This window comes from Mycolicibacter longobardus (assembly GCF_002102265.1).
GTDB classification, from domain to species: domain Bacteria; phylum Actinomycetota; class Actinomycetes; order Mycobacteriales; family Mycobacteriaceae; genus Mycobacterium; species Mycobacterium longobardum.
The window spans coordinates 1-56,428 of the sequence record NZ_LQPG01000059.1 but is presented as its reverse complement, the minus strand read 5'-3'; the positions used below and the strand labels follow the sequence as shown (position 1 = coordinate 56,428).

Here is a 56,428-nt window from a genome sequence, read left to right as displayed (position 1 = left end):
GGGAGGACGGGCAGTACCGAATCGCGAAGCTCGACCAGGTGGCCAGGTGACCGACCCGCTGGCCGACGCGCCGCGCATCGAACCGGCCCGGTGGCGCGCCCGCGCGACGGCGCTGGCGATCGACCTGCTGCCGGGTTCGGCAGTGATGGTGACGATGGGCATGGCCGCCCTGTGCTTCCCGTTCGGGGGACCCTGGTGGTGGCTCGCGACCATCACCGGCGCCTTGGCGTTCTTGGCCACCGAGGTCAACCGGATCCTGTTGCCGGCGATCAAGGGCTGGAGCCTGGGCCGCGCGTTCACCGGAATCGAAGTGGTGCGGGGCGGCGAAGGGTCGGCTCCGGCCGTCGGTGCGGCCCGGTTGTTGCTGCGCGAGGCGGCGCACCTGCTCGACACCGTGCCGGCTCTGCTCGGCTGGATCTGGCCTTTGCGGGACCGCCGCGGGCGTACTTTTGCCGACCTCGTGGCCCGGACCGAGGTCCGCCCGGCCGACCCACGACAGCCCCCGGCGAACATCCGGGTCGTGACCATGGCGGTGTTCGTGGCCGCGGCCGCCCTGAGCCTCGTCGGTGCCGCCACGGCCTACGCGGTGGTCTACCAGCGTGACCACAAGTCGGATCTGGCCCGAGCCCAGATCGCCCGGCAGGGCCCGAAGATCGTCGCGGACATGCTGTCCTACGATCCCGAGACCTTGCAGGGCGACTTCGACCGCGCGCAGTCGCTGGCCACCGACAAGTATCGCGAGCAGCTGGTTCCGCAGCAGGACGCGATCCGCAATGCCAAGCCGGTTCCGAACTTCTATCGGGTCACCGATGCGGCGGTACTCGACGCCGCCCCGCACCGTGCCACGATGCTGCTGTTCCTGCAGGGCCAGCGTGGAACAGCCGGCAAGGAACGTCTGATCAGCGCCACCGTCCGGGTGGCGTTCGCCGAGGCCGCGGGAACCTGGCGCGTCGATGATCTCGCCGTCGTCAGTAAGCCGCTGCCGGCCGAGGGGGAGCGATGAGTCCGCGCCGCCGCGTCGACACCGACGATCAGCCGCTCTTCGTCGACCGGGCGGTGCCCCGGCGCCGGCGGCTGCCGATGGTGATCGCGAGTTCGCTGGTGGTGGCCGCCGCTGCCGTCGCGGTCAGCGCGGTGACGCTGGTGACCCACGAGCAACACCGGCGAGCAGCCTTGCGGGACGTCGAGGCGCTGGCCGCGGTGGAATCGTTCATGACGATGTTCACCTCGCCGGATCCGTTCCATGCCAACGACTATCTGGCCAATGTCATGGACCATGCCACCGGGGATTTCGCCCAGCAGTATCAGGAGAAGGCCAATCAGATCCTGATCGCGGTGGCGCGCAGTGAGCCGACCACGGGAACGGTGACCGCGGCCGGTGTCGAACGGTGGAACGACGAAGGCAGCGTCAGCATGCTGGTGGCTGTTGAGAACAGCGGCAAGTCGTCCGACGGCAAACACGATGTCAAGGTGGCAACCCGATGGTTGGCGACAGCGCAGAAGGAAGGGGACCAGTGGAAGATCAGCAATCTGAACCAGGTGCTGTGACCGAAGAGCCCGACGCCGCCGACGTAGATCTGGAAGCCGAAGCGGAGGCCCAGGAGACGGTCGAGGAGACGGCCGAGGCCGAGGCGGTCGAGGCCGAGACGGCGGCGGACAAGCGCCCGGTCCGGCGCAAATTCGGTGTGCGGCTTGCGGTTGCGGTCTCAGCCGCGGCCTTCGTCGGCGCCGCCGCATTCGCGGGCGCGGCAGCACAGCCGTATCTCATCGACCGGGCCGAGGTAGCCACCAAGCTCGACATCGCCCGGACCGCGGCCAGGGCGATCCACACGCTGTGGAACTACACGCCGGACAACATGGATTCCCTTCCGGACCGCGCCTCGGTGTATCTCAGCGGCGACCTGGAAGCCCAGTATCGGAAATTCATCGACGCCATCGCAGACAGCAACAAGCAGGCGAGGGTCACCGACACCACCGAGATCGTCGGTGCGGCCGTCGAGACTCTGGACGGGCCCGAGGCCACGGTGATCGTCTACACCAACACCACGGCGACCAGTGAACTGAGCAAATCGATCCCGCAGATCAAGTACCTGACCTACCGGCTCTTCATGAAGCGTGACCAGAACCGCTGGGTGGTCACCAGGATGCCGACCATCACCTCGCTGGACCTCACCCCGCGTCTGCAGGGCTGAGCGCGGGCCGGGTCGAGGGTAACGGGGGGGAGCATGCCGATCGCGTCGCCGTTGTCACGACGGCGCACGGTGGTGGCCTTGCTGTTGTTGACGTTCGCCACCGGCCTCGTGGACGCGATCAGCGTGCTGGTGCTGGGGCGGGTGTTCGTCGCGAACATGACCGGCAATGCGATCTTCCTGGGGTTCCTGTTCGTCCCCGGCACCGGCTTCGATCTGACCGCCGCGATCGTGGCGGTCGGCGGATTCCTGATGGGCGCGGTCATCGGGGGACGGCTGTTCCGGATCTTCGGTGAACACAGCCGCCGGCGCTGGCTGACGGTTGCGCTCGGTTTGGAGGCGGTGTTGCTGCTGGCGCTGGCGGCGCTGGCTGGAATGGGTGTGTTGGGCTACTACAGCAACAGCAAGCTGCTCTTGATCGCCGGCCTCGCGGTCGCGTTCGGTGTGCAGAATTCGACTGCCCGTCAGTTCGGTATCCAGGAGCTCTACACCACGGTGCTGACCTCGACGATCGTCGGTATCGGGGTGGACAGCCGGCTGGCCGGTGGGACCGGCGACCGCGGAAAGCTGCGCTACGGCGTCGTTTTCGTGATGATCCTCGGCGCCATTGTCGGCGCAACGTTGACCCACGTTGTGGTGGCGCCGGTCATCGCCATGGCCGGGGTCGTGGTCGCGGCGAGCTTGGCGTTGTTCCGCTACGGCTGATAGGCCCGAGCGCGCTCAGGACCCGCCGTACTCCGGGCGCAGGATCGAGCTGAGCGCCGACAGCGGGATGTGCGCCTGCACGTTGCCACCGTCCATGTACCACTGCATCTGGTTGTACTGAATCGGGCTGTCGTGGCTGACCGGGTAGTCGGGCATGTACAGAATCAGCTCGTCGGGGGTGAGAGCCCAAGACCGGTAGCCGCCGGAGAAGACCTTGTCGGGTGTAAAGCGCTCCGGGACAAAGGGATAGTCTCCCGGGCGGTGTTCCCAGAATGCCCGGTCCAGCGCCTCGGTGATGTAGGGCTCGCCCAGTTGCGGGATCGTCGCCAACGGGTCGATCCCGGGTTTGGTGATGTCAGCCAATTGCAGTTGCCGGCCACCGGCCCCCATGTCGAACGTGAAAGTCCGGTAGGCGTTGTTGATGTAGGGACCGTCGGAGTGGTAGTCCTCGTGGAAGACCGCGGTCAATGCATTGCCGTGCTGGAAGATCTCGTAGTTCTCGTTTCCCCAGCTGTCGGCCACCATGGAGGCGCCTTTGGTGCGCCAGTTGGTGAACAACTTCGACAGGTAGTCGCGGATCGGGGGTCCGGCGATCGGGTGGTCGACCAGGTCCCCGGGCACCGCCATCCGGATATAGCGGGTGGCCAGCCGCTCCGAGTGCACATCGGTAGTGCAGTACTGCCCGTCCCAGTTGCCGCCCAGCCCGCTGCAGAACGACGGCGCCGAAGCGCCGGCGACCGGTGCCCCGGACACCGTGGCCACCGCAAGTGTCGCGGCGAGCATGCCCGTCACTAGCCGGGTCGCCCACATAGCATGCCTCCTAAGGCAATTCGACTTTGCTCGCCAGCCACCGGCCGTCGACCTTCTGCATCGTCATCTTCATCCGGGCGCGGTCCACTCGCGGGTCGGGCCGCATGGTGTTGGTGATGGTCTGGTTGACCATCACCAGCACCACAACGGTGTCCTTGGAACCTGACTGCACGGCCGACTCGACCACCGTGCCCTGTGCCCTGGCCTTGTTGTCGATCAGCAGCTGCCGCAGGTTGACGCTGGCTTTGGTGTAGGTGTCTTTGAACTCCCCGGTTGCACCGTTGAGGACCGCGTCGAAGTCGTCGTCGACCTTGTCAGAGTCGATGCTGGTCAACACCTGGGCGTAGTCCACCGCTGCCTGTCGTCCGGCGGCTTCCGCGCTCGAGACCCGATGCTGTTGCCACAACTGCCAGCCGAGCCCGATGACCAACCCGAACACTGCCAGATAGGCGGCCGCGACGAGCGCCATCCGCCACGGGACCCGACGCCTGCGCACCGGCGGCGCGGCTGTCTCTTCCACGTCCTCGGGGGCGGTCTCGGCGGTCGGTTCGTCGGCGGTGCTCACCGCGGCATCTCCTTGAGCATCAACGAGGCGGCTCGATCAGCAGGGGCGGACCGCCGTAGGGGGTGGGAATCGTATAGCGGCCCTTGGGTGTCGGGTCGGTGGTCGCCGCCAGGTCTGCACCGGGCGGCGGTCCCGCGGTGTCATCGCCGGGTGGGCGTGGCGCATTGTGGGCGCCGCGCACCAGCACGGACTGGTCGGTGTCACGGCAGTAGCCGTACAGGAACGGCTCCGGGTAGTCCGCCGCAGAAGGGGGCCGCCGCGGGGTCCCGTAATCGCAGGTGTAGCGAGGATAGAGGTCGGCGGTGAACCACAACCCGTTGTCGTGGAAGGCCGTACCGAGCGCCTCCAGCGTCGAACCGCGGTAGGCGGGGAACAACGCATTGAGCGCCGGAGTCCGGACATAGAGCAGCTGAGCCGCGGTGGTCAGGTTGCCCAGCAACCCGACCATGGTGTCGGAATTGTCATCGAAGAGTCCGTCGACCGCCGACAGCATCCCGGGCGCCTGGTCGACCAATCGATGGTAGCCGCCGATCATCCGGTTGATGCCCGTGAGCACCTTGTCGAGGTTCTCGGTCGTCACGGCCACCCCGTTGTTGACATCGCTGAGCATGGTGAGCGCCACCCGGCTCGACTTCAGCAGGCTCACCGTCTCCGGCAGCACCGAATCCAGGGTGGACAGCAAAAAGGTGCCGCCGTTGACGATGTCGGTCAGCTTCTGCGGACCCTCGTCGGACAGGCTGAGCTCCTTTTTGATCAGGTCGAGCTTGCGCGGATCGGTTTGCGCCAGCATGCCGTTGGCGTCGGCGAGCAACTGCGACATCGGGATCGGGGTTGTGGCGCGGTCCCGCGAGACGACGCTGCCGGCGGACAGGAACGGTCCGGTCTCCGACGGGGGCTCGAAGTCGATGTACTGCTCACCGGCGGCTGACAGGCCCGACACGCGCACCGTGCTGGCCGCCGGAATCTTCACCGTCGAGGAGATGTTGGCGACCGCATCGACACCGGTACCGCTGACCCGCAGCGACTCGATCCGGCCCACCGGAACGCCGCGAACCGACACGTCCTGGTTGGCCAGCAGCCCACCGGAATCCGGCAGCGCGATCGTGATCTGGTAGGTCGAGCGGGCCGGGTTCACCCGCAGCGCCCCCACCAGCAGGTAGCCGGTCGCGACCACCAGGGTCATCGCCAACGCGAGCCCTGACAGCAGGTTCTTTCGCCGGTCGCCGGCGCGGACCAAGCCGACGATGCGCCGGCTGAGTGCCTCGATCATGGTGTCGGCCCTGGTCCCGGCGGGCCGAGCTCCGCTGCTGCTACATCGCCCTCCGCCGGGGTGGGAGGTATCGGCGGGCCGACCGCGGTCCACGGCGCCAGCCCCATATCGGAGTCCGGGCCGCGCCCCACCACGCGCTCCTGTAGTCGCCACAGCGCGTACTTGATGGAGCCGGCCAGCTTCGCCCAGTCGTAGCGCTTCGGGCCGTGAAATGCTGGGTCTCCTTTGAAGCCGGCGTCAGGCATCGACCCCCACACCAGCCTGTCAAAACCTGCCCGTAACGAAACCGCCGACCCAGCTGTCATCTTGATGATCGGCGCCTGCAACCGGTTCAGCGCGGCCAGACTGGTGTCGGGGTCGATAGCCACGTCGTTCCATGCGCCAGCGAGCACGTTGGCGTCCTTGATGAAGCTGTGCCCGGAAGCGTCGGTCCCGGCAATCGACGGGAACCGGGCCAGCTGCTGGCTGGTCGCGCCGAGTTGCTCGACGAGATCGGCCAGCCGACCGGTGTTGTCCACCAGCGTGTCGGTGGCCGGACCCGCCGCGTCGAGCACATCGGTGAGCGCCGCGCTGCGGGCATCAAGCCGGTCGGCAAGCCGGCTGGTCTCACGCAGCGCGGTCTCGATCTCACCGGAGCGGGCGTTGAGTTTTGTCAGCAGCTCATTGGACTGGTTGATCAGCCTGCCGAACGCCTGGCCCTGATCGCCGGTCGCCTTGCCGGCGCCGTTGACGATATTGGTGAAGTTCTGCACAGCCCCACCGTTGACCAGAAGCGCCGCCGAACTCAGCACCGATTCTACCGTAGCAGCCGACGCGGTGAACTCCAGCCCGATGATGTCGCCACCCTTGAGCAGCGGCGTCGACGGGTCGACCTGAGTCGGCGGTTTGACCGCCACGAAGACGTCACCGAGCGGGGTCGCCGACCGCAATTCAGCCGTGCTGCCCAACGGAATCCGGACACCGTCCATGATGCGCAGCGTGGTGACTGCAGTGTAGTTACGGGCGACTATCGACTCCAGCTGGCCGACATCGGCGCCGGAGAGCTTCACCTTGGCGTGCCCGGGCAGATTCAGCGCGTTGGCGAACACCGCGGTGATGAGATAGCCGCCGCTGCCGATGCCGGGAGCTGGCAACGGCAGACTGTCCAGCCCACTGGTGGTGCAGCCAGCAGTGATGACCGCGTTGCACAGCAGCGCCAGCGTCGCCCTGGGCGTTCGTTTCCGTCGCAATGCCATCGCCTACTGCCCCATCATCGAGAGTCCGTCGAGGACGTACGTCAGCCCGAAGTCCGGGCCGTAATCCGCCAAGGTTCCGGTGCCGCAGCCTAATTGCCGCAAATGCATCATGTTGCACAGCTCCTTGGTGCTTTGACTGTCGACCAGGCTCTTGTCGACCAGGGTGTGAGCCCGGATCGCCCCGTTGTTGGTGTCGACGGCGTTGTAGATGTTGTCCAGCGCCAGCGGTAGCAGGTCTATTAGCTCCGCCAGGTCGCGCTGCTTATCCACGAGGGTGGTTACGGCAGTGTCGCCGTTGAGGATGCTCTGCTTGAGGTTGTCACGGTTGGCTTGCAGCAGGGCGGTCGCCTGCGTGATGATCTCGTTGAACTTACGCCCAGTGCGTCCCGCCCCGAAGTCCTCGTCGGCGAGCATCTGACTCAATTGGCGGGTGGTGGAACCGAATTGACGCAGCCTCGCGTCATTGCGGGCCGCCGCGTCCATCAGCGAGCTAAGATTGACGATGATCGAGGTCAACTGATCACCGGTCGCCTCGCCGCGGTCGGAGCTCAGTCGCAACGCCCGAGACAATTCGCTCAGGGCCGACTTGATCTTCGCGCCGTTGCCGCCGGCGATGTCGGCGGCGGCGTTGATCACGTCGGCTACCGGCCCGTTGCCGTTGCCGTCGCCGCTGAGCGACTTCGAAACCCTGTCGAGCATGTCAAGCACACGATCGAATGCCACTGGTGTCCGGGTGCGGTTCAGCCCGATAGTGGTGTGGTCGGCCAACACCGGACCGCCGGTATAGGCTGGCGTCAGTTCGACTTGCCGAGCGGTGAGGATCGAGGTGTTGATGGTCACCGCGTGCACGTTGGCTGGGATCTTTACGTTGCGGTCGACGGTGAACTCGGCCTCGACGTACCCGCCCTTCGGGGTGATCTTGGTGACCTTGCCCACCGGCATTCCGAGCACCGCAACCACATTGTCCTCGTAGAGGCCTGCGGCGCTGCCGAATTGGGCGGTGACGGTGATGTGTCCGCCGAACGGGTTGAGGTAGTAGGCGGCCACGGCAGTGACGAGCAGTACTCCTGCGGTCAGCGCACTCACCAGCGCGGCGACACGGCGGCGGCTGCGGGTGGCGGTCGGCGGGGCGCTCATTTGCAGTCCTTGAAGTACTCGATCATGCCGAACTGCTTGGCGCGGCCACTGATCGCGCACATCCACGAGTCGATCGCCATCCCGTTAACTAGGTAGGTTTCGAAAGCCGGTCCGTAGCCGGTGGCATTGGTCAGACCCCGCAATGGCGGCGGTGCGGCCTGCAGCAGGCTGCGCAGCAGGTCGTCATGCTGGCCGAGCATGTCGGATAGCGCACGCAGGTTGGCCAGCATGTCGTCGAGCATCGTCCGGTCGCTGACCACGATGTTGTTCAGTTGACCCACCAGACTGGTCAGCGCAGCCAGCATGGCGTGGAAGGTGTGCTGTCGCGCTACCAGTTCCCCGAGGAAATCCTGGCCCTGATCGACCAGGTTGCCCAGGTTCGTCTGCTGGTTGTGCAAGGTGTTGGCCACCCGCTGGGTGCTGGCGAGCAGGGTGCCGAGCTGATCACGCCGGTCGGCGGTGATCTTCGACAGCGTGTGCAGATTGGCCATCGCCTGTGGAACCACCGGGGGCAGCCCGCTCAGCTGTTGGCCGAGCACGGCCAGGGACTGGCCGAACTGGTCGGAGTCGACCTGGTCGAATGTGGTGGTGGCGTCCTCTAGCAGCGACTCCAGCGAATAGGGCACCTCGGTGTGGGCGAGCGGGATCCGTTTGTCGGGCAGCGAACCCGGGCCGTCGGGTTCCAGTCGCAGGTAGCGCGACCCGAGGATCGTCATCACCTGGATTTTGGCCCCGGTGTCTTTGCCCAGCGGAATGTTGTTGCGCACGGTAAAACCGGCCTCGACGTGATCGCCGGCGAGCCGCATGCTCGTTACCCGGCCCACCTCGATGCCCGCGATCACGATGGGATTGCCCGGCGCCAGCGCCGCGGCCTGGGCGAACTCCGCGGTGTAGCGGGTGTAGCCGAAGCCGGCCAGCTTGACCAGCAGCGCCGCGGCGACGACGACCGCGACAACCGCCAATGCCGCGAACCCCAGCCAGGTGGTGTTGTAGGACTCCAGTGTCCGGGAGCGCCACCTGCGGAGCGACTGATTATCCATTGACGGTGTTCCTGCATCTCGGGGTGTGCCAGGCCAGGTTCTTCATGGTGATGGGCGTGGCGTTGCCGGGCGTGGCGGCGTTGACGATGATCGTGGTGATGTCGTTGAGGCCGGGAAAGAACCCGGTGATGTTCAGGTCGCAGACATACGTGGAGCCGTAGGCGCCGTCCCCGAGTACCCGACCCAGGCCTTTGAGCAGCAGTGGCAGGTTGTCGCCGGTGAAAGCCAGCTGCGGCTCGATTCCGGCCATGTGCTTGGAGAACCCGGGTTCCCGGTTGATCATCTCATCCAGGGAGGGGAAGACCTCGTCGGCGATCGTCGACAGCTGCCGGGTCACCTGGGCCAGGGAGCCGACCGAGGACTGCAATGCCGGGCGACGCGAGTCTAGGTCGGCGACCGCTCGCCGGGCCTGCGTCAGCGCGTGGTCCAACTGATCGTTCTGCCCGGCGATGGTGCCGGTAAGCCGGTTCAGGCTGGTGATGAGGTCGCCGAGCACCTCGTCGCGCCCGGCCAGCGTCGCGGTGAGCGTCGACGACTGATCCACCAGTGCGGTGATAGACGCCTGGTCGCCTTGCAGCGACTCCAGCACACCCCGGGTCAGATCGTCGGCCTGCTTGGGATCCAGCAGCGACATCAACGGTTTGAAGCCGTTGAGCAGCGCGCCGACGTCGAAGGACGGTTCGGTGTGGTCCACCCCGATCACGCCGCCGCGGGGCAGCACTCGTTCGTCCCCCCCGGTGTACTCGCCGTCTTTGCCCAGCGACAGCCCGAGATAACGCTGCCCGATAATGTTCTGGTAGGTCACCGACGCGACGGTGTTGGCATACAGCTTCTGGTTGCTTTGGACGATGAACGAGACCTTCGCTAACTTCCCTTCCAATGCCACCTCGTCGACCCGGCCCACCCGGACCCCGGCCATCCGGACGTCGTCGCCTTCGCGCAGGCCGTACACATCGGTGAACACGGCCGCATACGGCGTCGTCGCACCAGAGACGTCGCGGCGCAGCGTGGCATAGACCAGCCAGGTCAGCACCATCGAGACGACCATGAAGATGGACAGTCCGATCAGCGGGCCGCGGAATCTCATTTGTGGCCTCCCGTGTCGGCGGGTACGAACGAGACCGCGTTACCGCGGGCGACCGGGCCGAGCAGCAGCTGCGCCGCCACAGATGCCGGCTCACGCTGGCCGGTGATCAGGCCCAGCTGGTTGCGTTCGGCCTGGCTGCCGACCGGACCCACGTTGCCGCCGAAGGCCGCGGGGGCCGCGGGCGCCATCGGGGAGGCCGGCTGCCACTCCGGTGCATGCGGCAGTGACGGGATTGGCGGCTCGGGCGGAGGCGGCGGGCCGAGGTCGAGCGGGTCGCCGGTGCTGGGAATCCGGGGGGCCGGGCCGGTCCACCACGGCAGCGGCGGGTTGGTGCCCTCCAGGCTGCGATTCGGGTTGACCAGGGGCGGTCCGACGGCACGGAGGTTCCCATCCGGGCCGATCTCGGTGCCCGCCGGCGGTTCCAGGCCGGCCGGGAAGTGGTAGTTCTGCGGCAGCATGTTCTCAGGCAGCTCGGAACGCACCTCGATCATCGGCGCGGTGAAGCAGCTCGGCCCCTTCAGCTCGCCGTACTGCGGGCAGTCCGCGCGGGTGTAAGTGTGCATCGGGGTGAACGACAGGTTGAACCGCGTGTTCTTGGAGACGAGGTCGGGGTCGTAGAAGTGGTCGAAGAATTTCTCGGAGAGCCGATTGACCCGGGTGAAGATCGGGACGTACTTGTCGGCGTTGTTGGCCAGCACGCCAACAACGGGCGTGAGGTCGTGGGTGATCTGGATCAGTTGGTCGATGTGGTTGTCCAGGGCTTCCCGGGCCACACCCACGGTGTGCTGGCCACCGCCGACCAACGAGGCCAACTCGGCGCGCTTCTGGGCGAACGCGCGCATCGGTTCGACGGCCTGGTGCAGCGCGTCGACGAGGTCGGGAGCGGTGGACTGCAGGCCATGGGTGGCATCGAGCAAGGCCGAGACGGTCGATGGGCCGGGGTCGGTGGCGACGATGCCGTTGAGCTGATCGAGCAGCCGGGACATGTGCGCGCCCGCATTGAGCAACGCGACGCGCCGATTGTCGGTGGCCGCGCCGACGGCGGCCAGGATGCCCAGACTGTGGTCTTCGCGCCCGCGACCGGTGGCGGCCAGGATGTCGCGCAGTTTGGACACGGTGGTCTGGAAGATCACCGTGGACAGTTCGCCGTTCTCGGCGATGTGGGTGCCGGTACGGATGGTGGGTCCACCGGTTCCGGAGTCCACCAGCTGGATGGACGAGACCGCGAAAACGTTGGACGGCACCACGCGGGCGGTCACCGAATGCGGGATGTCCTTGGCGTAGTCGGGCTTGAGGTTGATGTGTACGTAGTTGGGTTTGCCGTAGGCGGCGGGGATCACGTCGGTGACATTACCGACTAGCAGGCCATGGTACTTGACGTCGGACTGGGCCGGCAGCCCGTCGCCGACGTTGATCAGGTCGGCCACCACCCGCACGTAGGAGTTGAGCATGCCGGTGGACTTGGCCAACAGGCCGCCGGTGGTCAGCGCGATCACCAGCAGGACCGCGATCCCCGCGCCCAGCAGTTGCTGTTCGGAGGGGCCGCGGCCGTCGGTGTCGAGCGAGTTGGCCATGTCAGCCACCGAACCTTGCGCCGGCGTCGATGCTCCACAGCGCCATCGTCAGCAGCATGTTGACCATGATCACGATCGTGATGGAAGCCCGCATGGCCCGGCCGGAGGCCACCCCGACGCCTTCGGGTCCGCCGGAGGCGTAGAAGCCGTAGTAGCACTGCACGGTAGAGGCCAGCCACACGAACACCACGCACTTGAGCACGGAGTAGACGATGTCCTTGCCGCTCAACATCATTGTGAAGTAGTGCGTGTACGGGCCGATGGAGCCGCCGCCGATGATGCCGGTGACCAGCTGGCAGGTCAGGTAGGTGATCGCCAGACAGGCCACGTAGAGCGGGATCACCGCGATGGTCGCGGCCAGCAGTCGGGTGGTGACCAGGAACGGAATGGGCCGGATCGCGATCGAATCGAGGGCGTCGATCTCCTCGGCGATTCGCATGGCGCCGAGCTGCGCGGTGAAGCGGCAACCGGCCTGCATCGCGAACGCCATCGAGGCCATGATCGGTGCCAGCTCGCGGGTGTTGACCAGTGATGAGATGATGCCGGTCGCGGGCCCCAGCCCCAGCAGATTCAGAAAGTTGTAGCCCTCGATCGCCACCAGCGCACCGGCGGTGAAGCCCAGGACGATCGCCACCCCAGCGGTGCCGCCACCCACCACGATGGAGCCGTTGCCCCAGGCGATGTCGGAGAGCAACCGCAGAAACTCCTTGCGGTAGTGACGTAGCACGGTCGGAACACCGGCCGCGGCGCGGCCGAAGAACACCAGCATGTGTCCCAAGCGGATGGTCGGCTCGGACGCCATCCGGTAGGCGCGCAGCAGCGGGCGCGCGAATGCCGGGACATAGGACGACGCGGTCATCTCACAGCCCCGTCCGTGGGTAGAGCACGTTATAGAGCTCGCTGATGCCGACATTGACGATCATCAGAACCAGGATCGACTCGACCACCGAAGCGTTCACCGAGTTGGCGACGCCGGCCGGACCGCCGCGGGTGGACAGTCCCTTCTGGCAGGACACCACCGCGACGATCGCGCCGTAGACCACGGCCTTGATCAGCGCGACGATCATGTCGCCGGTGGTGGCGAACGAGGAGAACGTGGCCACGAAACTGCCGGGCGCGCCCTTCTGGAAATACACGTTGAACAGGTAGCTGGCCAAAAAGCCTACGAAGCAGGTGATTCCGGTCAGCGCTACGCCGATCATGATGGCCGCGGCGAAGCGGGGGACCACCAGCCGACGGATCACCGAGACGCCCATCACCTCCATGGCGTCGGTCTCCTCGCGCATGGTTCGCGAACCCAGGTCGGCGGTGATGGCCGACCCGACCGCGGCGGCCATCAGCATGGCCGCCACCAGCGAGGCAGCCTGCCGGATGACAGCGAGCCCGGCAGCCGCGCCGGCCAGTGAGGTGGCGCCGACCTGGTTGGCCAGCAGCGCGAACTGAATGGAGAGCGTGACCCCGATCGGCAGCGCGACCAGGACCGTCGGCAGCACCGCGGTGTTGGCCATGAAGGCGCTCTGCCGGACGAACTCGCCCCACTGGAATCGGCCACCGAACAGATCGGCGAAGAAGTACTGCACCGTGCGAACCGCCAGGACGCACTGCTCGCCGACTGTGGTCAGCGATGCCAGCGGGTGGCGATTGACGTAGCCGACGGTCCAGTCCTGGATGGCTGCCGCACCGTCGAGCGGGGCTTCCCCGGTGAGTACACGGTCGTCTTGGGTGGTCATCGGCCGCCGCTCGCGGGCGGGAGAGCGCTATCTGTATTTGTGGCCGACTGCGTTGGGGGCCGGTGTTCCATGGCGGACATGTTAGCCAGGGTTACTACCCCACGGTAGGGTTCGGCGTTTCTCGGCTCAACTGATGCGTTGATCAGCGGGATACGGGTCGCGACTGCTGGGGGGAAACTCATGGGATCTCGCCGCGACCTTTCATCCGGACATGGTCTCGGACACAATGCCTCGCCGGGGGTGCTTCAGGCAACATGACTCCGGTTATGGCCACGTTTTTCGCCCGTTGGCAACGATTTTCGCCGATCGGTGCCAGCGTGGCGGTTTCGGTGGCGATACTCGGACCGGGCACGGACGGGTGTGTGGAAGGAAGTGGAGCAGGTGCCGATGCGGGCATGGCGGGCACGAGTGGCCGCCACGGCGTGGTGTGCGACGACGTTCGCCGGGCTGCTGATGTCCGGCCCCGCCGTCGCCGAGCCGGACCAGCCGCCGGTGCTTCCCGGGTTCACGCCGGCACCCACCGACTGGTCGCCGCACATGGACTTCTGGCCGTACAACACCTTCACCTACCAGGTGACGCCTGAGATGATCGGCGGCATGTCGGACTCCTGTCAGTGGTTCGACACGCAGTTCGATCCGCTGATGGGCCAGATCAACGAATTCAACCGCAACCTCGCCGGCCGCCACGACGTCTACGCCGGTGTGCAGTCGCAGGCGGATGCCGTGGTGGCCAACATCGACCGGTCGACCGGCTTCTTAGGGCCGCGGTTGCAGCCGTTGACCATACGCAACACCCCGGACAACTATGGCCCCTACTCGCCGATCTACGGCGGGGAACAGCTGACCGGTGTGCTGTTCCAGCTGACCCGCATCGCCGACAGCATGCGCAAGAAACAGCCGGCGGGCTACACGCGCGCCCACATCGACTCCGCGGCCGGATGGGGCAACGCGCTGAGGAATTCCGGGGCTTGCACCTAAAGCCCGACCGCCACGGGCTGGGGTAGGTTCGTGGTGCGTTGCGGCCGAACGGCCATGCGCAGGAGACCATGAGAGGTAGTTCAGGTGTCGGACGGTGCTGAGGAGAAAGCGGCCGACGAGGTAGCCGATGAGGCAGCTGGTGAGGCGCTGCCCCCCGATGACGGCGGTGATGCCGGGGGGGAAACCACTGCTGAAGCCGAGACGCCCAGGAAGGGCATCGGCGGCCTGAGCCGGCGGCGGATCGCCGCGGCCGTCCTGGCGTTGGGCCTGGTCGGGGCGGCCTGGGAGGGCTGGCTGCTCTTCGCTCACCATCAGCGCACGGCGGCCGCCGCACAGGCGCTGGAGGCCGCCGAAAAGTACACGCTGGTGCTGACGGGGGTGGACCCGGGCGCGATCGACAAGAACTTCGCCGAAGTCCTCGACGGGGCGACCGGCGAATTCAAGGACATGTACGCCGCCTCCAGCGAGCAGTTGCGCCAACTGCTGATCGACAACAAGGCCGCCGCGCACGGCACCGTCATCGACTCGGCGGTCAAATCCGCCACCAAGAACAAGGTCGAGGTGCTGTTGTTCGTCGATCAGTCGGTGAGCAACAAGACATCTCCCCAAGCGAAGATCGATCGCAGCCGGATCGTGATGACCATGGAGAAGGTGAACGGCCGCTGGCTGGCCGCCAAGGTCGACATGCCCTGAGCCAGGCCGCTAATTGAACGCCAACCAGCTGGGCAGCGCGCGTTCGTGGGCGTCGCACAGCACCTGGGCGGTGTCGCACGATCCGCGCGGCACACCGGCGCCGGTCCACATGCCGCCGGCGTCGCGGCGCAGCGCGACCGCCGATGACGAACCGCCGTCGAGCAGGACGGCGTGGTCGCTGTTCAGTCCGCGGAACAGGTCCTGCATGTTGTCCGGGGTGTAGTGGCCGCCCTGGAAGACGTACAGCTCGTCCTTGGCCTGCGAATAGCCCAGGGCGGTGCGCGCCGCGCTCGGCCCGCCGTCATTGAGTTGCCCGGTGACGCCGGGCGCCAGCAGCCCCAGCCCGCTCACTGCGACGAACCGGTCCCCGCGTTCCACCAGGCCGGTGATCGTCGGTCCGGCCGCGTCGTAGTCTCCGCCGTCGCGGCCGCCGCGCGGCCACAACACATACGGGGCACCACGGGCCGGCAGGATCATCGTGGTCAGCGTCGACCAGTGCTCGTTGCCGTTGGACAACCCCTGCTTGCCCGCGTAGGGGATGGTGCCGGTGACCGCGACGTTGGCCCGGCCCTGGCCGCGGGTGTTGTCCACGTACGCGCCCAGCGGGGAACTGCACTTGGTGGTCCGCCACGATCCGCCCCGTTGGCCGCGGATGTCGAAAAAGTTGGCGTTGATCGCCACTGTCGGCCGACCGAGCATCTGCCAGGCCTGCAGCGGGGTGTACAACTCGGCGGACTGCATCAGTCCCTCGCCGGTCCGGGCCCGCTGATCGCGTTCGCAGCGGCCCTGCGCGCCACTGTGACTGTCGACCAGCAGGTGCGGCTGGATGCGCTGCGAGGCCGCCTTGAGCACGACCAGGTGCCCGCCGCCGGACATCTCGTACCAGTCCCCGGCGGCGTTGAGCATCGGCGCGGGATGCCCGCCCCCGAAGTTGTAGACGAGGTAGGAACCCGGCGTTCGGGCTATCGCGGCGGCCAACTGGTCCTGGGCGGCAGCGCGCGCGGTGGGCAGGCCCGGGCCGACCGCCAGGATTGCGCAGAGCAGCACCGCGCTGCAGCCAGCCGCCAGGCGACGCACGAAAGCCACTGGAGTCGACACTGTTCGTCCTTTCGGCTCGGCCTGGGGAGACGCCAAGTTCCCAGGCTAGCTACAGAAACCGCGCAGACAGCGGGTGTGACCGGTCTGTGCCGTGACAGTGGCGGATCGGTTACCCCAGCGTGAGATCGGCGGGCCCTACCGGTACGCGGTGCGGCGTGTCACGTTGGCCTCCCGAGTAGACCAGGCGTGCAGGGCGTCGCTGTCGCTGCCGGCGTCAAGATTCATCGCGGCCTGAATCAGCGCCAGGTGGGTGAAGGCCTGCGGATAGTTGCCCAGCGCCACGCCGTCGGCGGTGGCTTCCTCGGAGAACAGACCGAGCGGTCCGGCAAACTCCAGCAGTCGGGTGAAGCGGTCACGGGCTTCATCGATCCGGCCGGCCAGCACCAACGCGGAGACCAGGTCGAACGAGCACATCAGAAAGGCGCCCTCCGGTCCGTCGATGCCGTCATCGACTTCGTCGGGGTGGTAACGGTGAATCAGCGCGTCGCCGTCGGAGAGTTCCGCGATGATCCGGTCGATGGTGGACACCACGCGCGGGTCGTCGCCGGGCAGGAACCCGAACAGTCCGACATGCAGCAGGGACCCGTCGAGAGCTGTTCCGCCGTACTCCTGCACGAACGCGCCGCGGTCGTTGTTGTAGCCGTGTGCCAGTACGTCACGCCGGACCTCCTCGCGTGCGGCCTGCCAGCCCGTGATCAACGGCTCTCGCCCGTCGCATAACTCCTCGGCCAGTCGGATGCCGCGGTCGAGACAGACCCAGCACATGAGCTTGGAATAGGTGTGGTGGCGCGACTCGCCCCGGATCTCCCAGATGCCGTGGTCGGGTTCGGTCCAGCGGTGCCGGATCGTCTCGACCAGGCCCCGCAGCGTCGACCACTCGGCGTCACCGAGGTCGCCGGTGAGCTGGTGATAGACGTAGGCGGCGTCGAGCACGTGCCCGTAGCTCTCGAACTGGGTCTGCTCGAAAGCCTCGTTGCCGACCCGCACCGGACGCGAACCCGCATACCCAACAAGATGATCCAGCGTCTTCTCCCGGCTTTCGGTTCCGCCGTCGATGCGCACCATCGGCTTGAGCTCACCGGCCTGAGCGCTGTCGAGGGAGAACAGGAACTGCTTGTAGCGACGCCCTTGGGCGGCGTGCCCCAGCCGATATAGCGCCAGCACCAGCAGGGAGGCGTCACGGTGCCAGACGAAGCGGTAGTCCCAGTTGCGTTCGCCACCAATCCATTCCGGCAACGAGGTGGTGGGCGCGGCAAGCGTTGCGCCGCTGTCGTCGAACGCCAGCCCGCGCAACACCACCGCACTGCGCACCACGGCGTGGCGGGCGGCGCCGTGGTATGAACAGCGTTCCGACCACTGCTGCCAGCCTCGGCAGCTTTCCTGCCGCAACGCCTCGGCGGCCCGCACGTCGACCGGCGCTCGGCCGCCCGAGTCCGACTCGCGGTAGTCCAGTTGGAACGCGACGACCTCGCCGGCGCCGAGGTCGACCGAGGCGCACAGCGTCTCGTCTCGCAACGTCAGCGGCGCGGTGCCCGACAACCGGATGCCGGTGGTGGTTTCACGCCAGCATTCGGCGCCGTCGCGCTCCCAGTGCGCCGCCCTGGTCGCATAGCCGGGCCGGTAGTCGATCACCGCCCGCACCGGCACGGTCCCGGACTCGCAGCGCACCATGCGGCAGAGCACACCCTTTGCCAGCGGGTCGCCATCCTCAGCGACGCACTCGCTGACCGCGAGGAAGTCGAAAGCGGCAGCAGTGCCAGTGGGCGCAGTGAGGTGGCTCTCGAGGACCAGCGAATCGCCGGCGTAGCGTCGCACCGGCGGGTCAGCGCCTGGCACGCTCAGCGCGAAAGCGCCGCCGTGGTCGCGGTCCAGGATCCGGGCGAACACGCTCTCGCCGTCGAACTGCGGCACGCAAAGCCACTCCACCGCGCCGTCCGGGCCGATCAGCGCCGCGGTGTGCATGTCCGACAGAAACGCGTAGGAGGAAATCGGGGGGTAGCGCCCCCGGCCGCCGGTCATCAGCTGATCAGCTCCGGCAGCACCTCGGTGCCGAAGGCTTCGATGAACTGCCGTTGCTGCTTGCCGACATGGTGCAGATACAGCGCGTTGACCCCGAGTTCGGCGTACTCGTGCAGCCATTGGCTGTGCTGGTTCAGGCTGGACGAAACCAGCACGTGCGGCCGCACATCGTCGGGGCGAATATAGGCCGCAACCTGCTCGAAGTCCTCGGGTGTCTCCAGCGCCCAGCCCACTTCGCTGCCGATGATGCCGTAACGCCATTGATCGTGGGCGATCGCCAGGGCGGTGGCCTCGTCGGGGTGGTAGCTCAGATGCACCTGTAGGCGCACCGGTTTGTCGTCCCCGCCGCCATCGCGGAACGCCCCGATCACCTGCCTCAGCCGTTCGATGGGCTGGTTGACCGTGATCAGTCCATCGGCCCATCCGCCGACCCAGTGCGCGGTCTGGGCGGTCACCGCCGCCCCGACGATCGGCGGCGGCTGGTCTGGACGGGAATACAAGGTGGCCCGGTCCACCCGGAAGTGGCCGTCGTGGCTGACGGTCTCCCCGGTCAACAGAGCACGCACCACCTCGACGGCCTCCAGCAGTCGCGCATTGCGTTCGGCCTTGCCGGGCCAGCGGTCGCCGGTGATGTGTTCGTTAAGGGCTTGGCCGCTGCCGAACGCCACCCAGAACCGTCCCGGAAACATTTCGGTCAGCGTGGCCGAGGCCTGCGCGATGATTGCCGGGTGATAGCGCTGGCCCGGTGCGCTGACCACGCCGAACGGCAGCGCGGTGCGGGCCAGCGCCGCCCCCAGCCACGCCCAGGCAAAACCCGAATGGCCTTGGCTGTGGCTCCACGGCGCGAAATGGTCGGAGCACATGGCGGTTTGGAAGCCGGCTCGTTCCGCTTCCCCGACCATCTCCAGCAGCGCGCTCGGCGCGATCTGCTCATGTGAGGCATGGAACCCGAATTCAGCCATGGTGGGAACCGGTTTCCCCGCAGGGGTGACGCCCTAAACTCAATGCCGCGCTAATCGCCCAGGCGTTTTTTCATCGCCCAGACGAGCACTTCCGATGGCGTGGCCGCGGTCAGCCGTTGACCTCCGCCGCCGGTGAAGCGGACCGCATCGCCGGGCCTGAGCGGCGTTCCCAGCTTCGCCTCTCCTCCGTCGAGGCTCGCTGAACCGTCGGGTCCCAGTGCCCCGGCGCCCTCCAGATCGACACTGCCGAGCGGAACGAACAGATGCGTGTACGGCGCGTCCGGTAGGTCAAGGCTGTCTCCGGGCCGCAGCCGGGCCGCGTACAGGGTGGCATCGGCATTGCCGATGGTGATCGCGGCGCCCGGGTCACTGCCGGAGGCGACGGTGACCAGGCCGCCACCGGTGAGGGCTTCGGTGATCTCCTGCTGCTGGTAGCCGGGGGCGCGCCCGGGTTCGTCCGGCATGATCCACATCTGCACGAAATGCACCGGCTCGCTGTCAGATTCGTTCTGCTCCGAATGAAGAATCCCGGTGCCCGCCGACATTCGTTGTGCCAGACCGGGATGGATCAGCCCGGAGTTGCCGATCGAATCGCGATGGCTCAACGCCCCGGACAGCACCCAGGTGACGATCTCGGCGTCACGGTGCGGGTGGGTGGCAAACCCGGCCGACGGCGCGACGATGTCATCGTTGTTGACCAGCAGCAGTCCGTGGTGGGTGTTGCCCGGGTCGTAGTAGTCGTTGAACGAGAACGAATGCCGGGAGTTGAGCCACGGCGTAGTGGTGACCGCCCGGTCGGCGGCCCGTCGCACGTCCGGCTCGACGGGCGCAGCAGGCATCAGCCCAGGCTAGCGCGTCACCAGTCCGATTCGTCGAACGTGATCACACCGCGGATGTTCTTGCCGTCGACCATGTCCTGGTAGCCGGAGTTGATGTCCTCGAGCCGGTAGGTCGTGGTGATCATCTCGTCGAGTTTGAGGAGACCGGACTTGTACAGGCCCACCAGTCGCGGCGTCTCGATGTGCGAGCTGCCGCCACCGAAGATGTTGCCTTTCAAGGTCTTCTGCAACATGGTGAACAAGAAGAGGTTCAGCTTGACGTCGGCGTCGACCATCGACCCCATGCCGGTGACCACGCAGGTGCCGGTCTTGGCGGTCAGCGTCAACGCCTCTTCGATGTACTCGCCCTTCATGTCCCCGACGGCGATGATCACCTTGTCGGCCATCAGCCCCCAGGTCTCCTCCATGACCGGCATGATCGCCTCGGCCATGGAGGGGTAGACGTGCGTGGCGCCGAACTTGACGGCCGCATCGCGTTTGAAGGCCACCGGGTCGATCGCGATGACGCGCCGCGCGCCGGACAGCATCGCGCCCTGCAGGGCGCTCATGCCGATGCCGCCGACGCCGATGACGATCACGGTTTCACCGGGCTTGACCTCGGCGACGTTGGTGGCCGAGCCGAAGCCGGTGGGCACCGCGCAGCCCATGATCGCCGCGGTCTCGAACGGCACGTCGTGATCGATCTTGACCACCGAGTCCTGGTGCACCGTCATGTACGGCGAGAACGTGCCGAGCAGGTTCATCGGGGAGACCTCGTGGGAACCGGCGTGGATCCGGTTGGTGCCGTCGGCGATGGCCTTGCCGCCCAGCAGTACCGCACCCCGGTCGCACAGGGAGCGGAAACCCTTCATACACGGCGGGCAGGCGCCGCAGGCCGGGATGAAGGCCATCACGACGTGATCGCCTTCCGCCAGGCCGGTCACCCCCCTGCCGACCTTGGTGATGACTCCGGCACCCTCGTGGCCGCCGAGTGCCGGCAGGCCGATCGGGGTGGCCCCGGTGGTCAGGTGATAGTCGGAGTGGCACATGCCCGCGGCGTGCATCCGGACCTGGACCTCGCCGGCCACGGGGTCGCCGAGCTCGATCTCGTCGACCCGCCACGGCGAGTTCAGCTCCCACAACAATGCGCCCTTGGTCTTCATGCGGGCGATCTTAGCGAATCTATAGAAACGTGTTACAACTCTGGTCGGCAACACCGTTCTGACATGGGGAAACGATGATTTATGAGGTCTTGTGTGGGATACCCACGGACAGACCCCCGTCGATGACCAGATCGGCGCCGGTCATGTAGGCGGACTCGTCGGACGCCAAGAAGAGCACCGCGGTGGACACCTCCGCCGACTTGGCACCGCGGCCCAGTGGAATCTGCAGGGAGTCGTCGGGGATGGCGATCGTCATCCGGGTGCGGATCAGGCCGGGCAGCACACTGTTGATCCGGATGTTGTGTGGCGCCAGCTCCAGCGCGGCGGCCTTGGCCAGTCCGCGCACGCCCCACTTCGACGCGACGTAGCCATACAGTCCCGTGGAGCCACGCATCCCCTCCACCGAGGAGATGTTGATGATGGACCCGCCGCCGGCCGACTTCATCGGCGCGACGGCCGCGTGCATACCCAGCATGGTGCCGGTCAGGTTCACGTCGAGGACCTGCTGCCAGACGGCGATGTCGAAGTTCTCCAGAGTGTTGTACTTGGCGATCCCGGCGTTGTTCACCAGCACGCTGAGGCCGCCGAACTCGTCGACGGCGGTCTGCACGGCCGTCTGCCAATCCTGCGCCCGGGTCACGTCGAGACGGACGAACCGGGCGGTGTCGGCCCCCAGTTCGTCGGTGAGCTTGGCGCCTTCGTCTTCCAGGATGTCGCCGATCACGATCTTGGCGCCCTCGGCGGCCAGTGCCCGCACGTGCGCCGCACCCATACCCCGGGCGCCGCCGCTGATCAGCGCAACTTTGCCTTCGACTCTGCCCACTGATTCCTCCGCCGGGTACGCCGATCGAACACGTTCGTTTGCGCGCAAGCGTGGCATAGCCGTCCCGGCAGTGCACACTCGGCAGTCATGGCGGTCAATCGGCAGGGCGATGCGACGCGGGCGAGGTTGGTGAAGGCGGCGGAGAAGCTGTTCGCCGCACACGGCGTCGAGGCGGTGTCGGTGCGTGCGGTCAACGCCGACGCCGGGCTCGGGGCGGCTTCGGTGCACTACCACTTCGGCTCGAAGGACGACCTGCTGGCGGCGGTGCTGGTCGACCTCGGCGCCGCGGTGCGCGACCAGATCCGGGCCAACGTCGACGCGCTGGCCTCCGCGCCCGAGCCGCCGGACACCGAGTCGTTGGTGCGTGCGGTCACCGACCCCTACCTGCAGTTGCTGACTCGGCACCGGACCCGCGGCATGCGCTGGATCAAGATCATCGCCCAGATCTCCCAGCAGGGACACCCGGCGATGCGAGCGGTGGACCAGCATGTCACCGAGGCGGTGATGGCCCAGGTTCGGCGGGCTTTCCCGGACGCGGATCCCGCTCGGATCGAGCTGCGCTGGGCGATCTCCATCATGGGTTTTCTGCAGGCGCTCAGCCGCGCCGACGAATGGAGCCGCAACGGCCGCCGGCTGCCGGACGCGGAGCTGGCAGCCTTCTACGAAGACCTGGTCGATTTCGTCAGCGGCGGGGTGGCCAACCTGCTCGGGCCCTGAACCTCCGGCCCTCCCATCCGCAATTTATGGATCACTTGATCCAATCATTTGATCCACCTATGCTCCGGTGCAGTGCCGCGCTGCCAAAGGAGATGACCCCGATGTGGACCCCGGAATCGTTGAAGTTCGGCGCTTTCCTCGCCCCGTACCACCCGCTGAACGCCGACCCGGCGCTGCAGTTGCGCCGCGACATCGACCTGATGGAGCACCTGGACCATCTCGGGTTCGATGAGGCGTGGATGGGGGAACACCACTCCACCGGCGCCGAGATCGTGCCCGCCCCCGACCAGTTCATCGCCGCCGCCGCCGAACGCACCAGCCGCATCCGGTTCGGCACCGGCGTGGTGTCGCTGCCCTATCACCACCCGCTGATCACCGCCGACCGGATCACCCAGCTCGACCTGCTCACCCGTGGTCGACTCGTCTTCGGCACCGGACCGGGCAAGATCCCGCTGGATGCGCTGATGATGGGCATCGATCCGGCCGATCAGCGCCGCCGCCAGGGCGAGGCGCTGGAAGCGATCCTGCCGCTGCTGCGCGGCGAAGTCGTCAACATGACCACCGACTGGTTCACCCTGCGTGACGCCCGCGCGCAGCTGCCCACCTACGACCCGGCAGGTATCGAGGTGGTGGCCGCCTCGACGATCTCCCCCAACGGCTCGGTGCTGGCCGGCAGTCACGGCCTGTCGCTGATGTCGCTGGCCGCCAGCTCGCCGGCCGGGTTCGACACCCTCGACCGTAACTGGGGCGTCTACGAGCAGGTCGCCGCCGAGCACGGGCACGTCGCCGACCGGTCCCGTTGGCGGCTGGTCAACCCGATCTTCCTGGCCGAGACGCGCGCCGACGCCGAACGGGCGGTCAGCCGCCGGATCGACGCGATCGCCGCCTACGTCAACCGGCAGATCGGGGCGGACCCGGACTGGGCACAGACCCCGGACGGCATCGTCGAACAGTGGCGCACCGACACCATCGGCGAGTTCGGCCAGGCCGTCATCGGCACCCCCGAGGACGCCATCGCCCAGATCGAGCGGCTGATCGACAAGACCGGGGGATTCGGCACCCTGCTGATCCTGCACGTGGACATGGCCAACTGGGAGGACACCAAGCGCAGCTACGAGCTGTTCGCCTCCGAGGTGATCCCCCATTTCAAGAACCGCAACCGCGGCCGCGAGGCCAGCCTGCAGTACGCCGCCGACCACCGCGAACAGCTGCTCGGTGCGTTGATCGGGGCGATCACCAAGGCCACCACCGAGTACTACGGTGAGCCCGCCGCGGTGCCGGGGGCGTGAGCTAACGAGCGGCCGGCGGCCGGGCAACCGCCGAGGTCGTTACGCTGCTCAGATGGCCGTCACCCGCACCGAGCGAACCTTTGAGGGCGTGCGCGCGGTGCCCATCGTCTACGACACCTGGACGCCGGAGGCGGCGCCCCGCGCGGTGGTGGTGCTGTCGCACGGCTTCGGCGAGCACGCCCGCCGCTATGACCACGTCGCCGCGCGCTTCGCCGAGGCGGGGCTGGTGACCTACGCGCTGGATCTCCGCGGACACGGCCGGTCGGGCGGCAAGCGGGTGCTGTGCCGGGACATGTCCGAGTACACCGGTGACTTCCACACGCTGGCCGGTATCGCCGCCCGCGAGCATCCCGGCTTGCCGCGGGTGGTGCTGGGACACAGCATGGGCGGGGCCGTGGTGTTCAGCTACGGCGTGGACCGCCCCGACGACTACCAGCTGATGGTGCTCTCCGGGCCGGCGGTGGCCATGACCGACACGGTGTCGCCGCTTCTGGCGTTCGTCGCCAAGGCGGTGGGCGCCGTCGCGCCGGGCCTGCCGGTGGAGAAACTCGACAGCGCCCTGGTGTCACGCGATCCGGCGGTGGTGGCCGCCTACAACGAAGATCCCTTGGTGCACCACGGCCTGGTGCCGGCCGGTGTGGCGCGGGCGCTGGTCAAGGTCGGCGAGACCATGCCCTCGCGGGCGAAGGCGCTCACGGCGCCGCTGCTGGTGGTGCACGGATCCGACGACGGTCTGATTCCCGCGCAGGGCAGCAAACGGTTGGCCGGGTGCGTCGGCTCCGACGACGTGCGGTTGACCATCTACCCCGGGCTCTACCACGAGGTGTTCAACGAACCCGAGCGTGCGCAGGTGCTCGACGACGTGGTCGGCTGGATCGACGCACGGCTGTCCTGAGCCGAGCGCCGGCCATTCCTCAGCGCAATCGCGTGTCGGTGATGTCCGCCGTGACCGTTCCGACGACCGTCTTGTACCGGTCGGAGTAGTTGACCTCGGCGCAGAATCGTTCGCCGACACTGGTCACCGTGACGGTCCCCGCGGCGTCGTCCCGATTGCCGACCGAGGTGAGTCTTCCGCCGTCGCCGACCTTGAACACGCTGACGGCGAATCCGGGCACCCCGTACTCGCCCTGGACCGGCACAACCTCGCCTGCTTCGAGTGGCCGGCGGTCGATGGTGGTTCCCACCCGATACGGCACCCCGACACCCAGCCGGACATAGGTCGTCCCGTCCGGGGCCTTGATATCGGAGTCGTGGGCACCAAAGGTGACCGGTGCGTCACCGACCGCCAAAGCGTATGCGTAGCCATCCGGCTGCCGCATCCCTGTCGCATCGGTGACCACGAATTCCTGCTTGCGGAAGGTGTCGGTGAAAGTCAGCTGGGTCTTTCCGCACGCGCCGGCGGTACTGCCGGAGCCATTCGCGCCGCTGCTGTCTGTGCTGGATTCCGAACCGGAGCACCCGGAAAGCAGCAGTGCGGAGGCCGCCACGGCCGGGAGGAGAACCCTACGAATCATCTGTCCGACGCTAATGACCCGTTGCCTGGACCGACATCCGCACAAATACCTATGGAGATTCTTCGCCCGGGGTGATGGATGGACCTGTGGACAGCCGTGCCGGCAGGGTCGTACCCCTCGTTTAGGTTGGGGGCATGCCGGAGACGATCAGGTTGTTGGCGCGATGACCGACGACAAGATGCTGGCGCGCATCGCGGCTCTACTGCGCCAGGCCGAAGGTACCGACAATGCCCATGAGGCCGACGCGTTCATGGCGGCTGCGCAGCGGCTGGCCACCGCGACCTCCATCGATCTGGCGGTGGCACGAGCGCACTCGGCCACCCGGACCGCGGCCACCGCACCGGTGCAGCGCACCATCACCATCGGTTCTCCCGGCGCCAGGGGGCTGCGCACCTATGTGCAGCTGTTCGTGGGAATCGCCGCGGCCAATGACGTGCGCTGCGACGTGGCGTCGAACTCGACGTTCGTCTACGCCTACGGTTTCGCCGAGGACATCGACGCCACCCACGCCCTCTACGCCAGCCTGGTGGTTCAGATGGTCCGGGCCTCCGACGCCTACATCGCCACCGGCGAGCACCGGCCCACCCCGACCATCACCGCCCGGCTGAACTTCCACCTCGCCTTCGGCGTCCGGGTCGCCCAACGGCTGGCCGAAGCCCGCGACGAAACCCGCAGAGATGCGGAGAAGGATCGACGCCGGCCACCGGGAACAGCGATCGCGTTGCGCAACAAGGAGCTCGAACTCACCGACTTCTACCGCGGCGCGTCGAAGGCGCGCGGCACCTGGCGGGCCACCCGGGCGTCGGCGGGGTATTCGTCGGCAGCTCGACGGGCGGGGGACAGGGCCGGCCGCAAAGCCCGGCTGGGGGACAACGCGGAACTGTCGGTGGCGCGCTCCGCGCTGGAGCGGTGAGCGAGCACGCGCCGCAGCGCGATGTTCAGCGCACCAAGGTCTACGCCGCCGAGGTCTTCATCCGCACCCTGTTCGACCGCGCGGCCCAGAGCGGCTCGCGCAGCGTGGAGTTCTTCGGTGCCGCGCTGACGTTGCCGCCGGAGGCTCGCTTCGGTTCGGTGGCGGCGGTCCAGCGTTACGTCGATAACGTCCTGGCGCTGGCGGCGGTCCGGGGTCGCTGGCCGGATGCGGCGGCGCTGACCGTGCGCGCGCGTCGCGGCACCACGGCCGCGCACTACGAAAAGGTCGGTGAGGCAGGCACTATCGCTGTGCCGGACCAGCGCGGCGTGGAATGGGCGCTGCGGGAACTGGTGGTGCTGCACGAGATCGCGCACCATCTGTGTGATGTTCGGCCGCCGCACGGTCCGCAGTTCGTGGCGACGTTCTGCGAGCTGGCCGAGATGGTGATGGGCCCGGAGCTGGGCTATGTGCTTCGGGTGGTGTTCGCCAAGGAGGGCGTCCGTTAGGGCTGGGGCGAGTCCGGTGACGCACAACGGCCGGGGTTGTGCGTCACCGGCCGTCGTCAGCTGACGGGTACCAGCTCGTCGCCGCAGGTGCAGCGGTAGCTCACGTCCGCACCTGAGCAGTGACACGCGGTCTCGACGCGGACGCGACACCCACAGCCGTCGTGGCCGCACGTCAGCAAGGTTCCATCCTCGTAGTTCGCCATGAGTCACACCTTCCTATGTGATCCCCGACGGTCGCCGGGGCGCATCCGACTATATACCCCATAGGGGTATGGGGTAAAGAGGCTAATGGCGTCCAATCTGCTATTTGCGGGATAGCCTCGGTGAAGTGACGCAAACCCCCACGCCCCGCGATGTAGATACCCTGCTGGACCGCCTGCTAACCGGAGAAGACCCGGTGCTGACGGCAGCGCTGGCCGCCAGTGACGAGGCCGGGCTGCCGGCCATCGCGGTCTCGGCGCAGCAGGGCAAGTTCTTGAGCCTGCTGGCGACCGCGACCCGCGCCACCCGAATCCTGGAGATCGGCACCCTGGGCGGCTACAGCACGCTCTGGCTGGCGCGCGCCGTCGGGCCGGCGGGCTCGGTGGTGACGCTGGAGTACGAGCCGAATCACGCCGCGGTGGCCCGGGCCAATCTGGACCGTGCCGGCGTCGGCGAACGGGTGCAGATTCTTGTCGGGCCCGCGCTGGAGACCCTGCCGACGCTGTCCGGTGAGCCGTTCGATCTGGTGTTCATCGACGCCGACAAGGAGAACAACGTCGGCTACCTGAATTGGGCGGTAGAGCTGTCCCGCCCCGGCGCGGTGATCGTGGTGGACAACGTGATTCGTGACGGCGCGATCCTGGATCCGGAGTCCGGGGATGAGACCGCGCGCGGCAGCCGGGAGGTGTTGGAGCTGATGGGCGAACACCCGCGCTTGCAGGCCGCAGCATTGCAGACCGTCGGCGTCAAAGGCTGGGACGGCTTCGCGTTGGCCGTGGTCGACTAGCAGCGGCCGGGCGGGCTCTCAGCCACGAGATTTTCGTTGCTGAGCGACGGCGGCCGAGCGTAATCTTTCATCAGATGGATGGGTGTGGCAGGCGCCAAAATGCCTGCTACATAACAGAAAGGTTACGAAATGAGTACAGTCCATTCATCAATCGAACACCACCCGGACCTGTTAGCTCTACGCGAACGGTACGAGCGCGTCGCCGAGTCGATGACTGCCCAGGGCACCTTCGGCTTGACGTTGCTGGCGGCCGTCTACGGGGCGGTGTCGCCGTGGGTGATCGGATTCGATGCGGCCAGCAGGCTGGCCGTCAACAACCTGGTCGTCGGACTCTGCGTGGCCTTCCTGGCATGCGGATTCGCGGCGGCGCTGGACCGCATGCACGGGCTGGCATGGACCCTGCCGGTGTTCGGGTTGTGGTTCATGGTCTCGCCCTGGATTCTGCTGGACGGATCGCCGAGCTCCGACATGATCTGGTCCAACGTGATCACCGGCGCGGTGTTGACGGTCCTCGGCATGAATGCCGCGTACTTCGGTATGCGGGCGCGGGGCGAAGCGGCCAAGCACGCCTAACGCCTCCACCGCGAGCAGACGCAGAATCGCATGCCGGACCGCACTTTTACGCGATTCTGTGTCTGCTCGGCGCTAACGGTTAGCCGCAGACGGCGCCGTTGGCGGCCGAGCGGACCAGCTTGCGGTACTTGGCCAGCACGCCGGTGGTGTAGCGCGGCGGCGGCGGGCTGAAGCCTTCCGCGCGGGCGGCGAATTCGTCCGGGTCGGCCACCACGTCCAGAGTCGCGTTGGCCACGTCGAGGCGGATCTTGTCGCCGTCGCGCAGGAACGCCACCGGTCCGCCGTCCACCGCCTCGGGCGCGATGTGGCCCACGCACAGCCCGGTGGTGCCGCCGGAGAACCGTCCGTCGGTCAGCAGCAGCACGTCCTTGCCCAGCCCGGCGCCCTTGATGGCACCGGTGATCGCCAGCATCTCCCGCATGCCGGGACCGCCCTTGGGGCCCTCGTAGCGGATCACCACGGCGTCGCCGGCGCTGATCGTGCCGTCCTCCAGGGCATCCAGCGCCGCCCGCTCGCCATCGAAAACCCTTGCGGTGCCCTCGAACACGTCGGTGTCGAAGCCCGCCGACTTGACCACCGCGCCCTCGGGGGCCAGTGAGCCGCGCAGGATGGTGATGCCGCCGGTCGGATGGATCGGGTTGGTCAGCGCGTGCAGCACCTTGCCGTCCACCACCGGGGGGTTGATGGCGGCGATGTTCTCCGCCATGGTCTTGCCGGTGACGGTCAGGCAGTCGCCGTGCAGCAGCCCGGCTTCCAGCAGGGTCTTCAGCATGACCGGCACTCCGCCGATCTTGTCGATGTCGAACATCACGTGCTGGCCGAACGGCTTGACGTCCGCCAGATGCGGCACCTTCGCCCCGACCCGGGAGAAGTCGGCCAGGGTCAGCTCCACCTCGGCCTCGTGGGCGATCGCCAGCAGGTGCAGCACGGCGTTGGTGGATCCACCGAAGGCCATCACCACCGCGATCGCGTTCTCGAACGCCTCCTTGGTCAAGATGTCGCGCGCGGTGATACCGCGGCGCAGCAACTCCACCACCGCCTGGCCGCTGCGCCGGGCGTAGCCGTCGCGGCGCCGGTCCGCCGACGGCGGGGAAGCGCTGCCCGGCAGCGACATGCCCAGTGCCTCCGCGGCGCTGGCCATGGTGTTGGCGGTGTACATGCCACCGCAGGCGCCCTCGCCGGGGCAGATGGACCGCTCGATCTCGTCGACGTCCTCGCGGGACATCAGCCCGCGCGAGCAGGCGCCGACCGCCTCGAAGGCGTCGATGATCGTCACCTCGCGCTCGGTGCCGTCGGAGAGCTGCGCGTAGCCGGGCATGGTGGAGCCGGCGTAGAGGAATACCGCGGCCAGATCCAGCCGCGCCGCGGCCATCAGCATGCCGGGCAGCGACTTGTCGCAGCCGGCCAGCAGCACCGATCCGTCGAGCCGCTCGGCGCACATTACGGTCTCGACGCTGTCGGCGATCACCTCGCGTGACACCAGCGAGAAGTGCATGCCCTCATGGCCCATCGAGATGCCGTCGGACACCGAGATGGTGCCGAACTCCAGCGGGTAGCCGCCGGCTTCGAAGACGCCCTCCTTGGCGGCCTTGGCCAGCCGGTCCAGCGACAGGTTGCACGGCGTGATCTCGTTCCACGACGACGCCACCCCGATCTGGGGTTTGGCGAAGTCCTCGTCGCCCATCCCCACCGCGCGCAGCATGCCGCGGGCCGCGGCTCGCTCCAGGCCGTCGGTGACGTCACGACTGCGCGGTTTGATGTCGACAGGGGTCGAAGACTCGAGATTCACCCGCTAAGTATGCCGGTACGGGGTGGCCGGGCAAAACGAATAAAATACCCCGCGGGGGTATAGGTTAGAGTGGCGGCATGAGAGCAGTCCTCACCGTCGTCGCCGCGCTCGTCGTCAGTGTCGGCGCTGGCGGCTGCCATGCCTCGTCTGCACCGGAGCCCACGACGTCGAGCAGTCCGGGGGCGATGAGCGCGGCCAGCCCCGGCGACGTCACGTTCCTGGAGAACATGGTTGTCCACCACCAGCAGGCCTTGGAGCTCACCGTGATGGTGCGCGGGCAGAGCACCGATCCGCAGCTGGTGATGCTCGCGGACCAGATCGGGGCCCAGCAGCGCACCCAACTGCAGGGCTGTCAGGCCCAACTGTTGCAGTGGGAGGTCCCCGGCGGTAGGGCCGACGGGCCCCAGGACAAGCTCGACATTCCCGGCATGGCGGACCAGGCCACAATGGACAAGCTGCGCGGTCTGCGCGGACCGGAGTTCGACATGCTGTGGCTGCAGACCATGATCGCGCACCACCGCGGCGCTATCACCATGGCGCGCAACGAGATCGAACAGGGCCAGAGTCCCGAGGCCATCAGCATCGCGCGGTCACTGGCACCGTTGCAACAGGCCGAGATAGATCAGATGAACCGACTGTTAGGGGCGCCATGACCACCGATGCTCCCGGGTACTCCCCGCGGAAGGACAACTACGCCAAACGGCTGCGCCGCGTCGAAGGGCAGGTGCGCGGAATCGCCAAGATGATCGAGGACGACAAGTACTGCATCGATGTCCTCACCCAGATCAGCGCGGTCAACAGCGCGCTGCGCTCGGTGGCGCTGAACCTGCTCGACGAGCATCTGGTGCACTGCGTCAGCGGGGCGGCCGCCGCCGGTGGCACCGAGGCCGACCTCAAACTCACCGAAGCCTCGGCCGCTATCGCGCGGCTGGTTCGTTCCTGACCCGCGCGCCGCTACCATGTGATCCAGCAGTTACCGGGAGCGCGATGCGCCACACACCACTCGACGCTGCCCCCACAACATGACTGTCGAAACTGGAAAAACCCGATCCGGGCCCCGGACGCCCTGGACGCCGCGAACCACCGCGCAGCTGGCGATCCTGGCCGGTGCCGCGTTCGTCTACGCCACCGCCGAGATCCTGCCGGTCGGCGCACTGCCGGCCATCTCGGCCGGCCTGGGCGTCAGCGAGGCCCTGGTCGGGACCCTGCTGGCCTGGTATGCGGTGGTGGCCGCGGCGACGACGATTCCGCTGGTGCGCTGGACCGCGTACTGGCCGCGCCGCCGGGTGCTGCTGCTCACCCTGGTGTGCCTGACCTCCTCGCAGGTGATCTCGGCGATGGCGCCCAACTTCACGGTGCTGGCCTCCGGCCGGGCGCTGTGCGCGGTCACCCACGGCCTGATGTGGTCGGTGCTGGCGCCCATCGCCACCCGGCTGGTGCCGCCCAGTCATTCCGGGCGGGCCACCACGGCGATCTACGTGGGCACCAGCCTGGCGTTGGTGGTCGGCATCCCGCTGACGTCGGCGATGAGCCTGCTCTGGGGGTGGCGGCTGGCGGTGGTGGTGATCACCGTGGCGGCGGCGGCCATCACGCTGGCGGCCCGGTTCGCACTGCCCGCCCTGGTGCTCAGCACCGATCAGCTGGCGCTGGTCGGGCGCCATCACTACCGCAATCGCCGGCTGTTGGGTGTGAGCGCGGTGATGCTGATCGCCGTCACCGGCCACTTCATCTCCTACACGTTCATCGCGGTGATCATCGAGGACGTGGTGGGGGTCCCCGGGGCCCGATTGGCCTGGCTGCTGGCCGCGTTCGGCGCCGCCGGCCTGATCGCCATGCCGACGTTGGCCCGACCGCTGGACCACCGGCCGAAGGCGATCACCGGTGGCTGCATGGCGGCGCTGTCCACGGCGTTGGTCGTGCTGGCCGCGTTGTCCCTCGGCGGGCACCACACCACCGCCACCGTCGTGGTGGGCGCGGCGGCGATCGTGCTGTGGGGTGCGATGGCGATGGCGGTGTCGCCGATGCTGCAGTCGGCGGCGATGCGCACCGCACCCGACGATCCTGACGGTGCGTCGGGGCTGTACGTGACGGCGTTCCAGATCGGCATAACCGGGGGATCGCTGGCCGGCGGGCTGCTGTTCGACAAGGCCGGAACCTCGGCGATGCTGGGCGCATCGGCCCTGCTGGTGGGTCTCGCGGCGGCCGGGATAGCGGCCAGCAAGCGGCTGTTCGTCGTTCCCTGACGCGGCCGGCACGGTAACCTTCGCCACTACGCCGACGGTTGAAACCACTGTTCAGCGCGGTGTCACGTCCCGTTTCGCGGTGTGTTCGTCCGACCGCTGGAGTTAGCTGGCAGTCGCCCTGTGCAACACTTGGATCAAGATTGTGACCGGAGGTATGTACATGTCGCGATGGAAGCTCACGCGGATCGGGGCCTGGCTCAGCACCGCTGGACTGGCCGCGGGGCTCACCCTTGGTTGCGGATCGGCGTTGGCCGACCCGCCGCAGCAGCCTGGCGACCCGGCAGTCGTGGACGCCGGTCCGGCGGACGCGCCCGCGCCGCCGCCCGCACCGGAGCTGCCGCCTCCACCGCCGGAACTGCTTCCGCCGCCTCCGCCCGGACCTGCGCCGGGGGACCCGGTGGCGTTCCCACCGCCGCCTGAGGCCGCACCGCCCGCTCCGGAGCCGGTGCCGGCCGGGGCGGAACCGCCGTCAAGCCCGGCACAGCCCGGTGCAGTGCCGGCGGCCGCCTCCGGCCCTGCCGTCGGGCAGAACCCGGAACCGTTCACCGGTACGCCGCCGTTCCTGCCGCCCACCTTCAACCCGGTCAACGGTTCGATGGTGGGGGTGGCCAAGCCGATCATCATCAACTTCCAGCGGCCGATCGCCGACAAGGCGATGGCCGAGCAGGCCATCCACATCTCGTCGTCCCCGCCGGTGCCGGGCAAGTTCTACTGGATGACCCCGAGCCAGGTGCGGTGGCGCCCGTTCAACTTCTGGCCGGCCAACACCACCGTCAACATCGACGCGGCCGGTACCAAGTCGAGCTTCCGCACCGGGGACGCCCTGGTGGCCACCGCGGACGACAAGACCCACCAGATGACGATCACCCGAGACGGCAAGGTGGAGAAGACCTTCCCGATGTCGATGGGTATGTCGGCCGGTGGGCACGAGACCCCCAACGGCACTTACTACGTGCTGGAGAAGTTCCCCACGGTGGTGATGGACTCCTCCACCTACGGGGTTCCGGTGAACTCCAGCTGGGGCTACAAGCTCACCGTTCAGGATGCGGTCCGGATCGACAACAGCGGTGGCTTCGTGCACAGCGCGCCGTGGTCGGTGGGCGATCAGGGCAAGCGCAACGTCAGCCATGGCTGCATCAACCTGAGCCCCGCCAACGCCAAGTGGTTCTACGACAACTTCGGCAGCGGTGACCCGGTCGTGGTGAAGAACTCCGTCGGCACGCACAACAAGAACGACGGTTCCCAAGACTGGCAGATGTAGGGCGCCCCTCAACCGCGAGCAGACAGACAATCGCACGAACCGCCTCAGGGAAGTGCGATTGTGTGTCTGCTCGCGCTGGGAGACCGGACCGGAGCTAGTTCCAGATGCGGACCCGCTGGGCGGGATCCAGATACAGCGCGTCGTGCGGGGTGACGTCGAAGGCGTCGTAGAACGCGTCCATGTTGCGGATCACCCCGTTGCAGCGGAACTCCGGCGGTGAATGCGGATCCACCGCCAGGCGCCGGATCGCCTCGGCGTCACGGGATTTGGTGCGCCACACCTGCGCCCAACCGAAGAACACCCGCTGCACCCCGGTCAATCCGTCGATCACCGGTGCCTCGGCGCCGTCCAACGACAGTTGGTAGGCGAGCAGCGCGATCGAAAGTCCGCCGAGGTCCCCGATGTTCTCCCCGACGGTGAACGCGCCGTTGACGTGTCGGTCGCCATCCAGCTCACGCGGCACGTAGGTCTCATACTGGGCGATCAATGCGCCGGTGCGGGAAGCGAATTCGCTGCGGTCAGCGTCGGTCCACCAGTCGATCAGGTTGCCGTCGCCGTCGTACTTGGCGCCCTGGTCATCGAAGCCGTGCCCGATCTCGTGGCCGATCACCGCGCCGATGCCGCCGTAGTTGGCCGCGTCGTCGGCTTCGGCATCGAAGAACGGCGGCTGCAGAATCGCGGCGGGGAAGACGATCTCGTTCATCCCCGGGTTGTAGTAGGCGTTGACGGTCTGCGGCGTCATGAACCATTCGTCCCGGTCCACCGGTTGCCCCAGCTTGGCCAGCTCGCGGTCGTAGTTGACCGCGTAGCCGCGCAGGAAGTTGCCGTACAGATCGGCGCGGTCGGTGACCAGCGCCGAGTAGTCCCGCCAGGTGGCGGGGTAGCCGACCTTGGCGGTGAACTTGTCCAGCTTCGCCAGCGCCCGCTCCCGGGTCTCCGGCGTCATCCAGTCCAGGTTGGTGATGCTCACCCGGTAGGCCTCGCGCAGGTTGCCGACCAGCTCATCGATGCGCGCCTTGGCTTCCGGCGGGAAATGCTTTGCCACGTAAAGCTTTCCGACGGCGTCGCCCATCAGCGACTCGACCAGCGACACGGCCCGCTTCCACCGGTCGCGGATCTGCTGGGTACCGGACAACCGGCGCCCGTAGAACTCGAAGTCCTCGGCGACCAGCTCCTCGGTCAGGATCCCGGCTCGGCCGTGAATCAGCCGCCACCGTGCCCAGTCCTGCCAGTCGGTGAAATCCGCGGTCTCCCACAGCGCGGCGAACGCCGTCAGGTAGTCCGGCTGGCGCACCACCAGTTCGGCCGCTGCCTCAGCGGACACACCGAGCGCGCCGGCCCAGCCCGCCCAGTCGAAACCGGGCGCCTCGCCGGGCAGTCCCGCGAAGGTGCGCAGGTTGTAGGTCAGTTCGGCGTCGCGGCGCTTCACCACGTCCCAGTGCGCGTCGGCCAGCCGGGTCTCCAGCGCGACGATGCGGGCCGCCGTCCCGGCGTACTCGTCCGGGTCGCCGCCGTAGACCAGAGCGAACATCGCCGCGATATGGGCCGGGTAGGCGGCCAGGATCTCGGCGTGCTGCTCGTCGCGGTAGTAGGACTCGTCCGGCAGGCCGATGCCGGACTGGGACAGATGCAGCAGGTAGCGAGTCGAGTCCTTCGAATCGGTGTCCACATACAGTCCGACGCCGCCGCCGACCCCGGTGCGCTGACACGCGCCCAGCACCCGCGTCAGCGCGTCGCGGTCGCCGGCGTTCTCGATCGCGGACAACTCCGCAAGCAGCGGCTCCACCCCGCGGTCCCGCACGGTCTCCTCGTCGAGGAAGCTGGCATAGAGATCGCCGATCCGGCGCTCATCGGTGCCGGCTGTTCCCGACTCGGCGGCCGCGGTGAGCAGGTCGCGGACCTGCGCCTCGGCCCGGTCGAACAGGGCGCGGAATGCCCCGTCGGTGGCCCGGTCCGGGGGCATCTCGTAGCCGTCGAGCCAGCGGCCGTTGACATGACCGAACAGATCGTCCTGCGGCCGGATGGCGCTGTCGAGATGGGTGAGGTCGAGGCCGGAGCTGGTGGCTGGTGAGGTCATCGGGCCCATCCTTTCACGGCGAACCGTACAGGTGTCCTGTAGCGTCACCGCCATGCCTGACGAGGAGCTACCCGACGTCTCCACCGAGGTGGGGGACGGAGTTATCGAGCCCGGCGCCACCCCTGCAGAGATCGCCGCTGAGCAGGAAGTTGCCGGAAGCACCGACCAGAAGACGGTGACCAAGAAGAGCACTCACGCCAAGCCCGCTGCGGCGGCCTCGGGAGGGGGCTTCTCCCGCTACGGTCTGGCGTCGGCGGCGCTCGGGCTGGTGGCGGTGGCCGCGTTGGTGTTCAGTCTCGTCACGTTGTACCTGCACCGTGAGGACGTCAACGAGCGCGGTTACCGCAGCCGGGTGCTGCAGACCGCCGCCAGTTGGACCAGTGTGCTGATCAACTTGAACGCCGAGAACGTCGAAAAGGGCATGGCGCGCCTTCGCGACAAGACGGTCGGCGAACTCAACTCCGAGTTCGACGCCGCCCTGGCGCCCTACCGGGACGTGGTGCAGCGGATCGAATCGCGCAGCACCGGCCGGATCGAGGCGGTCGCCATCGAATTGGAGCGCCACGATCCCGACGACCCGGCCGCCACCGGCAGTGAGCAGCCGTCGAATCCGGGCCGCACCGACCCGGTGATGGTGATCGCCACTTCGATCGCCGAGAACGTGGGCGGCCGGCCGCAGACCGTGCACTGGGCCCTGCACCTCGACGTCACCGACGTCGACGGCAACCTGATGATCTCCCGATTGAGGTCGATCCGATGAGCAAGCTGGGGTACCTGAAGTCGAGGACGTTGTGGCGGGTCCTGGCCGTTGACATCGCCGCGCCGCTGGCCGCGATCGGCGGCCTGGTGCTGGTGGGGCTGACGCTGGACTGGCCGGTCTGGTACGTGTCGGCATGCTCGGTACTGGTGCTGCTCATCGTCGAGGGCATGGCGGTGAACTTCCTGTTGCTGCGCCGCGACGCGGTCACGGTCGGTACCGATGACGAGCGGCCCGGCCTGCGACTCGGCGCGGTCGCCCTGGCCGCCACGGCGCTGGTCGCCGCGGCGGTGCTGGGTTACCTGCGCTGGACGGTGCCCGACAAGGCCCTGGAGGCCGACTCCACCGCGGTGGTCAAGACCGCGGTCGGGATGGCCCAAGCCGCCGCGACGGTCTCGCCGGCGAACCCCGACGCATCGATCGACAAGGCGGCCACCTTCATGGTCCCGGACCGGGTCAATGCCTTCCGGGAGAGCATCGGCCGGACCGCCACCGAAATGGCCAACCGCAACATCGCGGTCGACGCACAGACGCTCAGTGCCGGCGTCGAAGCGCTCGGGCCGTCGGCCGCCCGGGTCGCCGTCGTGCTGCGCAGTGTGCAGTCCGTGGCGAACCAGCAGGTCAAGCAGTCGGTGGTGCCGGTGCGGGTGACGCTGACCAAGCGCGGCGACGAGTGGATGGTCCTGGAGATGTCACCGATCCACGCGCGCTGACGTGCGCGTCAGATGTCGTCGGGTGCGTCGCGGGTGTGCAGTTTGACGAACCGATCCGACAGTCGGCGCATCCGGATCATCAGCGAGGCCGGCGGGCTGACCGTGCCGTTGAGGTATTCACCGAGCGTGTCGGCGGGCACCCCGACCCGCGAGGAGAACTCCTGCTGGCTCAGACCGGAGCGCTCGATCAGCACCCGCATGTGACGCGCGACCTCGGCGCGTTCGTTGGCCTCCAGGTGGGCCCGGGTGCGGGTCAGCACCTCCGACAGCGCCTTGGAGATACCGAACGATTCGGTGCCCTCCAGCACCTCTTCGACCTGGCGGGCGGTGCGCCCGTAAGGGTCGCGCTTGAGTGCCACCACGATGAGCTGCCAGGTGGCGATATCGCCGCTCTGCAGCGCCGAGCGAATAGCCGACGTCGGCCAGAACTCGACCGGCCGGTCGGTGTCGCCGGACCGGGCAGCGGGCCTTGAACCAGCCCTGAGCGGCAGCGATCCACGGCGTCGGTCCGCGGCCAACGTCACCTCGCCTCCTCCAACATCGCCACGGCAACCGCCAGGCAGCGCGCCCGGACATGCTCCCAGTCCGGACTCGCCCCGGGCGCATCGTCGCCGGAAGCGTCTTCGCCGCGTTCGGTGGGCTCCGGATCGGCTAGCCGACAGACCAGCTGGGTGGCCATCCATTGTCGTTCGGCTGGTTGACCAGAGTAGTACCTGTCGATTCCGCTGAGTGCCCCAGCAACGGTTTTCGGGTCCAGTACGTCGGCTAGCTCGGCGAGCTCGACGTAGTCCCGGTGGTTGTTGCGCGAAAGCAGCAGATACCCCGCCAGGCGCAGGGTTTCGGCGCCGGTGGGGATCTGCAGCCGGTCGCCGGTGGGCAGCTGGACGGCGGCGGTCTCCATCGGTCGGCACCGGGTCAAGGCCGGAATCTCCAGCCCGATCTCGTTGGCCACCCAGGTCTCGGTCTCCAGTGCGTCCAGTGCGATCGCGAGCCGGCGTCGCCACACCGTGACCGGGTGAACCGGCCGCACCGTACGGGGCTGCGCCCGGTCGGTGCCGGTGCGGGCCTGCCAGCCGCCGGTGAGCTTTGCCAGTGCGTGGCCCACCACGGTGCCGCCGGCCGGCTGCGCTCCTCCCGATCTCGGCGATCCCGCGCCGACCGGCAGCGCTTCGATCTTGCTGGTGGCGACTTCGGCCACGCCGCAGCCGCGCAGCGCCAACGGGTCGCTGACGCAGACCGCGTCGGGAACCAGGCCTTTGAGCTTGGCGGCGGACTTCACCACCACGCGAAGGTCGGCGCTGGGCGTGATCAGCGCGGAGATGTCATCGGGGATCACCACGACATCGCCCAGATCCACCGTGGGCAGCGGCTTTTCGAAGTCCACCGACGGCAGGATCCGGGCCAGCCAGCGCGGCAGCCACCAGTTCCACTCGGCGAACATCGCCATCAGTGCCGGGACCAGCACCAGCCGCACCACCGTGGCGTCCACCGCGATGGCCACCGCGCAGGCCACACCCAGTTCGGCGACCAGCGGCATCCCGGCGAACGCGAATCCGATGAACACCGCGATCATGATCAGGGCGGCGCTGGTGATGGTGCGCGCGCTGGTGCTCACCCCGTAGGCGACCGCGTCGTGGGTGTTGCCGGACTGCAGGAACCGCTCCCGGATCCGGGTCAGCAGGAAGATCTCGTAGTCCATCGACAGACCGAACGTCATCGCCAGCACCAACGGCGGGATGAAGGTGTCGATCGAACCGGTCGCCGCGAAACCGAACCGCTCCAGCCACCCCCACTGGAACACCATCACCAGGCTTCCGTAGGCGGCCGCCACCGACAGCACCGTCATCACGACGCCCTTGAGGGCCAGCAACACCGACTGGATCGAGATCAACAGCATCAAGAACGCAATCAGCGCCACGAACACCAGCACCCACGGTTCAGCCGCCGCGACCCGGTCGTCGAAGTCCTTGATCAACGCGGTCGGGCCGCCGACGTCCACCCGCACCCCCGGCGAACCGGCCGCCGCCGGCAGGTTTTCGCGCATCCAGTCGATGGTCGCGCGCGCGGCCATGTCCTCGGGATCGACCGACAGCACCGCGGACAGCAGGCCGCTGCTGTTGTCATTGCCAAAGACCGGCGGGGACACCGAGGCGATATTGGGGGCCTGCGTCATCTCCTGCCGGATCGCCGCGAAGGTCTCGGCGTGCGCCGGCGCCGACGCGTCGGCGCCGGGGATGGTGACCAGCACCCGGATCGGTCCCAACGCGCCTGGACCGAGGGCTTGGGCTGCCGCAGCCACCCCGCCCCGGATCTCGTGGGAGGAGTCGAACTGGCGCAGCATGCTGTTGCCCAGCGACAGCGACAGCGCCGGGGCCGCAAGCGCCAGCAGGCATCCCGCGGTGACCAGTGCCGAGGCCCACGGGCGGCGCATCACCGCAGCCGTCCAGTGCGTCCAGAACCGCGACTGGCCGGTCTGCGGGCTGCGTGCCCAGTGCAGCAGCGCGGACCGCTTGGCCACCGCCCGGCCGAACACCGCCAGCACCACCGGGGTGAGGCTGACCGATGCCAGCACCGCCACCGAGACGGCCAGGATCGCTCCGGTGGCCATCGACACCAGCACCGGGGTGTTGATCAGGTAGATCCCGGTCAGGGAGGCCACCACGGTCAGCCCGGACAGCACCACCGCCAGACCCGACGTCGCCATCGCCGCGTCGACGGCCTCCTGCGGCTGGCGCCCGGCCCGCAGTTCTTCGCGGTAGCGCATCAGGATGAAAAGCGAGTAGTCGATGGCCAGCGCGATCCCGAACATCGACACAGTCGAGGTGACGAACACCGACATCGCGGTGAACAGCGACAGCAGATAGACCAGTCCCATGGTGACGATCACCGTGCCGATCCCGAGCGCCAGGGGGATCGCGGCGGCCGCCAGCGAGCCGAACACCGCCAGCAAAACGATCAGGACGATCGGCAGATTCCACCGCTCGGCCTTGCCGATGTCCTGCTTGGTCTTCGCCGACGCCGCGGCACCGAGCGCGCCCTGCCCGATCACATACAGGTTCACCGACCCGTTCTCGATGTGGCCGGGATGCTCGCCGTCGACGCCCAGCTTGGCGCGCAGCTTCTTGGCGACGTCGACGGCGCCGGTGTTGTTGAAGTCCACCCGCAGCGACACCACGTAGGGCCGGTCGGGCCGGGGCGGCGGCTGCGCCGTCTCGGGCAGCACCGTCACGCTGGCCACCTCCCCGGCGACCCGTTCCAGCAGCGCCACGGCGTCCTTCATGTCCCGGTAGGTGGCGTCGGCGCGGGGGGCCGCCACCAATGCCAGCGGTGATGCGCCCTGCTCGGGGAAGTGGTCCTCGAGCTGGTATTGCACGTGCAGGGACTGCGACCCCTGGACTTCGAAGCCCCCACCGGTGAGATGACCGGACTGGGTGGCGGCCAGGTAGAGCGCGGCGAGCACAGCCAGTAACCAACCTGTGAAGACCACCCAGCGGAATCTGCGCAGGTTGTTGCTGAAGCGCATCATGAACTGCTGGATTTCGGTTCTCCCCGCTCTCGCCCGCACCAGTGCGTCGCGTGTTGCGAGCCTACCGCAGCGACATGTCGCACTGGCCGTTTCTCGTCGCCCTGAGCTGCTCCGATGCCGTCCGGGAACCGCACTGTGACCAGGCTGACGTGTGCTCGGGTGGCGGCGGTGGGTGGTTGCTGCCAGGATGGCGGGCGGACCTCCCGGATCGTGCCGCTGCTGCCGGGAGACATCCCAGGAGACCGAAACATCCCGAGCAACACCCGAGCGCCATCTGCAACGTGGCGGGGCCGATCGGAAGTGTCGCCAGTTGTGAGGAGCAGTTCGTGAACACCACCCGTGCGGCCCTGCGCCGCGGCCTGTCGGGCCTTGCCGTTGCCGCCTTGGGCGGCGCCGTCGCCGCCACCGTGCTGGCGACCCCCTCGACGCCGCCGGCGACCGCGGCCAAAGACCCCTGCGTGGCCAGTGAGATCGCCCGGACGGTGGGCAAGGCCGTCACCTCGACCGGCGACTACCTCGACTCGCACCCGGAAACCAACCAGGTGATGACGGGAGCCCTGCAGCAACAGCCCGGCCCGCAGACGCTGGCAAACCTCAAGAGCCATTTCGAGGCCAACCCGAAGGTTCAGGACGACCTGGCCAAGATCATCGCGCCGGTGCAGGAGGTCGGCGACCAGTGCAAGCTGGCGGTCAGCCTGCCGCAGGTGCTCGGGCTGCTGCAGGCAGTCCAGGCCCAGGGAGGTCTGCCTGGTGGCGTGCCCGGGGCGCTGCCCGGCGGCGCCCTGCCGATGACCCAACCGGTAGCGGTTCGCTGAGAATCGGGGCGCAGCCGGCCGTGTCGTCGCAGCCGGCCGTGTGCTCGGTGCGGAAGACGAAGAAGAACACCGCCCAGCCGACGGCGGCGACCAGCAACCAGCTGATCATCCGGTAGATCAGCACCGCGGAGATGGCGTCCGGCCAGTTCATACCGCTGGACACCAGACCCGGCACCAATACGGCTTCGACAACCAGCAGCCCGCCCGGCATCAGCGGAATCGTTCCCGCCGCGCGGGCGGCCGCGTAGGCCACCGTCAACCCGGCGACCGACGCGTGCCCACCGGCGGCATAGGCCGCGCAGGCCAGGCACGCGACGTCGGCCACCCAGTTGAACAGTGACCAGCCGAATGCCGTCGAGGCTGCGCGGCGACCCAGGCTCACGGACTCCAGCTGCCCCAGCATCCTGCGCCAGGTCGTCACACCGGTATCGGCGGGCTGGTCGCGCACGGAGTTGACCCAGGACAGCACGCGCACGCCGATGCCGTCGATCAACTCCGGCCGCGAGGCGACCGCCTGGGCCAGCAGCAGCAGAGCGATGAAGCCGCCGAGGGTGAACAGCAGGGAGAACGGATTGTTTCGGGCGCCGAGCAGAAACGCTCCACCCAGACCCAACAGCGCCAGCCCGACGGCCTGCAGCACCCCCGACATCACCAGCTGCCACGACGCCACCACCGCGGAGGCTCCCCAGCGCCGCTGCTGGCGGTACAGGAACGTCGTCGAGAGCACCGGACCGCCGGGCAGCGTGGTGCTCAGCGAGTTGGCGGCGTAGAAGGCGGCTTCCGAGCGCCACTGGGTGACCTGCACCCCGGCCGAGCGCAGCAGGGTCCGCTGGATCTGGGCGAAGCTGTGCATGGACGCCGCCGCGGCAACCACCGCGCCGAACAGCCAGTATCCCTCCGCGCGCCACAGGCTGCGCCAGGCGGCCGAAACCTGGTCCCACACCAGCGCGATCTCGACGGTGATCACCGCCGCGATCAGACCGAGGATCGCCGGGCGCACCCACCGGTACTTGGAGTCGTGGGACACGAAATTAGAGGCTAGCCACCTGAGGTTGATATTCGGCTAGTAGATGTGCTCCCGCTGCGACATCGTTACGCTACCGGAATGTCAGCCAGCGCAGACGAATCCGTACATCCGACGGTGCGCAAAGCCGCCGCGTGGGCCTGGCGCCTGCTGGTGTTGTTCGCCGCGGTAATGGTGGTACTGCTCGTCTTCCGGCGGCTCGAGGTGATCGTCGTCCCGGTGTTGGTGGCGATGATGATGTCGGCGTTGCTGCTGCCCGGCGTCGACTGGCTGGACCGCCGCGGGGTGCCTCGCGGCCTGGCGGTGTTCCTGCTGCTGCTCTCCGGTCTGGCGGTGCTCGCCGGCCTGCTGAGCTTCGTGGTGGACCAGTTCATCGATGGGGTGCCGGAGCTGGTCGAACAGGTCACCCAGATAGTCAACTCGACCCAGCGCTGGCTGATCGAAGGGCCGCTGCACCTGAGCAGCGAGCAGATCGACAGCATCGGCGACACCGTGGTCACCGGGCTGCGCAACAACCAGGCCAAGCTGACCAGCGGGGCGCTGTCGACGGCCGAGACCGTCACCAAGATCTTCACCGGCGCCTTCGTCGTGCTGTTCACGCTGATTTTTTTCCTCTACGGCGGCCGCGACATCTGGCGGTTCACCGTCAAGATCTTCCCGAGCGAGGTGCGCGACCGGGTGCACCGGGCCGGGATCGCTGGCTTCGAGTCGCTGATCGGCTACGTCCGGGCCACCTTCCTGGTGGCGCTGGTCGACGCCGTCGGGATCGGCGTCGGTCTGGCGGTCATGGCCGTGCCGTTGGCGCTGCCGCTGGCCTCCCTGGTGTTCCTGGGCGCGTTCATCCCGCTGGTCGGTGCGGTGCTCACCGGACTGCTGGCGGTGCTGGTCGCCCTGATCGCCAAGGGCTGGATCTACGCGTTGGTCACGTTGGGGCTGATCATCGCGGTCAACCAGCTGGAGGCCCATGTGCTGCAGCCGCTGGTGATGGGACGCGCCGTCTCGATCCATCCGCTGGCGGTGGTGCTGGGCATCTCAACCGGCGGAATCCTGGCCGGCATCGTCGGTGCCCTGCTCGCCGTCCCGACGATCGCCTTCATCGACCGAGCGGTGCGTGCGCTGATCGGTTCGCCGGCCTCGGACCCGCCTGATATCCCGGATGACGCCGATGCTCCGGTGCCGGAAGTCGCCTCGGAAACCGCCGACGACGAGCTCAGTACCGGCCCTCCCGACGCAGCAGCTCAGCAGCGCTGAGGCCGCCGGTGGCACCGCGCCGCTGAGTACTCTGCGGGTTGCCCTCCGGGTCGTCGCCGGCCTGGTCGCCGACAGCGGTGAACTTCTCGGTGGCAGGGTTCTCGGGATCAGTCGGAGCGCCCTGAGCGGGGATGGCCGTGGTCGGGGCGTTCTCGGTGTCCTCCGGGCCGCCTGCTGAGCTTCCGGCGTCCGCTGTGGTCCCCGGCTTCGGCAGCGAGCGGGTCCGCTCGTCGGACGGCTCCGGATCGGTGTCGGTCTGCCGGCCGCGGCGACCGCCCCGCAGCTCGCCCAGCCAGGACTCGATCTCGCGGTCGGTCCCGGCCGAGCCCGGCACGTCCTTGCCGGGGGACTCCACCCGCTCGGTGGCCGGGTCGGCAGCCGAGAACCGGGTGGTGGGAGGTTCATCCGGGCCGGTGGTGATCCGGTTGGTTCGGGCGCCGGACGGGTTGCCGCTCACCGGCCGGGTCGGAAGCTGTTCGGCGGCGCGTGCCCGTGCCTGGGGTGCTCTTCCGGGCGCGGGGTGGGTGGGGTCGTGGGTCGGGCGCGGGGCCGCAGCTGCGACCGGGGCCGCAGCTCCCACCGGGGTCGGCTCGACAGCCCCGGGTGCGACGCGGCGGGGGACCCTGCGCCGTTCGTCGGGCAGCCGGATCTCGCCGAGCCCGATCCGATTCTGGAGGCGCTTCATCCAGCGCGGCGCCCACCAGCAGTCGTCGCCGAGCAGCTTCATCACCGCCGGCACCAGGAACATCCGGATCACGGTGGCATCCAGCAGCAGCGCGGCCATCAGGCCGAACGCCAGATACTTCATCATCACCAGATCGGAGAACACGAACGACGCGGCGACCACCGCGAGGATCAGCGCGGCCGCGGTGATAAGCCGGCCGGTGGTCGCGGTGCCGATCCGGATCGCCTCGGTGGTCGACATCCCGGATTCTCGTGCCTCCACCATTCGGGAGACCAGGAACACCTCGTAGTCGGTGGCCAGGCCCCAGCCCACCGCGACAACCAGCGCGATCACCACCACCATCAGCGGCGTGGGGGTGAAGTTCAGCAGCCCGGCGCCGTGGCCGTCGACGAACATCCAGGTCAAGATGCCCATGGTCGACCCGATCGTGAGCGCACTCATCACCGCGGCCTTCAACGGCAGCACCAACGACCCGAATGCCAGGAACATCAGCAGCGTGGTGGTGATCAGCAGGATCACCAGCATCAGCGGCCCCTTGTCGACCATCGCGTGGATGCTGTCCTGCTCGAGCGCGGGGGTTCCGCCGACCAGCACCTCCAGGCCCTTGGGTGTGCTCATGGCGCGCAGTGCCTTGATCTTCTGCGCGGCATCGTTGCGGTTGATCAAGCCGTTCTCGATCACCCGGACGGACGGATCCTTGGAGGCCCCGGGCAGGTACGGGCGTTCCTTCCACATCCCGGCCGGGTCGTCGTCGGGGACCACGAACCCGCTGATCGACATCGCCCGGTTGCGGATGTCGGCGACCTGTTGGTCGCTGACCGGCTTGTCGGCGTCGCTCTTGATCACCAGCGTCAGCTTCTCGGTGCGGAAGCCGGGGAAGATCTCGTCGAAGTGTTCCTGGGCCACCCGGGCGGTGTTGTCCGGCGGCAGATACTTCTCGCTCATCCCACCGAACGACAACTTCCCCAGCGGGATGATCAGCAGGATCATCGCGACCACGATCGGGATCGCGAACGCCAGCGGCCGCTGCATCACGTAGTTGACCAGCTTGCCCCAGAACCCGGCCTCGACCTCTTCACGGGTCTTGGTCTTCTGGGTCTTCTCGGCGAACCAGCCGATGATGCGGTTGGAGAACTCCCAGTCCCGCAGGAACGGTATCCGGTAGAGGGTACGGACTCCGAGGGCGTCGACGTTGTTGCCGAGCACACCCAGAATGGCCGGCAGCAGGGTGATCGACAGCAAGGCGGCCAGCCCCACCGAGGCGAAGAAGGCGTAGGTCAGCGAGTGCACGAATCCCTGCGGCAGTACCAGCAGGCTGGCGCAGGAGGCGATGATCAGCACCGCGGAGAACACCACGGTGCGCCCCGCCGTCATCACCGAGCGCCGGACCGCCGCCTCGGTGTCGTAGCCCTCGGCGATCTCTTCGCGGAACCGGCTCACCACGAACAGCCCGTAGTCGATCGCGATACCCAGACCGATCAGCGAGACCACCGGTTGGGCGAAGAAGTGCACCGGCCCGAAGTGGGTGGTGAGCTGCAGGATGCCGGTCGCCCCGGCGATGCTCAAACCACCGACGATCACCGGCAGGCTGGCGGCGATCACCCCGCCGAACACGAAGAACAACACCACCGCCACCAGCGGAAGCGCCAGCACCTCCATCCGCTGCTGGTCGCTTGCGATGGTTCCGGTCAGGGCGTTGGCGATCGGCTGCAGGCCGCCGAGTTCGGCTTTGCCCCCGTCGAGTCCCTGCAGATCCGGTTCGACTGCCTGGTAGTTCTTCAGGATGGTGTCGTCGTCGTCGCCCTTGAGCTGGATCGATGCGAAGGCATGCTTCTTGCTCGCGTCGGCCATGTTGCTCAGCGCTTCGGGATTGGTGAAGTAGCCGACCCAGCTCAGGATCTGGTCGGGGTGGTCGTCTTTGACCTTGTTCAGGCCGCTTTTGACCCCCTCGAACCACTGCTTGTCGTCGACGGTCTCGCCCTTCGGGGCGGTGAACACCGCCACCACGTGGCTGGTCCGGTCCCGGCCGTAGACCTCGTCGCCGACGATCGACGCCTGCACGGACTGGCTGCCGTCGTCATAGAAGCCGCTCTGGGTGACGTGGTCGCCCAGGCTCATCCCGTAGACGCCACCGCCCAGGCAGAGCGCCACCATCACGCCGATTACGATGAACCGGTAGCGGTATACAGTTCGACCCCACCAGGCGAACACCTATACGCTCCTCACTAAAGTCTGTTGAGACATCTTTGGCGACCCGCGCGTCCTCTTCAGGCTCTCCAGTTTGTCACTCTCGCGAGGTCAGCAGGGAGCTCAGCGGCCGGAACGGCGGGAGCCAGGCCCCTTGTTCCGGCAGCGAATCCAGGCTGATTCGCGGCAGCCGCTCCCGGAACACACCAGGGATGTCTTCCAAGTCGACGAACTCCAAGGTATCCGAGGCTAGCGCCCAGCTCGCATGTTCGCGAAATCCGAGCACGGACACGGCTACGCCGAGCCCGCAGAGTTCCTCCAGCGGTTCCCGGAACGCCTGACCGTCGGCGGAGGCCACCGCCACCGCGGCCAGTCCCTGGTCTTTCCGCAGCGCGATGTGCTCGAGCATGTCGGAGTCGACATCACTGTCCTCATCGATCTTCGGCTTGGCGAAGACGGCGAAACCCACGTTGCGCAACGCCTCCACCCACGGCCGGACGACGTCGGCGCTGCCCGGCGCGATGTTGGTGAACACGGTGGCCTCGGGCTCGACCCTGATCTGCGGGTGAGACGCCGCGATCTCCGCCGTGCGGTTGAGCAGCCAGCGGCCCAGCGCGTCGAATCGGGGCCGTTCCACCCCGGTCGGACGCCGGCCCAGGATCGCGCCCAGGCCCATGTCCAGGTTCGGGGCGTCCCACACCAGCAGCACCCGGCGGGCGGGTTCGGCGTCAGCGGCCGGGTCGGTGCCGGCCGGACCGGCATCCAGCTCGGTCTTCAAGCCGGGGCCGGTCATCAGATTCGCTCCCAGACGAACTCGTTGATCACGCTGCCCGCATCGCGGCCCTTTGCCTCGTACTTGGTGGTGGGGCGCGCGATCGAGATCGGTAGGCCAGTTCGCGTGGGAGCGTCCGTGACCCGGCGCAGGCGCGGTTCGCCGTCGCCGGACTCGGCGATCTGCACCGCGTAGTCGGCATGGTCGGTCGCCGCGTGCAGCACCCCGCCCGGTTTCAGCCGGTCGGCGATCAGGGCCATGGTCGCCGGCTGCAGCAGCCGCCGCTTGTGGTGGCGCGCCTTGGGCCACGGGTCGGGAAAGAAGACCCGCACGCCGATCAGCGACTCCGGCGCGATCAGGTGTTCGAGCACCTCGAGGCCGTCGCCGCGCAGCAGCCGGATATTTCCCAGGTGCTCGCGCTCGATCGCGCACAGCAGCTGCGCCAGCCCTCGCTCGTAGACCTCGACGGCGATCACATCCAGGTCCGGCTCGGCCTGGGCCATCGCGACTGTGGAGGTCCCGGCTCCGCAGCCGATCTCGAGCACCACCGGCGCGTCGCGGCCGAACCAGCGCTGCGTGTCCAGCGGATCGGTGCGGTCGGGTTGATGCGGCGGTCCCAGCTTCGGCTCTCCTCCATCGAGCCTCGCTGAACCGCCGGTCCCGTCCGGGGGCACGACGTCTGCGCCCAACTCGGGCCAGAGCCGTTCCCAGGTCTGGCGCTGGCCCGCGGACAGCGCGGAGTGCCGGTAACGGACGCTGAAGTTTCGGAAACGGCGCGGACCGGGGGTTTCGAAACCGGGGGCGCCCGGGACGTCCGATGCCGTCTCGACGTCGCGCGGGGCATGCATGCAGTCCATGGTCGCTCATGGACCCACGTGTACCCACTTCGCGGTCCACATTGATACCCAACAGTTGCCTAAAGACTGTTGCCTGCGGCAGGCAGGTGACTCGCATCCCTGCGGCGCAGCTGACACCATTGCCTCCGGGATGGGCTGATTACGCGATGCGGGAGGCATTGGTCGTGACACAGGGGCACCAGCTGTTCGCCGATGCGCTGACCCAGCTGGCCGCCGAGATCTCCGATCCGCGGTTGTCGGCGATCGCCGCGGACATCACCGCACCGCTGCGGGTCGCGGTGTCCGGCCGGCGCGGGGTCGGCCGGCGCACCGTTGCCGCGGCGCTGGCCGCCGCCGGGGTGCGCATTGCCGGGCGGTCCGGTTCGGACGCCGACATGACCGTCCATGTCATTGCCGAGGTGGTGAAGCCGGAGGACGTGGAAGACGTTGCCGTTCGGCAGGACACCGGGGACCGGTCGGTGCTGGTGGTGCTGAACAAGGCAGACCTGGCGGGGCACTGCGGCGCCGCGGGCGCCGCGGCGGCGATGCGGGTACCGGTCGAGCCGATGTCGGCGCTGTTCGCGCTGGCCGCGCTGGGCGATCGGCCGGGCGCAGGGCTGGACCGCGGACTGTGGGAGGTGTGTCGGCAACTGGCAGAGCAGCCTGGCGACCTCAGCTCGGCCGGGCAGTTCGTGAGCTGCCCGCACCCGGTGCCGCGACCGGTACGCGAACGGCTGTGCGCCGTGCTCGACCTGTCCGGGATCGAGCGGATGCTCGAGCTGGCGCGGCAAGGTGGCACCGCGGGGCGGGCCCGGACCATGCTGCGCCGGCTCAGCGGCATCGACGGCGTCGTCGAACGCCTGGCCGCGATGGGTGCCGGCCCGCATCATCGGCGGATGTCGCAGGCGGTGGTGCGGTTGGAGGCGATGGCCGTCGGTGACTCGCGGATCGATGAGTTCCTGGTCGCCGACGCGGCGGTCGCCGCCCGGATGACCGCGGCGGCAGCCGTGGTCCAAGAGCAATGGGTACCGGATGAACCGGCACTGCGGCGGGCGCGGCGGTGGCAGGCCTACCGAGGCGCACCGGTCGGTGCCGCCCAGCGCGCCTGCGCCGTAGACATCGCCAGGGGATCGCTGCGGGCGTGGTCGGCGACGCGGGGCCTGCCATGACCGCTGAACCCGGCGATGACCCGGCCGCCCGGGTGGATGCAATGGTGGCCGAGATCGCGCCCGGCGCGCGTCCGCCGGCGGTGCGACGCCGCGACGTGGTGGCAGTTGCCGGGCCCTGGCTTTCCGGGGTCAGTTCGGTGGCGTCGATCTTGGCCGAGCGGCTGCCGCAGTGGCTCGTCCTGGAAGCCGCCGAACTGGGGCCGGCGGAGGTGCCGACGGCGGTGGTCTTCGTGGTGTCGGCGGCTGCTGCCCTGACCGAGTCGGACTGTGCGCTGCTCGATGCCGCGGCCGCCCACACCGACGTGGTGATCGGCGTGGTGTCGAAGATCGACGCACACCGCCAGTGGCGCGAGATGCGGGAGGCCGCTCGCGAAACCCTGGCCGGCTACGCGCCGCGCTACCGCGACGTGGCGTGGGTGGGGGCGGCTGCGGCGCCCGAGCGAGGCGAGCCAGCTGTCGAGGACCTGGTGGCCGAACTGCGCGAACAGCTCGGTGACAGCGAAGTGCGACGGCGAAACCGATTGCGCTCGTGGGAGTTCCAGTTACGCAGCGACGCCGAACGGATCGACCGGGACGCCCGCGCGGACGGGCGGCGCGCCCGGGTGCGGCTGCTGCAGGAGCAGCGCGACCAGGAGGTGCGGCAGCGGCGGATGTCGAAATCGGAGCGGGTGATCGCGTTACGCAGCCGCATCGCCCAGGCGCGGGTGCAGCTGTCCTATTTCGCCCGCAAGCGATGTTCCTCGGTGCGCAGCGAGCTCGCCGAGGACGCCGCGGGCATGACCCGGCGCCGGCTGCCCGAGTTCGAGGCCTATGTGCGTGACCGGCTGGCCGAGGTGGTGGCGGAGGTCGATCAGGGGGTTACCGAGCATCTGGCCGATGTCGCCCACGAACTGGGCCTTGCGGGGGAATCCGCCGCGGTTCCGCAGACCGGCGTGCACCCGCCGGTTCCTGCGATCGAAACCGGGGAGCCGGCACTGAAGTCGCGGCGCCTGGAGACCCAATTGACGACGCTGCTGGGGGCCGGCTTCGGACTTGGGGTGGCGTTGACGCTGAGCCGGCTCTTCGCGCACCTGGCTCCGGCGTTGACCGCGGCCGGTGCGGCCGGATGCGTTGTCGTCGGGGTGGCGGTCACGGTGTGGGTGGTGCGCATCCGCGGGCTGCTGCGTGACCGCGCGGTGCTGGATCGTTGGGTGAGCGAGGCCGTCGACTCGCTGCGGGCCAGGGTGCAGGAGCTGGTGGCCCTTCGGATGGTGGCCGCGGATTCGGCACTCACGGCCGAACTCACCCAGCGCAATGAGATCGAAGCGGCCCGGGCCGCCGACCGGATCGCCGGGCTGGATCGGGAATTGCGCGAACATGCGGCCGCGAGCGCCCGGGCCGCCGCAGTGCGTGATCGCCAGCTGCCGACCCTGCGGCGGGCGCTGAATGCGGTGCGGTCTGAACTCGGCGGTTCAGCGAGGCTCGACGGAGGAGAGGCGAAGCTGGGACCGCCGCATGAACTGGGTGAATCCGGTTCCGTTGACGCCGGGGAGGCGGTCGCGGGTTAGCCGGGCTTCGAGCCCGTTCGACGCCCGTTTCGACCCGCGCAGCTATCCACGGTAACCTCTTATTTAATGACGGTATAAGAGGTGAGCAGCGGCGCGCATCAGCGGCAACGCCACCAAGTGACACAGGTTACACAGGAGAGCTCAATGACCTCAGCGACCATTCCCGGTCTGGACGCCGCCCCCACCAAACACAGCGGGTTGCTGGCCTGGGTTCGGGAGGTCGCGGAGCTCACCCAGCCCGACCGGGTGGAGTGGGCGGACGGTTCCGAGGAGGAGTGGAACCGGCTGATGGCCCTGCTGGTGGACTCCGGTGCGGCAGTCAAGCTCGACGAGAATAAGAAGCCCAACTCCTACCTGGCGCTCTCCGACCCCGCCGACGTCGCCCGGGTCGAGTCGCGCACCTTCATCTGCAGCCAGACGCCCGAAGGCGCCGGCCCCACCAACAACTGGATGGACCCCGACGAGATGCGGGCCACCATGACCGAGCTGTACCGGGGCTGCATGCGTGGCCGCACCATGTACGTCATCCCGTTCTGCATGGGTCCGCTGGGCGCCGAGGACCCCAAGCTCGGCATCGAGATCACCGACTCGCCCTACGTGGTGGCGTCGATGAAGGTGATGACCCGGATGGGAACCGCGGCGCTGGAGAAGATCGGCACCGACGGCGCCTACGTCAAGGGCCTGCACTCGGTGGGTGCCCCGCTGGCCGACGGCGAGCAGGACGTGCCGTGGCCGTGCAACTCCGAGAAGTACATCACCCACTTCCCGGAGACTCGCGAGATCTGGAGCTACGGTTCGGGTTACGGCGGCAATGCGCTGCTGGGCAAGAAGTGCTACGCGCTGCGGATCGCCTCGGCGATGGCCCACGACGAGGGCTGGCTGGCCGAGCACATGCTGATCCTCAAGCTGATCTCGCCGGAGAACAAGGCTTACTACGTGGCGGCGGCGTTCCCGTCGGCGTGCGGCAAGACCAACCTCGCGATGATCCAGCCGACCATCCCGGGCTGGCGGGCCGAGACCCTCGGTGACGACATCGCCTGGATGCGGTTCGGCAAGGACGGCCGGCTGTACGCGGTGAACCCCGAGGCGGGATTCTTCGGGGTCGCGCCGGGTACCAGCCGCAGCTCGAACCCGAACGCGATGATCACGCTGGAGGCGGGCAACACCGTCTACACCAACGTCGGCCACACCGACGACAACGACGTGTGGTGGGAGGGCATCGACGGGGACACCCCCGCGCACCTCACCGACTGGAAGGGTAACGACTGGACGCCCGAGTCGGGAACCCCTGCCGCTCACCCGAACTCGCGGTACTGCACCCCGATGTCGCAGTGCCCGATCCTGGCGCCGGAGTGGGACGACCCGCAGGGCGTGCCGATCTCGGCGATCCTGTTCGGCGCCCGTCGCAAGACCACGGTGCCGCTGGTGAGCCAGGCCCGCGACTGGCAGCACGGGGTGTTCATCGGCGCCACCATGGGCAGCGAGCAGACTGCCGCCGCCGAGGGCACCGTCGGCAAGGTCCGCCGCGACCCGATGGCGATGCTGCCCTTCATCGGCTACAACGCCGGGGACTACATGCAGCACTGGATCGACACCGGCAAGCACTCTGATGAGTCCAAGCTGCCGAAGGTGTTCTTCGTCAACTGGTTCCGCCGCGGCGACGACGGCCGCTTCCTGTGGCCGGGCTTCGGCGAGAACAGCCGGGTGCTCAAGTGGGTCGTCGAACGGGTCGAGGGCACGGCCGGCGGTCGGGAGACCCCGATCGGCACCGTGCCGACCGCTGCGGACTTGGACCTCGACGGCCTGGACGTGACCGCGGCCGACGTGGACCAGGCGCTGATTGTGGACGCCGACGAGTGGCGCGCCGAGCTGCCGCTGATCGAGGAGTGGTTCGAGTTCATCGGCGACAAGCTGCCCACCGGCCTGCGCGATGAGTTCGACGCTCTCAAGCAGCGCCTGGGCTAGAAGCCCTTTCGCCGGGTGACCGCCGGCCCGGAGTGACGCCACCACTTGACAGCCGTCAAGTTTGGTTTCAGTACAGTCAGCGCATGCAGATTCGCGAACATCTCGGCGCCGACAACCCAGCCGTCATCCTGCACCCTTCCGGCACTGTCATCACCTTCGCCGAGCTTGAGGCCCGCGCCAACCGGTTGGCACATTTCTTCCGGGCGGCCGGGCTGGCCGAGGGCGACGTGGTCGCGATTCTCATGGAGAACAACGAGCACATCCACGCGGCGATGTGGGCCGCGCGGCGCAGCGGCCTGTACTACGTGCCGATCAACACCCACCTGACCGCCGCCGAGGCCGCCTACATCGTCGACAACAGCAACGCCAAGGCGATCCTCGGCTCGGCGGCGCTGCACCAGACCTGTGCGGGCTTGGCGGCACATTTGCCGGCCGGCCTGCCGGCGCTGCGGATGATCGCCGATGATGACCTCGAGGGTTGGTTGCGCTACCCGGAATGCGTTGCCGACCAACCGGATACGCCCATCGATGACGAGATCGAGGGTGATCTGCTGCAGTACTCCTCGGGCACCACGGGCCGGCCCAAGGGCATCAAACGCCCGCTGCCGCATCTGCCGCCGGCCGAGGTGCCCGGGTTGATGGCGATGCTGGTCTCGGTGTGGATGGGGCCCGGCGCGGTCTATCTGAGCCCGGCGCCGCTGTATCACACCGCGCCGTCGGTGTGGTCGATGCAGGTGCAGGCGGCGGGGTTGACCACCGTCGTCATGGAGAAGTTCGACGCAGAGTCCGCTCTCGACGCGATCCAGCGCTACCAGGTCACCCACGGTCAATTCGTTCCGGCGCATTTCACCCGCATGCTGAAACTTCCTGCAGCGGTACGCGATTCGTATGACGTGTCCAGTCTCAAGCGTGTCATGCACGCTGCGGCCCCATGTCCGGTGGAGATCAAGCAGCAGATGATCGACTGGTGGGGGCCGATCGTCGACGAGTACTACGCCTCATCGGAGGCGCACGGCTCCACGCTGATCAGCGCCGAGGAGTGGCTGGCCCGCCCCGGTTCGGTGGGCAAGCCGATGTTCGGTGCGGTGCACATCCTCGACGAGGACGGCAATGAGTTGCCGCCCGGCCAGGCCGGCGAGATCTACTTCGAGGGCGGCAACGTTTTCGAGTACCTCAACGACCCTGAGAACACGGCGAAATCGCGTGACACACATGGTTGGACGACCGTCGGCGACATCGGCTATCTGGACGACGAGGGCTACCTGTATCTCACCGATCGCCGCCACCACATGATCATCTCCGGCGGGGTCAACATCTATCCGCAGGAAGCGGAGAACACGTTGGTCACGCACCCGAAGGTGCTCGACGCCGCCGTGTTCGGGATTCCCGACGAAGAGATGGGCCAGAGCGTCAAGGCCGCTGTGCAGACCGTCGACCCCGACGACGCCACGCCCGAGTTCGGCGCGGAGCTGCTCGCATGGCTACGGGATCGCTTGGCGCACTACAAATGTCCGCGGTCGATCGCATTCGAGGCGCAGCTGCCGCGCACCGACACCGGCAAGCTGTACAAGAACGAACTGGTGGCGAAGTATTCGGCGTGACGCATCGCGTCGAGCCGACGGTCAGGACGTGGTGCCGGGCGTACCGGGTGCTCCCTGGACGCCGGATTCCCCGTGAACGGTTCCGGGTCCGCCTGCGCCGCCGGGGCCGGCCAGGCCCCCGGTAGCTCCGCCGCTGCCGTTGCCTCCGTTGCCGCCGTCTCCGCCGTCTCCGCCGTTGCCGCCGAATCCGACCCCGTGTCCGCCGAGACCGCCACGTCCGCCGCTGCCGCCGACGCCGCCGTCGCCGCTGGCGTCTCCGCCGTTGCCGCCGGCCCCGCCGTCTCCGCCGTCGGCGCCATAGGGGCCGACGATCACCGAGGTGTAGCCGCCGCCGGCGCCGCCTGCGCCGCCGGCCCCGCCTCGGCTGCCGGTTCCGGTCGCGTCGCCGCCTGCGCCGCCGTTGCCGCCATCGCCGCCGCCGGCCGGGTCATCGCTGCCACCGATCTTGCCGCCGGCGCCGCCTGCGCCGCCTGCTCCGCCTCGGCTGCCGGTTCCGGTCGCGTCGCCGCCTATGCCGCCATGCCCGCCGTCGCCACCGCCGCCGAGTAGCTGACCGCCGTCTCCGCCGCGGCCGCCGTTGCCGCCTGCTCCGCCTGTTCTCCCGTTGCCCTCGGCGGCACTGCCGGCGCCTCCGGCGCCACCGTCTCCGCCGCTGCCGTAGAGGTAGTTGCCGTGGCCGCCGTTGCCGCCGTTGCCGCCGGAGCCCCCGTCTTCGGTGCCGGCTCCGCCGTGGCCGCCGTTGCCGCCGTTGCCCCAGAAGTTGCCACCGTTGCCGCCGTTGCCGCCATCGGCACCCAGGCCTCCCGCGCCGCCGTTGCCGCCGTTGCCGAATCCGCCGCCGTTGCCGCCGTTGCCACCGGCCACGCCTTCGATGTCCGAGGACCAGCCGTTGCCGCCGTCACCGAACCAGAGCCCGCCGGCGCCGCCATCGGGGTTGTCCTCGGTGCCGTCGACACCGTTGCAGATCACACCGCACGCGCCCTGGGTCAGCGGCGCGAACAGCGGGTTGATCAGATTGCCGAGCTGCTGGCCCGACGGGCTGTCGATCCAGTCCTGCATGGTTTGGTGCAGCCACTCATAGAAGCTGCCCATGCCGGTCGCGTCCGCGCCCAGCGGCAGCGCGTCGGCAGCGGGGTCGAACCCGTCGAGGGCCGCGGTGGAGGCGCCGCCATCGTCCTCCGGAAATCCGAAGAGCGGGCTGAGCAGATCCACAACCCAGTCGAATTCGTCCGCGTGAGCGGACGGCGCCGGTGACACCGGCGCCAGTCCGAGCGCGGCCAGCGCCGCCAGTGCCGGCACCGCCCGCCAGACCCGTTGACCTGGGGCGACACCGTGTGGCGCTCGACGCTGCACGACCTCGGTGCGGTGAAGCTGCATTACAGATCAACCTTCCGGTGTCAAATTCCGGGAATCGTGACGGTCCCAGGCAAAGCTTGCCGGGTTTCAGGATAGCTGAGCAATCCGACGGATAGATTAAACCACCAGTCTGTCTAAGCAGGTAAACCAAGCATTTCGTATGGTTCGATGTGGAACGTCGGTGCATGTTGGTGGACACGCGGGGATTTAGTCGCTACGGTTAGCGCCCATACGACCATGTACACAGCTTCATATAAGCATTGACAAGGTATATGCAAAGAGGAAAGGGGCCGTCAGCGATGGCACAGGATCGACGCGAAGAGCGAAGGACTCGACGGAGAGGATCGCGGCGGCGTGACCGCGCGATCGGAGCGGCTGCCTCGGTCGGGGCTTTCCTGGCGTTCGGGATGGCGCCGTTGGCGGCTGCACCGGCGGCACAGGCTGACGACTTCGGTCTG

The 56,428-nt window shown here is 68.1% G+C and carries 51 protein-coding genes and 2 pseudogenes (1 of these 53 cut by a window edge); 26 read left to right on the top strand and 27 right to left on the bottom strand.

The genetic code is table 11. The features are described from left to right. The 5 genes in view from AWC16_RS23310 to AWC16_RS23290 are tightly spaced (at most 33 nt apart) and all read left to right on the top strand, a layout consistent with a single transcriptional unit that may run on beyond the window. Nucleotides 1-50: the 3' portion of a hypothetical protein gene (locus AWC16_RS23310; protein ID WP_047320366.1), read on the top strand. The gene continues 604 nt to the left of window position 1, outside the view; 50 of the gene's 654 nt are visible here — the last part of the coding sequence; its start codon lies beyond the left edge, outside the window; its stop codon occupies nucleotides 48-50. Continuing rightward, nucleotides 47-1,003 carry an RDD family protein gene (locus tag AWC16_RS23305; protein ID WP_047320367.1) on the top strand — a complete coding sequence of 319 codons (957 nt, stop codon included), beginning with the start codon at nucleotides 47-49 and terminating at the stop codon, nucleotides 1,001-1,003. Before AWC16_RS23310 ends, AWC16_RS23305 begins: the two co-directional genes overlap by 4 nt. Further along, complete coding sequence (locus tag AWC16_RS23300) at nucleotides 1,000-1,548, top strand: hypothetical protein (RefSeq protein ID WP_047320409.1); 549 nt, start codon at nucleotides 1,000-1,002, stop codon at nucleotides 1,546-1,548. Before AWC16_RS23305 ends, AWC16_RS23300 begins: the two co-directional genes overlap by 4 nt. Beyond that, nucleotides 1,482-2,192 carry a hypothetical protein gene (locus AWC16_RS23295; RefSeq protein ID WP_052956956.1) on the top strand — a complete coding sequence of 237 codons (711 nt, stop codon included), beginning with the start codon at nucleotides 1,482-1,484 and terminating at the stop codon, nucleotides 2,190-2,192. Before AWC16_RS23300 ends, AWC16_RS23295 begins: the two co-directional genes overlap by 67 nt. A 33-nt stretch (nucleotides 2,193-2,225) precedes the next feature. Next, nucleotides 2,226-2,894 (top strand): YoaK family protein, encoded by a 669-nt coding sequence (locus AWC16_RS23290; RefSeq protein WP_047320369.1) that lies wholly within the window; start codon nucleotides 2,226-2,228, stop codon nucleotides 2,892-2,894. 15 nt (nucleotides 2,895-2,909) lie between these two features. Here the strand turns inward: AWC16_RS23290 and AWC16_RS23285 are convergent, their stop codons facing one another. From AWC16_RS23285 to AWC16_RS23240, 10 genes are read right to left on the bottom strand one after another with little or no spacing between them, the layout of a single operon-like run. Further along, complete coding sequence (locus AWC16_RS23285; RefSeq protein ID WP_047320370.1) at nucleotides 2,910-3,704, bottom strand: mannan-binding family protein; 795 nt, start codon at nucleotides 3,702-3,704, stop codon at nucleotides 2,910-2,912. Between the two features lie 10 nt (nucleotides 3,705-3,714). Next, nucleotides 3,715-4,269: a hypothetical protein gene (locus AWC16_RS23280; protein ID WP_047320371.1), complete on the bottom strand. Its 555-nt coding sequence runs from the start codon at nucleotides 4,267-4,269 to the stop codon at nucleotides 3,715-3,717. A 19-nt stretch (nucleotides 4,270-4,288) separates the two neighbouring features. Further along, nucleotides 4,289-5,539, bottom strand: a complete 1,251-nt coding sequence (locus AWC16_RS23275) for an MlaD family protein (protein WP_047320372.1) — start codon at nucleotides 5,537-5,539, stop codon at nucleotides 4,289-4,291. After that, nucleotides 5,536-6,774 (bottom strand): MCE family protein, encoded by a 1,239-nt coding sequence (locus tag AWC16_RS23270; protein WP_047320373.1) that lies wholly within the window; start codon nucleotides 6,772-6,774, stop codon nucleotides 5,536-5,538. Before AWC16_RS23270 ends, AWC16_RS23275 begins: the two co-directional genes overlap by 4 nt. A 3-nt stretch (nucleotides 6,775-6,777) precedes the next feature. Continuing rightward, the gene (locus AWC16_RS23265; RefSeq protein ID WP_082108104.1) at nucleotides 6,778-7,911 is read right to left on the bottom strand and encodes an MCE family protein; all 1,134 of its coding nucleotides are present in this window, start codon (nucleotides 7,909-7,911) and stop codon (nucleotides 6,778-6,780) included. Continuing rightward, a complete protein-coding gene (locus AWC16_RS23260; protein ID WP_047320374.1) occupies nucleotides 7,908-8,951 on the bottom strand; it encodes an MCE family protein in 1,044 nt (347 codons plus the stop codon). Before AWC16_RS23260 ends, AWC16_RS23265 begins: the two co-directional genes overlap by 4 nt. Next, entirely contained in the window at nucleotides 8,944-10,038 is a 1,095-nt protein-coding gene (locus tag AWC16_RS23255) for an MlaD family protein (protein ID WP_046283295.1), read from the bottom strand. Before AWC16_RS23255 ends, AWC16_RS23260 begins: the two co-directional genes overlap by 8 nt. Beyond that, nucleotides 10,035-11,612, bottom strand: coding sequence for an MlaD family protein (locus AWC16_RS23250; RefSeq protein ID WP_047320375.1), 1,578 nt, complete (start codon nucleotides 11,610-11,612; stop codon nucleotides 10,035-10,037). The genes AWC16_RS23255 and AWC16_RS23250 overlap by 4 nt, the downstream gene beginning before the upstream one ends. Nucleotide 11,613: 1 nt before the next feature. Beyond that, the gene (locus AWC16_RS23245) at nucleotides 11,614-12,471 is read right to left on the bottom strand and encodes an ABC transporter permease (RefSeq protein WP_047320376.1); all 858 of its coding nucleotides are present in this window, start codon (nucleotides 12,469-12,471) and stop codon (nucleotides 11,614-11,616) included. A gap of 1 nt (nucleotide 12,472) precedes the next feature. Beyond that, complete coding sequence (locus AWC16_RS23240; protein ID WP_085267062.1) at nucleotides 12,473-13,342, bottom strand: MlaE family ABC transporter permease; 870 nt, start codon at nucleotides 13,340-13,342, stop codon at nucleotides 12,473-12,475. Between the two features lie 387 nt (nucleotides 13,343-13,729). Between AWC16_RS23240 and AWC16_RS23235 the strand changes: the two genes are divergently transcribed. Both AWC16_RS23235 and AWC16_RS23230 read left to right on the top strand, forming a co-directional pair. Continuing rightward, a complete protein-coding gene (locus tag AWC16_RS23235; protein ID WP_234812404.1) occupies nucleotides 13,730-14,320 on the top strand; it encodes a hypothetical protein in 591 nt (196 codons plus the stop codon). A gap of 84 nt (nucleotides 14,321-14,404) precedes the next feature. After that, nucleotides 14,405-15,013 (top strand): Mce protein, encoded by a 609-nt coding sequence (locus AWC16_RS23230; RefSeq protein ID WP_085267061.1) that lies wholly within the window; start codon nucleotides 14,405-14,407, stop codon nucleotides 15,011-15,013. A 9-nt stretch (nucleotides 15,014-15,022) separates the two neighbouring features. Here AWC16_RS23230 and AWC16_RS23225 read toward each other — a convergent pair whose 3' ends face one another. The 6 genes from AWC16_RS23225 to AWC16_RS23200 all read right to left on the bottom strand — a co-directional run bounded on the left by AWC16_RS23225 (nucleotide 15,023) and on the right by AWC16_RS23200 (nucleotide 21,896). Beyond that, a complete protein-coding gene (locus tag AWC16_RS23225) occupies nucleotides 15,023-16,111 on the bottom strand; it encodes a phosphodiester glycosidase family protein (RefSeq protein ID WP_085267060.1) in 1,089 nt (362 codons plus the stop codon). 135 nt (nucleotides 16,112-16,246) lie between these two features. After that, nucleotides 16,247-18,130, bottom strand: a complete 1,884-nt coding sequence (locus AWC16_RS23220; protein WP_085267059.1) for a glycoside hydrolase family 15 protein — start codon at nucleotides 18,128-18,130, stop codon at nucleotides 16,247-16,249. Then, nucleotides 18,130-19,092 (bottom strand): TIGR03885 family FMN-dependent LLM class oxidoreductase, encoded by a 963-nt coding sequence (locus tag AWC16_RS23215; protein WP_085267058.1) that lies wholly within the window; start codon nucleotides 19,090-19,092, stop codon nucleotides 18,130-18,132. The genes AWC16_RS23220 and AWC16_RS23215 overlap by 1 nt, the downstream gene beginning before the upstream one ends. A 50-nt stretch (nucleotides 19,093-19,142) precedes the next feature. Beyond that, nucleotides 19,143-19,931, bottom strand: coding sequence for a pirin family protein (locus AWC16_RS23210; RefSeq protein ID WP_085267057.1), 789 nt, complete (start codon nucleotides 19,929-19,931; stop codon nucleotides 19,143-19,145). Nucleotides 19,932-19,948: 17 nt separating this feature from the next. Next, nucleotides 19,949-21,073, bottom strand: coding sequence for an NDMA-dependent alcohol dehydrogenase (locus AWC16_RS23205; protein WP_085267056.1), 1,125 nt, complete (start codon nucleotides 21,071-21,073; stop codon nucleotides 19,949-19,951). 79 nt (nucleotides 21,074-21,152) lie between these two features. Then, on the bottom strand, nucleotides 21,153-21,896 hold the full coding sequence (locus AWC16_RS23200; RefSeq protein ID WP_085267055.1) for a glucose 1-dehydrogenase: 744 nt from the start codon (nucleotides 21,894-21,896) through the stop codon (nucleotides 21,153-21,155). An 87-nt stretch (nucleotides 21,897-21,983) separates the two neighbouring features. On the opposite strand from AWC16_RS23200, the gene AWC16_RS23195 reads away from it, so the two are divergent. The 3 genes from AWC16_RS23195 (at nucleotide 21,984) to AWC16_RS23185 (ending at nucleotide 24,797) form a co-directional block, all read left to right on the top strand. Continuing rightward, nucleotides 21,984-22,613: a TetR/AcrR family transcriptional regulator gene (locus tag AWC16_RS23195; protein WP_085267054.1), complete on the top strand. Its 630-nt coding sequence runs from the start codon at nucleotides 21,984-21,986 to the stop codon at nucleotides 22,611-22,613. Nucleotides 22,614-22,714: 101 nt separating this feature from the next. After that, the gene (locus AWC16_RS23190) at nucleotides 22,715-23,902 is read left to right on the top strand and encodes an LLM class flavin-dependent oxidoreductase (protein WP_085267067.1); all 1,188 of its coding nucleotides are present in this window, start codon (nucleotides 22,715-22,717) and stop codon (nucleotides 23,900-23,902) included. Nucleotides 23,903-23,954: 52 nt separating this feature from the next. Continuing rightward, the gene (locus tag AWC16_RS23185; protein WP_085267053.1) at nucleotides 23,955-24,797 is read left to right on the top strand and encodes an alpha/beta hydrolase; all 843 of its coding nucleotides are present in this window, start codon (nucleotides 23,955-23,957) and stop codon (nucleotides 24,795-24,797) included. Nucleotides 24,798-24,816: 19 nt separating this feature from the next. On the opposite strand, the gene AWC16_RS23180 is transcribed toward AWC16_RS23185, so the two are convergent. Beyond that, complete coding sequence (locus AWC16_RS23180; RefSeq protein WP_133056024.1) at nucleotides 24,817-25,416, bottom strand: hypothetical protein; 600 nt, start codon at nucleotides 25,414-25,416, stop codon at nucleotides 24,817-24,819. A 163-nt stretch (nucleotides 25,417-25,579) separates the two neighbouring features. Here AWC16_RS23180 and AWC16_RS23175 point away from each other — a divergent pair, with 163 nt between their 5' ends. After that, a complete protein-coding gene (locus AWC16_RS23175) occupies nucleotides 25,580-26,329 on the top strand; it encodes a DUF2786 domain-containing protein (RefSeq protein WP_085267051.1) in 750 nt (249 codons plus the stop codon). After that, entirely contained in the window at nucleotides 26,326-26,835 is a 510-nt protein-coding gene (locus tag AWC16_RS23170) for a TIGR04338 family metallohydrolase (protein WP_085267050.1), read from the top strand. Before AWC16_RS23175 ends, AWC16_RS23170 begins: the two co-directional genes overlap by 4 nt. A 56-nt stretch (nucleotides 26,836-26,891) precedes the next feature. Here the strand turns inward: AWC16_RS23170 and mymT are convergent, their stop codons facing one another. Further along, a complete protein-coding gene (mymT, locus tag AWC16_RS25820) occupies nucleotides 26,892-27,038 on the bottom strand; it encodes a copper-binding metallothionein MymT (protein WP_085267049.1) in 147 nt (48 codons plus the stop codon). Nucleotides 27,039-27,163: 125 nt separating this feature from the next. Here mymT and AWC16_RS23160 point away from each other — a divergent pair, with 125 nt between their 5' ends. Further along, entirely contained in the window at nucleotides 27,164-27,823 is a 660-nt protein-coding gene (locus AWC16_RS23160; RefSeq protein WP_085267048.1) for an O-methyltransferase, read from the top strand. Between the two features lie 129 nt (nucleotides 27,824-27,952). After that, entirely contained in the window at nucleotides 27,953-28,396 is a 444-nt protein-coding gene (locus AWC16_RS23155) for an SPW repeat protein (RefSeq protein WP_085267047.1), read from the top strand. Nucleotides 28,397-28,475: 79 nt separating this feature from the next. Here the strand turns inward: AWC16_RS23155 and ilvD are convergent, their stop codons facing one another. Beyond that, nucleotides 28,476-30,185: a dihydroxy-acid dehydratase gene (gene ilvD, locus AWC16_RS23150; protein ID WP_085267046.1), complete on the bottom strand. Its 1,710-nt coding sequence runs from the start codon at nucleotides 30,183-30,185 to the stop codon at nucleotides 28,476-28,478. Between the two features lie 77 nt (nucleotides 30,186-30,262). Between ilvD and AWC16_RS23145 the strand changes: the two genes are divergently transcribed. The 4 genes from AWC16_RS23145 (at nucleotide 30,263) to AWC16_RS23130 (ending at nucleotide 33,689) form a co-directional block, all read left to right on the top strand. Further along, on the top strand, nucleotides 30,263-30,838 hold the full coding sequence (locus AWC16_RS23145; protein WP_085267045.1) for a DUF305 domain-containing protein: 576 nt from the start codon (nucleotides 30,263-30,265) through the stop codon (nucleotides 30,836-30,838). Continuing rightward, nucleotides 30,835-31,128, top strand: coding sequence for a copper-sensing transcriptional repressor RicR (gene ricR, locus AWC16_RS23140; RefSeq protein ID WP_085267044.1), 294 nt, complete (start codon nucleotides 30,835-30,837; stop codon nucleotides 31,126-31,128). Before AWC16_RS23145 ends, ricR begins: the two co-directional genes overlap by 4 nt. Before the next feature lie 79 nt (nucleotides 31,129-31,207). Then, the gene (locus AWC16_RS23135; protein ID WP_085267043.1) at nucleotides 31,208-32,428 is read left to right on the top strand and encodes an MFS transporter; all 1,221 of its coding nucleotides are present in this window, start codon (nucleotides 31,208-31,210) and stop codon (nucleotides 32,426-32,428) included. 160 nt (nucleotides 32,429-32,588) lie between these two features. Then, on the top strand, nucleotides 32,589-33,689 hold the full coding sequence (locus AWC16_RS23130) for a L,D-transpeptidase (RefSeq protein ID WP_085267066.1): 1,101 nt from the start codon (nucleotides 32,589-32,591) through the stop codon (nucleotides 33,687-33,689). A gap of 94 nt (nucleotides 33,690-33,783) precedes the next feature. On the opposite strand, the gene AWC16_RS23125 is transcribed toward AWC16_RS23130, so the two are convergent. Beyond that, on the bottom strand, nucleotides 33,784-35,766 hold the full coding sequence (locus tag AWC16_RS23125) for a M13 family metallopeptidase (RefSeq protein WP_085267042.1): 1,983 nt from the start codon (nucleotides 35,764-35,766) through the stop codon (nucleotides 33,784-33,786). Nucleotides 35,767-35,818: 52 nt separating this feature from the next. Between AWC16_RS23125 and AWC16_RS23120 the strand changes: the two genes are divergently transcribed. Both AWC16_RS23120 and AWC16_RS23115 read left to right on the top strand, forming a co-directional pair. Beyond that, nucleotides 35,819-36,526 (top strand): hypothetical protein, encoded by a 708-nt coding sequence (locus tag AWC16_RS23120; protein WP_085267041.1) that lies wholly within the window; start codon nucleotides 35,819-35,821, stop codon nucleotides 36,524-36,526. Further along, nucleotides 36,523-37,236 (top strand): hypothetical protein, encoded by a 714-nt coding sequence (locus tag AWC16_RS23115; protein WP_085267040.1) that lies wholly within the window; start codon nucleotides 36,523-36,525, stop codon nucleotides 37,234-37,236. Before AWC16_RS23120 ends, AWC16_RS23115 begins: the two co-directional genes overlap by 4 nt. Nucleotides 37,237-37,244: 8 nt before the next feature. Here AWC16_RS23115 and AWC16_RS23110 read toward each other — a convergent pair whose 3' ends face one another. After that, nucleotides 37,245-37,760: a helix-turn-helix domain-containing protein gene (locus AWC16_RS23110; protein WP_085267039.1), complete on the bottom strand. Its 516-nt coding sequence runs from the start codon at nucleotides 37,758-37,760 to the stop codon at nucleotides 37,245-37,247. Next, complete coding sequence (locus tag AWC16_RS23105) at nucleotides 37,757-40,762, bottom strand: MMPL family transporter (RefSeq protein WP_085267038.1); 3,006 nt, start codon at nucleotides 40,760-40,762, stop codon at nucleotides 37,757-37,759. Before AWC16_RS23105 ends, AWC16_RS23110 begins: the two co-directional genes overlap by 4 nt. A 74-nt stretch (nucleotides 40,763-40,836) precedes the next feature. Here AWC16_RS23105 and AWC16_RS25425 point away from each other — a divergent pair. After that, nucleotides 40,837-41,436, top strand: a pseudogene (locus tag AWC16_RS25425) (hemophore-related protein); the annotation flags it as partial. 16 nt (nucleotides 41,437-41,452) lie between these two features. Here the strand turns inward: AWC16_RS25425 and AWC16_RS23095 are convergent. Continuing rightward, nucleotides 41,453-42,604, bottom strand: a complete 1,152-nt coding sequence (locus tag AWC16_RS23095) for a lysylphosphatidylglycerol synthase transmembrane domain-containing protein (RefSeq protein ID WP_234812403.1) — start codon at nucleotides 42,602-42,604, stop codon at nucleotides 41,453-41,455. 78 nt (nucleotides 42,605-42,682) lie between these two features. On the opposite strand from AWC16_RS23095, the gene AWC16_RS23090 reads away from it, so the two are divergent. Next, entirely contained in the window at nucleotides 42,683-43,852 is a 1,170-nt protein-coding gene (locus AWC16_RS23090) for an AI-2E family transporter (RefSeq protein WP_085267037.1), read from the top strand. Here AWC16_RS23090 and mmpL3 read toward each other — a convergent pair. The 3 genes from mmpL3 to trmB form a co-directional block, all read right to left on the bottom strand. Next, nucleotides 43,812-46,748 carry a trehalose monomycolate exporter MmpL3 gene (mmpL3, locus tag AWC16_RS23085; protein ID WP_085267036.1) on the bottom strand — a complete coding sequence of 979 codons (2,937 nt, stop codon included), beginning with the start codon at nucleotides 46,746-46,748 and terminating at the stop codon, nucleotides 43,812-43,814. The genes AWC16_RS23090 and mmpL3 overlap by 41 nt on opposite strands. Before the next feature lie 73 nt (nucleotides 46,749-46,821). Further along, entirely contained in the window at nucleotides 46,822-47,517 is a 696-nt protein-coding gene (locus AWC16_RS23080; RefSeq protein ID WP_109561557.1) for an NYN domain-containing protein, read from the bottom strand. Beyond that, nucleotides 47,517-48,344 (bottom strand): tRNA (guanosine(46)-N7)-methyltransferase TrmB, encoded by an 828-nt coding sequence (trmB, locus tag AWC16_RS23075; protein ID WP_085267063.1) that lies wholly within the window; start codon nucleotides 48,342-48,344, stop codon nucleotides 47,517-47,519. Before trmB ends, AWC16_RS23080 begins: the two co-directional genes overlap by 1 nt. Nucleotides 48,345-48,517: 173 nt before the next feature. Here trmB and AWC16_RS23070 point away from each other — a divergent pair, with 173 nt between their 5' ends. From AWC16_RS23070 to fadD4, 4 genes are all read left to right on the top strand, one after another. Next, nucleotides 48,518-49,501, top strand: coding sequence for a hypothetical protein (locus AWC16_RS23070; RefSeq protein ID WP_207572398.1), 984 nt, complete (start codon nucleotides 48,518-48,520; stop codon nucleotides 49,499-49,501). After that, nucleotides 49,498-51,048: a coiled-coil domain-containing protein gene (locus tag AWC16_RS23065; RefSeq protein WP_234812402.1), complete on the top strand. Its 1,551-nt coding sequence runs from the start codon at nucleotides 49,498-49,500 to the stop codon at nucleotides 51,046-51,048. Before AWC16_RS23070 ends, AWC16_RS23065 begins: the two co-directional genes overlap by 4 nt. Before the next feature lie 144 nt (nucleotides 51,049-51,192). Then, nucleotides 51,193-53,013, top strand: coding sequence for a phosphoenolpyruvate carboxykinase (GTP) (locus AWC16_RS23060; protein ID WP_085267034.1), 1,821 nt, complete (start codon nucleotides 51,193-51,195; stop codon nucleotides 53,011-53,013). Nucleotides 53,014-53,096: 83 nt separating this feature from the next. Then, nucleotides 53,097-54,614 carry a fatty-acid--CoA ligase FadD4 gene (gene fadD4, locus AWC16_RS23055; protein WP_085267033.1) on the top strand — a complete coding sequence of 506 codons (1,518 nt, stop codon included), beginning with the start codon at nucleotides 53,097-53,099 and terminating at the stop codon, nucleotides 54,612-54,614. A gap of 459 nt (nucleotides 54,615-55,073) precedes the next feature. Here fadD4 and AWC16_RS25815 read toward each other — a convergent pair. Next, nucleotides 55,074-55,643, bottom strand: a pseudogene (locus tag AWC16_RS25815) (PGRS repeat-containing protein); the annotation flags it as partial. Between the last annotated feature and the right edge of the window lie 785 nt (nucleotides 55,644-56,428).

What these genes read in the sequence shown, in the direction of transcription:
- AWC16_RS23290 (WP_047320369.1), top strand. Translation starts at nt 2,226, where the DNA reads ATGCCGATCGCGTCGCCGTTGTCACGACGGCGCACGGTGGTGGCCTTG.
- AWC16_RS23235 (WP_234812404.1), top strand. Translation starts at nt 13,730, where the DNA reads ATGCGGGCATGGCGGGCACGAGTGGCCGCCACGGCGTGGTGTGCGACG.
- AWC16_RS23265 (WP_082108104.1), bottom strand. Translation starts at nt 7,911, where the DNA reads ATGAGCGCCCCGCCGACCGCCACCCGCAGCCGCCGCCGTGTCGCCGCG.
- AWC16_RS23125 (WP_085267042.1), bottom strand. Translation starts at nt 35,766, where the DNA reads ATGACCTCACCAGCCACCAGCTCCGGCCTCGACCTCACCCATCTCGAC.
- AWC16_RS23285 (WP_047320370.1), bottom strand. Translation starts at nt 3,704, where the DNA reads ATGTGGGCGACCCGGCTAGTGACGGGCATGCTCGCCGCGACACTTGCG.
- AWC16_RS23190 (WP_085267067.1), top strand. Translation starts at nt 22,715, where the DNA reads ATGTGGACCCCGGAATCGTTGAAGTTCGGCGCTTTCCTCGCCCCGTAC.
- AWC16_RS23120 (WP_085267041.1), top strand. Translation starts at nt 35,819, where the DNA reads ATGCCTGACGAGGAGCTACCCGACGTCTCCACCGAGGTGGGGGACGGA.
- AWC16_RS23185 (WP_085267053.1), top strand. Translation starts at nt 23,955, where the DNA reads ATGGCCGTCACCCGCACCGAGCGAACCTTTGAGGGCGTGCGCGCGGTG.
- AWC16_RS23260 (WP_047320374.1), bottom strand. Translation starts at nt 8,951, where the DNA reads ATGGATAATCAGTCGCTCCGCAGGTGGCGCTCCCGGACACTGGAGTCC.
- AWC16_RS23195 (WP_085267054.1), top strand. Translation starts at nt 21,984, where the DNA reads ATGGCGGTCAATCGGCAGGGCGATGCGACGCGGGCGAGGTTGGTGAAG.
- ricR (WP_085267044.1), top strand. Translation starts at nt 30,835, where the DNA reads ATGACCACCGATGCTCCCGGGTACTCCCCGCGGAAGGACAACTACGCC.
- AWC16_RS23135 (WP_085267043.1), top strand. Translation starts at nt 31,208, where the DNA reads ATGACTGTCGAAACTGGAAAAACCCGATCCGGGCCCCGGACGCCCTGG.
- AWC16_RS23300 (WP_047320409.1), top strand. Translation starts at nt 1,000, where the DNA reads ATGAGTCCGCGCCGCCGCGTCGACACCGACGATCAGCCGCTCTTCGTC.
- AWC16_RS23175 (WP_085267051.1), top strand. Translation starts at nt 25,580, where the DNA reads ATGACCGACGACAAGATGCTGGCGCGCATCGCGGCTCTACTGCGCCAG.
- AWC16_RS23155 (WP_085267047.1), top strand. Translation starts at nt 27,953, where the DNA reads ATGAGTACAGTCCATTCATCAATCGAACACCACCCGGACCTGTTAGCT.
- AWC16_RS23240 (WP_085267062.1), bottom strand. Translation starts at nt 13,342, where the DNA reads ATGACCACCCAAGACGACCGTGTACTCACCGGGGAAGCCCCGCTCGAC.
- AWC16_RS23270 (WP_047320373.1), bottom strand. Translation starts at nt 6,774, where the DNA reads ATGGCATTGCGACGGAAACGAACGCCCAGGGCGACGCTGGCGCTGCTG.
- AWC16_RS23215 (WP_085267058.1), bottom strand. Translation starts at nt 19,092, where the DNA reads ATGGCTGAATTCGGGTTCCATGCCTCACATGAGCAGATCGCGCCGAGC.
- AWC16_RS23080 (WP_109561557.1), bottom strand. Translation starts at nt 47,517, where the DNA reads ATGACCGGCCCCGGCTTGAAGACCGAGCTGGATGCCGGTCCGGCCGGC.
- AWC16_RS23220 (WP_085267059.1), bottom strand. Translation starts at nt 18,130, where the DNA reads ATGACCGGCGGCCGGGGGCGCTACCCCCCGATTTCCTCCTACGCGTTT.
- AWC16_RS23065 (WP_234812402.1), top strand. Translation starts at nt 49,498, where the DNA reads ATGACCGCTGAACCCGGCGATGACCCGGCCGCCCGGGTGGATGCAATG.
- AWC16_RS23245 (WP_047320376.1), bottom strand. Translation starts at nt 12,471, where the DNA reads ATGACCGCGTCGTCCTATGTCCCGGCATTCGCGCGCCCGCTGCTGCGC.
- AWC16_RS23295 (WP_052956956.1), top strand. Translation starts at nt 1,482, where the DNA reads ATGGTTGGCGACAGCGCAGAAGGAAGGGGACCAGTGGAAGATCAGCAA.
- AWC16_RS23180 (WP_133056024.1), bottom strand. Translation starts at nt 25,416, where the DNA reads ATGATTCGTAGGGTTCTCCTCCCGGCCGTGGCGGCCTCCGCACTGCTG.
- AWC16_RS23255 (WP_046283295.1), bottom strand. Translation starts at nt 10,038, where the DNA reads ATGAGATTCCGCGGCCCGCTGATCGGACTGTCCATCTTCATGGTCGTC.
- trmB (WP_085267063.1), bottom strand. Translation starts at nt 48,344, where the DNA reads ATGCATGCCCCGCGCGACGTCGAGACGGCATCGGACGTCCCGGGCGCC.
- AWC16_RS23115 (WP_085267040.1), top strand. Translation starts at nt 36,523, where the DNA reads ATGAGCAAGCTGGGGTACCTGAAGTCGAGGACGTTGTGGCGGGTCCTG.
- AWC16_RS23250 (WP_047320375.1), bottom strand. Translation starts at nt 11,612, where the DNA reads ATGGCCAACTCGCTCGACACCGACGGCCGCGGCCCCTCCGAACAGCAA.
- fadD4 (WP_085267033.1), top strand. Translation starts at nt 53,097, where the DNA reads ATGCAGATTCGCGAACATCTCGGCGCCGACAACCCAGCCGTCATCCTG.
- AWC16_RS23060 (WP_085267034.1), top strand. Translation starts at nt 51,193, where the DNA reads ATGACCTCAGCGACCATTCCCGGTCTGGACGCCGCCCCCACCAAACAC.
- AWC16_RS23130 (WP_085267066.1), top strand. Translation starts at nt 32,589, where the DNA reads ATGTCGCGATGGAAGCTCACGCGGATCGGGGCCTGGCTCAGCACCGCT.
- AWC16_RS23105 (WP_085267038.1), bottom strand. Translation starts at nt 40,762, where the DNA reads ATGATGCGCTTCAGCAACAACCTGCGCAGATTCCGCTGGGTGGTCTTC.
- AWC16_RS23205 (WP_085267056.1), bottom strand. Translation starts at nt 21,073, where the DNA reads ATGAAGACCAAGGGCGCATTGTTGTGGGAGCTGAACTCGCCGTGGCGG.
- AWC16_RS23275 (WP_047320372.1), bottom strand. Translation starts at nt 5,539, where the DNA reads ATGATCGAGGCACTCAGCCGGCGCATCGTCGGCTTGGTCCGCGCCGGC.
- AWC16_RS23090 (WP_085267037.1), top strand. Translation starts at nt 42,683, where the DNA reads ATGTCAGCCAGCGCAGACGAATCCGTACATCCGACGGTGCGCAAAGCC.
- mymT (WP_085267049.1), bottom strand. Translation starts at nt 27,038, where the DNA reads ATGGCGAACTACGAGGATGGAACCTTGCTGACGTGCGGCCACGACGGC.
- AWC16_RS23145 (WP_085267045.1), top strand. Translation starts at nt 30,263, where the DNA reads ATGAGAGCAGTCCTCACCGTCGTCGCCGCGCTCGTCGTCAGTGTCGGC.
- AWC16_RS23210 (WP_085267057.1), bottom strand. Translation starts at nt 19,931, where the DNA reads ATGCCTGCTGCGCCCGTCGAGCCGGACGTGCGACGGGCCGCCGACCGG.